Origin of the sequence: Nocardiopsis alba DSM 43377 (assembly GCF_000341225.1) — a bacterium.
Taxonomy (GTDB): Bacteria; Actinomycetota; Actinomycetes; order Streptosporangiales; family Streptosporangiaceae; genus Nocardiopsis; species Nocardiopsis alba.
In genome coordinates, this window is sequence record NZ_ANAC01000019.1 from 57,672 (window position 1) to 114,351 (window position 56,680).

General features: G+C 70.1%; 52 protein-coding genes and 1 pseudogene (2 of these 53 only partly in view). 36 read left to right on the forward strand and 17 right to left on the reverse strand.

Annotation, left to right across the window (positions count from 1 at the left end; translation table 11 throughout):
• The 7 genes from D451_RS0119795 to D451_RS0119825 form a co-directional block, all read left to right on the forward strand.
• A protein-coding gene (locus D451_RS0119795) for a DEAD/DEAH box helicase (RefSeq protein ID WP_014908592.1) crosses the window boundary here: on the forward strand, nt 1-422 show its final stretch. It extends 1,168 nt beyond the left edge of the window; only the last 422 of its 1,590 coding nucleotides appear in the window; its start codon lies beyond the left edge, outside the window; the stop codon is at nt 420-422.
• Nucleotides 423-616: 194 nt separating this feature from the next.
• On the forward strand, nt 617-2,170 hold the full coding sequence (locus D451_RS0119800) for an alanine/glycine:cation symporter family protein (RefSeq protein ID WP_017535701.1): 1,554 nt from the start codon (nt 617-619) through the stop codon (nt 2,168-2,170).
• Nucleotides 2,171-2,339: 169 nt separating this feature from the next.
• Nucleotides 2,340-3,410, forward strand: coding sequence for a permease (locus tag D451_RS0119805; RefSeq protein WP_017535702.1), 1,071 nt, complete (start codon nt 2,340-2,342; stop codon nt 3,408-3,410).
• On the forward strand, nt 3,407-4,186 hold the full coding sequence (locus D451_RS0119810; protein ID WP_017535703.1) for a TIGR03943 family putative permease subunit: 780 nt from the start codon (nt 3,407-3,409) through the stop codon (nt 4,184-4,186). The genes D451_RS0119805 and D451_RS0119810 overlap by 4 nt, the downstream gene beginning before the upstream one ends.
• A gap of 92 nt (nt 4,187-4,278) precedes the next feature.
• The gene (locus D451_RS0119815; RefSeq protein ID WP_017535704.1) at nt 4,279-5,694 is read left to right on the forward strand and encodes a sensor histidine kinase; all 1,416 of its coding nucleotides are present in this window, start codon (nt 4,279-4,281) and stop codon (nt 5,692-5,694) included.
• Entirely contained in the window at nt 5,691-6,872 is a 1,182-nt protein-coding gene (locus tag D451_RS0119820) for an AI-2E family transporter (RefSeq protein ID WP_017535705.1), read from the forward strand. Before D451_RS0119815 ends, D451_RS0119820 begins: the two co-directional genes overlap by 4 nt.
• Nucleotides 6,873-6,901: 29 nt before the next feature.
• Nucleotides 6,902-7,561: a TVP38/TMEM64 family protein gene (locus tag D451_RS0119825; protein ID WP_017535706.1), complete on the forward strand. Its 660-nt coding sequence runs from the start codon at nt 6,902-6,904 to the stop codon at nt 7,559-7,561.
• A gap of 27 nt (nt 7,562-7,588) precedes the next feature.
• Here D451_RS0119825 and D451_RS0119830 read toward each other — a convergent pair whose 3' ends face one another.
• Nucleotides 7,589-8,908: an ABC transporter substrate-binding protein gene (locus D451_RS0119830; protein ID WP_017535707.1), complete on the reverse strand. Its 1,320-nt coding sequence runs from the start codon at nt 8,906-8,908 to the stop codon at nt 7,589-7,591.
• Nucleotides 8,909-9,183: 275 nt separating this feature from the next.
• Entirely contained in the window at nt 9,184-10,086 is a 903-nt protein-coding gene (locus D451_RS0119835; protein ID WP_014912117.1) for a LysR family transcriptional regulator, read from the reverse strand.
• 227 nt (nt 10,087-10,313) lie between these two features.
• Between D451_RS0119835 and D451_RS0119840 the strand changes: the two genes are divergently transcribed.
• Nucleotides 10,314-11,471 (forward strand): acyl-CoA dehydrogenase family protein, encoded by a 1,158-nt coding sequence (locus D451_RS0119840; protein ID WP_017535708.1) that lies wholly within the window; start codon nt 10,314-10,316, stop codon nt 11,469-11,471.
• A gap of 10 nt (nt 11,472-11,481) precedes the next feature.
• Here the strand turns inward: D451_RS0119840 and D451_RS0119845 are convergent, their stop codons facing one another.
• Nucleotides 11,482-12,252, reverse strand: a complete 771-nt coding sequence (locus tag D451_RS0119845) for a 4'-phosphopantetheinyl transferase family protein (RefSeq protein ID WP_026125209.1) — start codon at nt 12,250-12,252, stop codon at nt 11,482-11,484.
• 100 nt (nt 12,253-12,352) lie between these two features.
• Between D451_RS0119845 and D451_RS28840 the strand changes: the two genes are divergently transcribed.
• The 5 genes from D451_RS28840 (at nt 12,353) to D451_RS26700 (ending at nt 15,152) form a co-directional block, all read left to right on the forward strand.
• Nucleotides 12,353-12,487 (forward strand): hypothetical protein, encoded by a 135-nt coding sequence (locus D451_RS28840; protein ID WP_014910036.1) that lies wholly within the window; start codon nt 12,353-12,355, stop codon nt 12,485-12,487.
• 62 nt (nt 12,488-12,549) lie between these two features.
• A complete protein-coding gene (locus tag D451_RS0119855; RefSeq protein ID WP_026125210.1) occupies nt 12,550-13,356 on the forward strand; it encodes a DeoR/GlpR family DNA-binding transcription regulator in 807 nt (268 codons plus the stop codon).
• Between the two features lie 195 nt (nt 13,357-13,551).
• Nucleotides 13,552-14,370 (forward strand): polyprenol monophosphomannose synthase, encoded by an 819-nt coding sequence (locus D451_RS0119860; protein ID WP_017535711.1) that lies wholly within the window; start codon nt 13,552-13,554, stop codon nt 14,368-14,370.
• Nucleotides 14,371-14,463: 93 nt separating this feature from the next.
• The gene (locus D451_RS0119865) at nt 14,464-14,733 is read left to right on the forward strand and encodes a hypothetical protein (protein ID WP_017535712.1); all 270 of its coding nucleotides are present in this window, start codon (nt 14,464-14,466) and stop codon (nt 14,731-14,733) included.
• A 122-nt stretch (nt 14,734-14,855) separates the two neighbouring features.
• Nucleotides 14,856-15,152, forward strand: coding sequence for a hypothetical protein (locus tag D451_RS26700; protein WP_014909971.1), 297 nt, complete (start codon nt 14,856-14,858; stop codon nt 15,150-15,152).
• Here the strand turns inward: D451_RS26700 and D451_RS0119875 are convergent.
• The 3 genes from D451_RS0119875 to D451_RS0119885 form a co-directional block, all read right to left on the reverse strand.
• A complete protein-coding gene (locus tag D451_RS0119875; RefSeq protein WP_017535714.1) occupies nt 15,140-16,744 on the reverse strand; it encodes an MFS transporter in 1,605 nt (534 codons plus the stop codon). The two genes, D451_RS26700 and D451_RS0119875, sit on opposite strands and share 13 nt — an antisense overlap.
• Nucleotides 16,745-16,866: 122 nt before the next feature.
• Nucleotides 16,867-19,578, reverse strand: coding sequence for an ABC transporter permease (locus D451_RS0119880; protein WP_017535715.1), 2,712 nt, complete (start codon nt 19,576-19,578; stop codon nt 16,867-16,869).
• A gap of 4 nt (nt 19,579-19,582) precedes the next feature.
• A complete protein-coding gene (locus D451_RS0119885) occupies nt 19,583-20,347 on the reverse strand; it encodes an ABC transporter ATP-binding protein (protein ID WP_014908378.1) in 765 nt (254 codons plus the stop codon).
• A 345-nt stretch (nt 20,348-20,692) separates the two neighbouring features.
• Between D451_RS0119885 and D451_RS0119890 the strand changes: the two genes are divergently transcribed.
• From D451_RS0119890 to D451_RS0119910, 5 genes are all read left to right on the forward strand, one after another.
• The gene (locus tag D451_RS0119890; protein WP_017535716.1) at nt 20,693-22,030 is read left to right on the forward strand and encodes a sensor histidine kinase; all 1,338 of its coding nucleotides are present in this window, start codon (nt 20,693-20,695) and stop codon (nt 22,028-22,030) included.
• On the forward strand, nt 22,005-22,664 hold the full coding sequence (locus D451_RS0119895) for a response regulator (RefSeq protein WP_014910489.1): 660 nt from the start codon (nt 22,005-22,007) through the stop codon (nt 22,662-22,664). Before D451_RS0119890 ends, D451_RS0119895 begins: the two co-directional genes overlap by 26 nt.
• Before the next feature lie 197 nt (nt 22,665-22,861).
• Nucleotides 22,862-23,566 (forward strand): beta-ketoacyl-ACP reductase, encoded by a 705-nt coding sequence (gene fabG / locus D451_RS0119900; RefSeq protein WP_014911925.1) that lies wholly within the window; start codon nt 22,862-22,864, stop codon nt 23,564-23,566.
• A 53-nt stretch (nt 23,567-23,619) separates the two neighbouring features.
• Nucleotides 23,620-24,384 (forward strand): enoyl-ACP reductase FabI, encoded by a 765-nt coding sequence (gene fabI, locus D451_RS0119905; protein ID WP_014910830.1) that lies wholly within the window; start codon nt 23,620-23,622, stop codon nt 24,382-24,384.
• An 84-nt stretch (nt 24,385-24,468) separates the two neighbouring features.
• Nucleotides 24,469-25,230, forward strand: a complete 762-nt coding sequence (locus D451_RS0119910; RefSeq protein WP_014911286.1) for an SDR family NAD(P)-dependent oxidoreductase — start codon at nt 24,469-24,471, stop codon at nt 25,228-25,230.
• Nucleotides 25,231-25,275: 45 nt separating this feature from the next.
• Here D451_RS0119910 and D451_RS0119915 read toward each other — a convergent pair whose 3' ends face one another.
• Together D451_RS0119915 and D451_RS0119920 are read right to left on the reverse strand one after the other, a co-directional pair.
• Nucleotides 25,276-27,036 (reverse strand): helix-hairpin-helix domain-containing protein, encoded by a 1,761-nt coding sequence (locus D451_RS0119915; RefSeq protein ID WP_017535717.1) that lies wholly within the window; start codon nt 27,034-27,036, stop codon nt 25,276-25,278.
• A gap of 97 nt (nt 27,037-27,133) precedes the next feature.
• On the reverse strand, nt 27,134-27,664 hold the full coding sequence (locus D451_RS0119920; protein ID WP_017535718.1) for a MarR family winged helix-turn-helix transcriptional regulator: 531 nt from the start codon (nt 27,662-27,664) through the stop codon (nt 27,134-27,136).
• 98 nt (nt 27,665-27,762) lie between these two features.
• On the opposite strand from D451_RS0119920, the gene D451_RS0119925 reads away from it, so the two are divergent.
• Nucleotides 27,763-30,024 carry an LLM class flavin-dependent oxidoreductase gene (locus D451_RS0119925; RefSeq protein ID WP_017535719.1) on the forward strand — a complete coding sequence of 754 codons (2,262 nt, stop codon included), beginning with the start codon at nt 27,763-27,765 and terminating at the stop codon, nt 30,022-30,024.
• A gap of 31 nt (nt 30,025-30,055) precedes the next feature.
• Here D451_RS0119925 and D451_RS0119930 read toward each other — a convergent pair whose 3' ends face one another.
• Nucleotides 30,056-31,009: an aldo/keto reductase gene (locus D451_RS0119930; RefSeq protein WP_187294502.1), complete on the reverse strand. Its 954-nt coding sequence runs from the start codon at nt 31,007-31,009 to the stop codon at nt 30,056-30,058.
• Between the two features lie 108 nt (nt 31,010-31,117).
• Between D451_RS0119930 and D451_RS0119935 the strand changes: the two genes are divergently transcribed.
• The 4 genes from D451_RS0119935 (at nt 31,118) to D451_RS0119950 (ending at nt 34,211) form a co-directional block, all read left to right on the forward strand.
• Nucleotides 31,118-31,870 (forward strand): MSMEG_4193 family putative phosphomutase, encoded by a 753-nt coding sequence (locus D451_RS0119935; RefSeq protein WP_017535720.1) that lies wholly within the window; start codon nt 31,118-31,120, stop codon nt 31,868-31,870.
• Between the two features lie 51 nt (nt 31,871-31,921).
• The gene (locus D451_RS0119940; protein WP_017535721.1) at nt 31,922-32,503 is read left to right on the forward strand and encodes a DUF3090 domain-containing protein; all 582 of its coding nucleotides are present in this window, start codon (nt 31,922-31,924) and stop codon (nt 32,501-32,503) included.
• 2 nt (nt 32,504-32,505) lie between these two features.
• Complete coding sequence (locus tag D451_RS0119945) at nt 32,506-33,306, forward strand: SCO1664 family protein (protein WP_017535722.1); 801 nt, start codon at nt 32,506-32,508, stop codon at nt 33,304-33,306.
• A gap of 137 nt (nt 33,307-33,443) precedes the next feature.
• Nucleotides 33,444-34,211 (forward strand): HAD-IIA family hydrolase, encoded by a 768-nt coding sequence (locus D451_RS0119950; RefSeq protein ID WP_042283525.1) that lies wholly within the window; start codon nt 33,444-33,446, stop codon nt 34,209-34,211.
• Nucleotides 34,212-34,278: 67 nt separating this feature from the next.
• Here the strand turns inward: D451_RS0119950 and D451_RS0119955 are convergent, their stop codons facing one another.
• Complete coding sequence (locus D451_RS0119955) at nt 34,279-34,662, reverse strand: RNA polymerase-binding protein RbpA (RefSeq protein ID WP_017535724.1); 384 nt, start codon at nt 34,660-34,662, stop codon at nt 34,279-34,281.
• Nucleotides 34,663-35,316: 654 nt separating this feature from the next.
• Between D451_RS0119955 and D451_RS0119960 the strand changes: the two genes are divergently transcribed.
• The 7 genes from D451_RS0119960 (at nt 35,317) to D451_RS0119990 (ending at nt 41,590) form a co-directional block, all read left to right on the forward strand.
• Complete coding sequence (locus D451_RS0119960; RefSeq protein ID WP_017535725.1) at nt 35,317-36,630, forward strand: ATP-binding protein; 1,314 nt, start codon at nt 35,317-35,319, stop codon at nt 36,628-36,630.
• Nucleotides 36,630-37,034 carry a roadblock/LC7 domain-containing protein gene (locus D451_RS0119965; RefSeq protein ID WP_014910217.1) on the forward strand — a complete coding sequence of 135 codons (405 nt, stop codon included), beginning with the start codon at nt 36,630-36,632 and terminating at the stop codon, nt 37,032-37,034. Before D451_RS0119960 ends, D451_RS0119965 begins: the two co-directional genes overlap by 1 nt.
• A complete protein-coding gene (locus tag D451_RS0119970; RefSeq protein ID WP_017535726.1) occupies nt 37,031-37,393 on the forward strand; it encodes a DUF742 domain-containing protein in 363 nt (120 codons plus the stop codon). The genes D451_RS0119965 and D451_RS0119970 overlap by 4 nt, the downstream gene beginning before the upstream one ends.
• Entirely contained in the window at nt 37,374-37,997 is a 624-nt protein-coding gene (locus tag D451_RS0119975; protein WP_026125214.1) for a GTP-binding protein, read from the forward strand. Before D451_RS0119970 ends, D451_RS0119975 begins: the two co-directional genes overlap by 20 nt.
• Nucleotides 37,998-38,107: 110 nt before the next feature.
• The gene (locus D451_RS0119980; RefSeq protein ID WP_017535728.1) at nt 38,108-39,325 is read left to right on the forward strand and encodes a cytochrome P450; all 1,218 of its coding nucleotides are present in this window, start codon (nt 38,108-38,110) and stop codon (nt 39,323-39,325) included.
• On the forward strand, nt 39,325-40,581 hold the full coding sequence (locus D451_RS0119985; RefSeq protein ID WP_017535729.1) for a cytochrome P450 family protein: 1,257 nt from the start codon (nt 39,325-39,327) through the stop codon (nt 40,579-40,581). Before D451_RS0119980 ends, D451_RS0119985 begins: the two co-directional genes overlap by 1 nt.
• 163 nt (nt 40,582-40,744) lie before the next feature.
• Nucleotides 40,745-41,590, forward strand: a complete 846-nt coding sequence (locus D451_RS0119990) for a hypothetical protein (protein ID WP_017535730.1) — start codon at nt 40,745-40,747, stop codon at nt 41,588-41,590.
• A gap of 69 nt (nt 41,591-41,659) precedes the next feature.
• Here D451_RS0119990 and D451_RS0119995 read toward each other — a convergent pair whose 3' ends face one another.
• Together D451_RS0119995 and D451_RS0120000 are read right to left on the reverse strand one after the other, a co-directional pair.
• Nucleotides 41,660-43,063 carry a nucleobase:cation symporter-2 family protein gene (locus D451_RS0119995; RefSeq protein ID WP_017535731.1) on the reverse strand — a complete coding sequence of 468 codons (1,404 nt, stop codon included), beginning with the start codon at nt 43,061-43,063 and terminating at the stop codon, nt 41,660-41,662.
• 376 nt (nt 43,064-43,439) lie between these two features.
• Nucleotides 43,440-45,125, reverse strand: a complete 1,686-nt coding sequence (locus tag D451_RS0120000) for an ABC-F family ATP-binding cassette domain-containing protein (RefSeq protein WP_017535732.1) — start codon at nt 45,123-45,125, stop codon at nt 43,440-43,442.
• 211 nt (nt 45,126-45,336) lie between these two features.
• On the opposite strand from D451_RS0120000, the gene D451_RS0120005 reads away from it, so the two are divergent.
• From D451_RS0120005 to D451_RS26705, 5 genes and pseudogenes are all read left to right on the forward strand, one after another.
• Nucleotides 45,337-46,299, forward strand: coding sequence for a bile acid:sodium symporter family protein (locus D451_RS0120005; RefSeq protein ID WP_017535733.1), 963 nt, complete (start codon nt 45,337-45,339; stop codon nt 46,297-46,299).
• A gap of 78 nt (nt 46,300-46,377) precedes the next feature.
• The gene (locus tag D451_RS28325; protein ID WP_014908821.1) at nt 46,378-46,542 is read left to right on the forward strand and encodes a hypothetical protein; all 165 of its coding nucleotides are present in this window, start codon (nt 46,378-46,380) and stop codon (nt 46,540-46,542) included.
• Nucleotides 46,543-46,717: 175 nt separating this feature from the next.
• A complete protein-coding gene (locus D451_RS27940; RefSeq protein ID WP_152472941.1) occupies nt 46,718-46,936 on the forward strand; it encodes a hypothetical protein in 219 nt (72 codons plus the stop codon).
• Nucleotides 46,937-47,444: 508 nt separating this feature from the next.
• Nucleotides 47,445-47,993: a maltokinase N-terminal cap-like domain-containing protein gene (locus D451_RS0120015; RefSeq protein ID WP_026125215.1), complete on the forward strand. Its 549-nt coding sequence runs from the start codon at nt 47,445-47,447 to the stop codon at nt 47,991-47,993.
• A 65-nt stretch (nt 47,994-48,058) separates the two neighbouring features.
• A pseudogene (locus D451_RS26705) lies at nt 48,059-48,417 on the forward strand (MmcQ/YjbR family DNA-binding protein).
• A 57-nt stretch (nt 48,418-48,474) separates the two neighbouring features.
• Here the strand turns inward: D451_RS26705 and D451_RS26710 are convergent.
• Entirely contained in the window at nt 48,475-51,732 is a 3,258-nt protein-coding gene (locus tag D451_RS26710; protein ID WP_161628226.1) for a DEAD/DEAH box helicase, read from the reverse strand.
• A gap of 741 nt (nt 51,733-52,473) precedes the next feature.
• Between D451_RS26710 and D451_RS0120030 the strand changes: the two genes are divergently transcribed.
• Nucleotides 52,474-53,250 (forward strand): hypothetical protein, encoded by a 777-nt coding sequence (locus D451_RS0120030; RefSeq protein WP_241463353.1) that lies wholly within the window; start codon nt 52,474-52,476, stop codon nt 53,248-53,250.
• A gap of 14 nt (nt 53,251-53,264) precedes the next feature.
• Here D451_RS0120030 and D451_RS0120035 read toward each other — a convergent pair whose 3' ends face one another.
• The 4 genes in view from D451_RS0120035 to D451_RS0120050 are tightly spaced (at most 54 nt apart) and all read right to left on the reverse strand, a layout consistent with a single transcriptional unit that may run on beyond the window.
• On the reverse strand, nt 53,265-53,696 hold the full coding sequence (locus D451_RS0120035) for a hypothetical protein (RefSeq protein ID WP_014911231.1): 432 nt from the start codon (nt 53,694-53,696) through the stop codon (nt 53,265-53,267).
• A gap of 54 nt (nt 53,697-53,750) precedes the next feature.
• A complete protein-coding gene (locus D451_RS0120040; protein WP_014909315.1) occupies nt 53,751-54,422 on the reverse strand; it encodes a hypothetical protein in 672 nt (223 codons plus the stop codon).
• A 41-nt stretch (nt 54,423-54,463) separates the two neighbouring features.
• On the reverse strand, nt 54,464-55,393 hold the full coding sequence (locus tag D451_RS0120045; RefSeq protein ID WP_017535737.1) for a 5'-methylthioadenosine/S-adenosylhomocysteine nucleosidase family protein: 930 nt from the start codon (nt 55,391-55,393) through the stop codon (nt 54,464-54,466).
• Nucleotides 55,390-56,680 carry the 3' portion of a hypothetical protein gene (locus D451_RS0120050; protein WP_017535738.1) on the reverse strand. The gene runs 455 nt beyond the window's last position, so the window shows 1,291 of its 1,746 coding nt (coding positions 456-1,746); its start codon lies beyond the right edge, outside the window; the stop codon is at nt 55,390-55,392. Before D451_RS0120050 ends, D451_RS0120045 begins: the two co-directional genes overlap by 4 nt.

Consider the following 56,680-nt stretch of genomic DNA (forward strand, 5'->3'; position numbering starts at 1 on the left):
AGGAGCCCTCCTGGGAGCCGTGGATCGAGCCGCCGGAGCCCGAGCGTCCCCGTCGCGGCCGTGGCGGCCCCCGTCGTGGTGGCTACCGCGGTAACGGTGGCGGCTACCGTGGCGGTTACCGCGGTGACCGTCGCAACGACCGCGGTGAGGGCGGCTACCGCCGTGACGACCGTGGCGAGGGCGGCTACCGCGGCCGGCGCGACGACCGTTCCGAGGGCGGTCGCGACGACCGCCGCGGCGGTTACGGCGAGCGCTCCGAGGGCGGTTACCGCGGTGGCGGCGAGCGTCGTGGCGGCGGTTACGGTGGTGAGCGTCGAGGCGGTTACCGAGGCGACTCCCGTGGTGGCTACCGCGGCGACCGTCGCGGTGGCGGTCCCCGTCGCGGCGACCGCTACGACTCCGCCCCCAGCGGCCGGAGCTGATCCAGAGCACGACACGGAGGCCCGCTACCGGCGTTCGCCGGTAGCGGGCCTCCGGTCTGTCCGGGGTGAGGTGTTTACGTTCCTTTACCCCGTCTTCGCATGTCCTGGGTGCCCGGGAGTGCCGTCGGCGTGGACAGTTGGCGGGAAACCCCGAAGTCGCACTCGGGACCACCACGCCACCTGAAGGGGAACGCGTGACCGTCCTCAACAACGCCCTCGTCGCCCTCAACGACACCTTCTGGGCGTACCTGGTCATCCCGCTATTGGTCATCCTGTCCGTCTACTTCACGGTGCGTTCGGGGCTCGTGCAGCTTCGACTCCTGCCGGACATGTTCCGGGTCATCCGGGGCAAGGCGGGCACCGCGCCCGACGGGGGCAAGGAGATCTCCCCCTTCCAGGCCTTCGCGATCTCGGCGGCCGCGCGCGTGGGCACCGGCAACATCGTCGGTGTGGCCACGGCGATCATGCTGGGCGGGCCCGGCGCGGTGTTCTGGATGTGGCTCATGGCGACGGTGGTCTCGGGGGCCGCGTTCGTCGAGTCCACGCTCGCCCAGCTCTACAAGGTGCGGACCGATACCGGTTTCCGCGGCGGCCCCGCCTACTACATGCTGCGCGGGCTCGGGCAGCGCTGGATGGGCGTCCTGTTCGCGGTGATCATCACCGTCACCTTCGGCTTCTTCTTCAACTCGGTCCAGGCCAACAGCATCTCCGGGGCCATCTCGACCTCCGCCGCCCAGTTCGGGGTCCCCACCGGATGGGTCCTGAACGCGGTGGTCGGTCTGCTGCTCGTGGCGCTGACCGGGATGGTCATCTTCGGCGGTGTCCGCCGTATCGCCTCGGTCGCCCAGGCCCTGGTCCCGCTGATGGCGATCATCTACATCCTGCTCGGCACGGCCGTGGTCATCCTCAACATCGGTGAGGTCCCCGGGATGATCGCCGACATCTTCGCCTCGGCCTTCGGCCTGCGCGAGATGGTGGCCGGCGGCGTCGGCGCCGCGATCGTCCAGGGTCTGCGACGCGGCATGTTCTCCAACGAGGCGGGTCTGGGTTCGGCGCCCAACGCCGGAGCGACCGCCTCGGTGTCCCACCCGGTCAAGCAGGGGCTGGTCCAGACCCTGGGCGTCTACTTCGACACCTGGCTGGTCTGCTCGGTGACCGCGTTCATCGTGCTCTTGAGCACCTCCGAGTTCGACGGGTCCAGGGGGCCGGAGGTCACGCAGTACGCGCTCCAGGCCAACCTCGGTGACTGGTCGATCCACGCTCTGACGATCATCCTGTTCCTGCTGGCCTACACGTCGCTGCTCGGCAACTACTACTACGGGGAGTCCAACCTCAGGTTCCTCGACGCCGCCCCCGAGCACGTGACGTACTTCCGTTCGGCCGTCCTGGTCTTCATCTTCCTCGGCAGTATCGCCCCGCTGACCCTGGTGTGGAACATCGCGGACGTGGCCATGGGCGTGATGGCGGTGGTCAACCTGGTCGCCCTGGCGCCGCTCTCGGGGATCGCCTTCCGCCTGCTGCGCGACTACAGCCGTCAGTTGCGCAATGGCCTGGACCCGCAGTTCACCCTGGCCAAGATGCCCGACCTCCAGAACGTGGAGGCCTGGGGCCCGGTCGAGGGCGGTCTGCTGGAGGACCAGCCCCGCGAGGAGGGGGCCGCTCCCTCCGACCCGGGCGCCGAGATCACCCCCGAGGAGGGTGAGGGTCCCGAGGGGCCGGGCCGTCCGAACGGCTCCTCGAACGACTGACGCGCACACCACCGAAAAGGGGGCGGGGCCGTGGGGAGACGACCCACGGCCCCGCCCCTTCCCTTGTGGTAGATAGGGCGGAACGAGGTGGAACCTCTCATGGTGCAAACGAAAACTGTTTTCGGTTACCATTCGTGGAGTTCCCGAACACACCCCACGGAGTACCCCTGTGTCCGAACGGACCACCCACGACTCCGCCCCGTCCTCCTCGCTCGGCGACTCGATCGCCGTCGGCTGGGACGACCGCGGAGACGAGTTGCCCCCGGCAGATTGGGGCAGGCGGGCCGGCTCGCGCCGAACCGGCACCGTATGGCTCTTCGCCCTCCTCATCACCGCGATGGCCTTCGGACACGCCTGGTTGTCCGACGAGCTGACCGGGCCGGCCTTCCTGGCCTGGGCGACCATCTTCACCGCGATCAGCTTCCAGGCGCTGCCCTTCCTGGTCTTCGGTGTGGCCCTGTCCGCCGCGCTGGTCGCGTTCGTCCCCACCTCGTTCTACCGCCGGTTCATCCCGAGCAGTCCGAGCCGGGCGGTCCCCGTCGCCGGGGTCTCCGGGGCCCTGCTGCCCGGTTGTGAGTGCGCCTCGGTGCCCATCGCGGGGAGCCTCATCAGTCGAGGGGTGGCGCCCGCCGCGGCGCTCACCTTCCTGTTGGCGGCGCCCGCCATCAACCCGATCGTCATGATCGCGACCGCGGTGGCCTTCGCCGGTCAGCCCGAGATGGTGCTGGCCCGCTTCGTCGCCTCTCTGCTGGCCTCGGTGGTCATCGGTTGGATCTGGGTGCGTTTCGGGCGCGCGGACTGGCTGCGCCTGCCCTCGCGTCCCACCACCCCCGGAGCGTCGAAGTGGCGGGTCTTCCGCGAGTCGATGCTGCACGACATCATGCACGCGGGCGGATACCTGGTGGTGGGCGCGGTGGCCGCCGCCACCCTCAACGTGATGGTCCCCCGGGAGTGGCTGTTGACGGTGGCCGGGATGCCGATCGTCTCGGTCCTGGTGCTCGCTCTGTTGGCCATCCTGCTGTCGATCTGTTCGGAGGCCGACGCCTTCGTCGCGGTCAGCCTCACCGACTTCTCGCCCACCGCCAAGCTCGCGTTCATGGTCATCGGACCCATCGTCGACCTCAAGCTCATCGCGATGCAGGCCGGTGTGTTCGGCTGGCGGTTCGTCGCCCGCTTCATCCCTCTCTGTCTCGTGGTCGGTCTGGCCTCCACGTTCCTGATCGGAGGCGTCCTGCTGTGAACCGCATCGCCCAAGGGCTCACCCTGGTCCTGCTCGGAGCCGCCGCGCTGACCAGCACCGTCCCCACCGACCTGTACCTGAACTGGGTCAAGGCCGGTTTCGGTCCGTTCCTGATCGCGGCCGGCGTGGTCATGGTGGTCCTCGGAGTCCTGGTCATCGCCTCCGAACTGCGCGGCGAACGCCACGACGCGGAGGAGGCCGACGAGGGGCCCGAGCACGCGGAGCACCACGAGGGCCACGGACACGACCACGCGCGGGCCCCCAGGGTGGCCTGGCTGCTCCTGCTCCCGGTGATCGCCGTCTTCGTGGTCGCCCCTCCGGCCCTGGGCGCCTACACGGTGGAGAGCACCGGGGCCTCCTCCGGGCCACCGCCCAGGACCGAACGTTCCACCTCCTCTCCCTTCGGCGACGGTCTGGAGGAGGCCGGCCCGAACGAGGTCACGCGGCTCGCCATCCGGGAGTTCGTGCTGCGGGCCTGGATCGACGAGGAACGCGAACTGGCCGGACGCCGGGTCGAGCTGGTGGGGTTCGCCGTCCCCGAGGAGGAGGGCGGGGACGGTTGGTACCTGGCCCGCCTCCAGATGTCCTGTTGCGCCGCCGACGCGGTGGTCAACAAGGTCCTCATCACCGACCGACCCGCCCCCGAGACCGATACCTGGTGGCGGGTGCGGGGGACGTGGGTCGAGCCCGAAGGGGACCTGTACGACGTCTCCCGACACGAGTTCTCCATCGACGAGATGGAGGAGGTCACCGACCCTCCCGACCCCTACGAGTGACCGTTGGGCGGTCGGAGACCCGGGGGAGGTCCTCGGCCGCCACACCGTGACCAAATCCCCACTATGGGACGGCCCTGAGTGACAATAGGTCCGTGTCAGAACCCCGCGTGCAGACGAGGAGCCTCTGGAGCCGGATACGTCCACACTCCATTCGAGGCAGGGTCACGCTGTGGGCCGTCGTCATCATCGCCGTGGTCCTGACCCTCCTCTCCGTGGGCTCCTACCTCCTGTTCCGAGAGGTCGTGCTCATCCAACTCCACGACCAGGCGGACGAGGAGGCGCGGCACATCGTCGAGCACATCACGACCGAACGCTACGAGTCCTCGATCCCCGCCAACGAACCGATCCTGCGGTCGCAGATCGTCGACCGAGACACCTACGAGGTCCTCGCCTCCAGTGACGCGTTGCGCGGGATGCCGGCCATGACCACGAAACGGCCCTCCCGCGACGACTTCCGTCTGGTGACGGTCGACTGCGGTGAGGTGGCCGGGGAGGAACCCACCGACTGCTATCAGGTGGTCGGGTACGCCATCGACGATTCCGCCTACGGGGACGTCATGGTGCTCGTGGCGACCCAGACCCCGCAGGTGCTGGCCCACCACACCCTGGAGATGGTCCTGGGCGGGATGTCGGTGGCCCTGCTCGCCGGGACGGCCCTGACCGCCTGGTACGGGGTGGGTCGCGCGCTGCGTCCGGTGGACCGGATCAGCGACGAGATCGACCGGATCTCCGTCAGTGGCCTTCACCGCCGGGTGCCGGTCCCCAAGAACGACGACGAGATCGCCCACTTGGCCCGCACCGCCAACGAGACCCTGCGGCGGCTGGAGGAGGCGGTCGCCCGACAGCGGCGATTCGTCTCCGACGCCTCGCACGAACTGCGCAACCCCATCGCCGGGATGCTCACCAAACTGGAGGTCGAGCTCTCCGACCCCGACCCCGACCTACGGGCCAGGGAACGTCTGCTCGCGGGGCTGCTCTCCGACACCGAGCGGTTGGAGAACATCGTCGAGGACCTGCTGGAGATGGCCCGGCTGGACACCGGCGTGGTGATGGATCTGGAGAGCGTGGACCTGACCGCCCTGGTCGAGGAGGAGTTCCGGGAACGGCGTGGTCAGGCGCGACTGCTCATCCACGGCTCCGAGCCGGTGTACGCCAAGGTGAACCGGTTGCGTCTGGCCCGGGTGCTGACCAACCTCGTCGCCAACGCCGAACGCCATGCGAAGAGCCGGATCGACATCATCGTCGGACACACCCACGGCTCGGCGGTCGTCGAGGTGCACGACGACGGATCGGGCATTCCGGAGAAGGACCGCGAGCGCATCTTCGAACGCTTCGCCCGACTCCCCGAGTCCAGGGAACGGGACCCCGGCGGCAGTGGTCTGGGACTGCCCATCTCCCGGGAGATCGTGCACTCCTACAACGGCACCCTCGTGGCGGGTCACAGCGATCTGCTGGGCGGTGCCCTGTTCACGCTGCGTCTGCCAGAGGATCCGGAGCCGAACACGTGACCGTCGACCAGAAGACCTCCCAGGGCAAGGGGGAGCCCGTTCCGCCGCCCACGTCGGGGGACGAGGAACCGGGGACCGAACACGACGACCCCACCGAGACCTCCGGCGGCGACGGGGGAGAACCGCCGGAGACACCGCTCGCGAGCGGCGGACCGCACCGTCCCAACTACTTCGTGATGGGGTTCGTCGGAGCGCTGGGCGTGCTCTCGGCCTGGCTTCTGGTGAACGCCCTGTCCGGGGCCGGGGCGGTCTTCGTCTACATCCTGGTGGCCCTCTTCCTCGCGGTCGGGCTCAACCCGGTGATCCTCCTCCTCCAGAGGATGCGCATGCCCCGCTGGGCGGCGATCCTGACGGTGTGCCTGTTCCTGGCGCTCTTCATCACCGTGTTCGTCTGGACGATCGTGCCTCCCCTGAGCGATCAGGTGAGCAGCTTCGTGGCCGGTCTACCGCAGGCGATCGACCAGCTACAGAACGCCAGGTTCTTCCGCGAGCTCGACCAGCGCTACGACGTGCTGGCCCGGATCAGGGACATGGTCACCGGCGCCGACTTCGGCCAGCAGGTCTTCGGCGGGCTGGTCGGGGTGGGGCAGGTGGTCTTCAACTGGCTGTTCGCGACCTTCACGGTGTTCATCCTGACCCTGTTCTTCATGGCCTCCCTGCCCGGGATCATGGACGTGTCCTACCGTTTCGTGCCCCGTTCCCGCAGGGAGGGCGTGCGCGAGATCGGCGACGAGATCGTGCGGCGCATCGGGGCCTTCATCGCCGGCCAGTTGGTGGTCGCCGCCCTGGGCGGGGTGGTGGCCTTCCTCTTCCTGTGGGCGATCGGTTCCGCCTACGCGCTCACCCTGGCCCTGGTGGTCGCGGTCACCGCCCTGATCCCGCTGGTGGGCACCACGATCGGTGCCCTGGTGGCGTCCCTGGCCGTGGCGCTCGGAGACCCGCTGATGGGGCTGGTCACCCTGATCTTCTTCCTCGTCTACCAGCAGATCGAGAGCTACGTGCTGGCTCCGAGGGTGATGCGGCACGCCGTGGACGTGGCGCCCACGGTCAACATCACCGCGGCCCTGCTCGGCGGGGCCCTGCTCGGCCTGGTCGGCGCGCTGCTGGCCATCCCGACGGCGGCCGCCCTCACCCTGGTGCTCAAACGCGTGATCTTCCCGCGACTGGAGCGGCGCTGAGCGCCCCCGATCGGCCCTACCCTGATCGGATGGGAAGCGGGCAGGGGTGGGTGTGGCGGATCGCGCTGCTCGTCGCGTGGGTGGGTCTGCTGCTCTGGGCCCTGGTGTACGGGCCCGATCTGGCCACCGTCCGCGCCTGGACGGACGGCGCGGGCGCGGCGGGGGCCCTGGTCTACCTGGGGGCCTACGCTCTGGCGGTCCAGGCCCTGGTGCCCCGTCCGGCCTTGAACATCGCCGGCGGGCTGCTCTTCGGGATCCCGCTCGGAGTGGCCCTGGCCCTCATCGGTGGTGTCCTGGCGGCCCTCGCCCAGTTCGCGGTGGCCCGACACGTGGCCGGTGACGCGCTCGCCGCACGCCTGCCCCGACGGGTGAGGGTACGGCTGGAGGGGCTGACCTCGTGGCGGGCCTTCCTGGTGGTGCTCCAGTTGCGGCTGGTACCGGTGGTCCCGTATCAGATGGTCAACTACGGCTGCGGATTGACCGGGGTCGCCCTGGCGCCGTTCGCCGCCGCCACGGCGCTGGGTTCGCTGCCCGCGACGGTCGCGATGGTCCTGGTGGGCGCGGGTGGCGCCGACCTCGGGCTGGAGGTCGCGGTGGCCACGGGTGTGATGGCCGGGCTCATCGCCCTGGTGTGGTGGCTGGTGCGGGCTCGACGTCGCCCTCGTGCCGCGTGGCGGGCGCGGGCCTGACCGGACCGCGCCCGCCGAGGGCCGCCGCTACGAGGCGCCGCCGAACAGTTCGACCTCGTCCGGGGTGGGACGGTCCATGTCGAAGGGGAGGATCTCTCCGCCGTCGCTGTCGGTGATCCGCGGTTCCTGGAGGATCTCGGGCTCCTTACCCGCGCGGTTCTGGACGACCATCACACCGGAGTAGCCGCTGTGGTCGTCCTCGGTCGCGGCGAAGGGCACCAGGCCGGGGCCGGCCAGGTCGTTGGAGTTCAACGTCCGGACGAGGGTCTCCCGGTCGAGGTCGGGGCCGACCTCCATGAGCAGGCGCGCGAACAGGGTCGCCTGGACCATGCCGTAGACCGTGGTGTCGGTGAAGGGCGCGTCCTCGATGTACTCATCGTGGATCCCACGATAGAACTCGGTCCAGGGATCGTCGCTCTGGGCGGCCATCGGAAGGAACGCGGTGATGATCAGGCCGTCGGTGAAGGCCTCCGGGGGTACGTCCTCGGCGGGGGTGCCCGCCGCGTATTCGCCGATCAACTCTTGGACGATCTCGACGTCGCCGCCGAAGCTGGGCGCCACCCATTGGGGTTCGTACCCGATGGCCTGCGCCTCCAGGATCGCCATGCCGAGGAAGGCGGGGATGCAGTAGCAGACGGCGACGTCGGCGCCGGACCTCTTCAGCTCCTCGATCTGGCCGTCGAGCTCGGGGACCCCGGGGTCGTAGGACTCCCAGGCGACGATGTCGTCCATGAGGTACTGCTCGATGCCCGCGTGCGAGGCCGGGCCGACGTCGTCGTTCTGGTAGAGCAGGCCCACGTCCTCGCCGGGGAAGTTCTCCGCGATGTAGGCGCCCTGGACCTTGGCCTCCTTGGAGTAGTCCACCTGGAAGCCGTAACTGAGGGGGTACTCCTCGGGCTGGTCCCAGGCGAGGGCCCCGGAGGAGACGAACAGGTCGGGGACGCCCGCGTCGTTGAGCTCTTCGATGACCGACTCGTGGGTGGGGGTGCCCAGCCCGCCGAGCATCGCGAAGATCTCCTGCTCGTTCATCAGGTCGTCCGTGACCCGCATGGTCTGCGCGGGGTCGAAGGCGTCGTCCTCGACGCGGTAGTCGATCCGGCGGCCGTGGACGCCGCCGTTGTCGTTGATGTGGTCGAACACGGCACGTGCGCCGGCGGAGACGTGGACGAAGCCGGGTGAGGCGGGCCCGCTGAGGGGCTGGTGGGTGCCGATGACGACGGTGTCGTCGGTGACCCCGAGGGTGAGGTCCTCCGCGGAGCCGCTCCCGTCGGTGGACTCGGCGTCGCCGCACGAGGCGGCGAGTATCGCGACGGCGAGCGCCGCGGCGATGATTCTCGGTGATCGCATGATGTGTCCTGAACTTCGGTCATGTCTTCGCAACGGGAGGCCCGAGGGCCCGTGGGGGGAAGACGGCTTCGCAGCTCGGGGGAGAAGGCCTGGTACGGGGTTCCTACTCGGCAGTACGTTACCGGCCGGTAAACATCATACGAACGCGGGTGAGGTGCGCAACCGCCCCCGCCCTCGGTGGCCGGAACCGGCCCGGGGCAGGGGTGATCCCGGGAGGGCGCACACCGCCCTCCCGTCGAGGAGGGGAACGCCGGCGGGGCGCCCCCGGAGTCGGGTCAGCTCCGGACGACGTCACGCTCCAGGATGGTGCGGGTGAGCCTCGCGATCCGCTCCGCGGCCTGGTGCACCACGCTGTCCCTACGCCAGACCAGGAGATGGCGGAGCTGTATCGGGGCGTTCTCCAGCTGCCGGACCACCACACCCCGCCCGGTGACGAAGTCGGACTGGCAGGGGGCCACGGCCCTGCGATCGGCGACCAGGTCGCGGATCTCCGACCTGTCGTGCAGACGGTAGGGCACCTCGGGGCTGAACCCCGCGCGCTGGCAGGCGAGGTAGAAGCACTCGGGCCATCCGGTGCCGTCCGGTGGGGTGAGCGCCCACGGGCAGCCGGCCAGATCCTCCAGCCTGATGAAGGTCTCCCCGGCTAAGGGGTGGTCGGCCCACAGTGCCACGTGAAGGGGGTCCACCGCGAGCATCGCCCAGGCCAGGGGGCCGTCGGTGGTCAGATCGCGGTCCACGTAGTCGATGGTGGTGCCCAGGTCCAGACGTCCCGCCCGCACCAGGTCGGTGACCAGCTTGGGGGAGTACTCGGTGCGCACGTGGACGGGGACGCCGGGGAAGATCTCGGGCAGTCGTGCCGACAGCTCCACCGTCAGAGGGCCCACCCCGCCGATGCGCAGGGCGCTGGGGGAGGCGCCGCGCGCGGTGATGTCGTGCAGCAGGTCGTCCATGGACAACAGGACCGTCCGCGCGCGGACCAGGACGAACTCTCCCAACTCGGTGGGGCGGACCCCCGACCGTCCACGATGGAACAGACGTCCCCCGACCTCGCGCTCGATCCGTTGGAGTTGGGTCGTCAGCGCGGGCTGGGAGGTGGACAGAGCCGTGGCCGCCTTGGTCACGCTTCCGGTGTCGGCCAGGAGGCAGAGGGTGCGGAGATGGCGGAGTTCGAGGTCCATGCGTGGAATCTAAGGTGTGCCTGCCCTTCGTGTACAGACGTGTCGACGCGGTGACCGTTCGGAGCGGGGATCGGCGGCCGGGATCCGTGCGACCCGGACACCCTTCGTAGGGACTCGGTGGGATAGAGTGCCGTGCGTCACCATATAGTTTGACGACCTACTAAATGGCGGAAACCCCGTCATGGTGGGTCCGACGCGCACCAGGGCGCGCGACAGTGGGAGAACTCATGGCGGTCGAACGCACGCTGCACACACCCGAGGCCGAACAGCTCCTGGAGCTGACCCGGGAGATCGTGGACAAGGAGATCGCCCCACGCGCGGCCGAGGACGAGGAGAACTCCGCCTTCCCCCGCGACGTCTTCACCACCCTCGGACGGGCCGGCCTGCTCGGCCTGCCCTACCCCGGCGAGTACGGCGGCGGCGACCAGCCCTACGAGGTCTACCTCCAGGTCGTGGAGGAGCTCGCCCGCGGTTGGCTCGCGGTCGGCCTGGGCGTCAGCGTGCACAGTCTCTCCTGCTATCCCCTGGCCACCTTCGGCGGTGATGAGCAGAAGGGCCGGCACCTGCCCGACATGCTCGGCGGGGAACTCCTGGGCGCCTACTGTCTGTCCGAGACCTCCTCGGGCTCCGACGCGGCGGCCATGACCACCCGGGCCGAACGCACCGACGACGGCGGCTACCGGGTCAACGGCGCCAAGGCGTGGATCACCCACGGAGGACACGCCGACTACTACACGCTCTTCGCCCGCACCGGCACCCCCGATTCCGGGGCGCGCGGCATCGGCTGCCTCCACGTTCCGGCGGGCACCCCGGGCCTGAGCACGGCCGCCCCCGAACGCAAGATGGGCATGCGCTCCTCCACCACCGCCGGGGTGATCCTGGAGGACGTCGAGCTGGGCCCCGAGGCCCTGATCGGCGAACCCGACCGCGGTTTCGGGATCGCCCTGGCCGCCCTGGACTCGGGTCGACTCGGCATCGCCGCCTGCGCGGTGGGTCTGGCGCAGGCCGCGTTGGACGCGGCCGTCGCCTACTCGCGCGAACGTCGCCAGTTCGGCTCCCTCATCGGGGACTTCCAGGGACTGGGCTTCATGCTCGCCGACATGGCCACCCAGGTCGCCGCCTCCCGGGAGCTCTACCTGTCGGCCGCGCGTCTGCGCGACGCCGGTCGCCCCTTCGGCAAGCAGGCCGCCATGGCCAAGCTCATGGCCACCGACACCGCCATGAAGGTCACCACCGACGCGGTGCAGGTCTTCGGCGGGTACGGCTACACCCGGGACTTCCCGGTGGAGCGGTACATGCGTGAGGCCAAGGTCCTCCAGATCGTGGAGGGCACCAACCAGGTCCAGCGCATGGTGATCTCGCGTCACCTGGCCAAGGAGGCCTGAGCTCCCACCCCTATCCGCGCAGCAGGGCTGCGGTGCGCTCGGCCGGGTGCACCGTCGGCTCCACCGGACGGTCGGTCAGCACCGCCAACGCGGATCGGTACCCGGGGTCGCGCTCCAGGTCCGTCAACCACGCGGTCCCGGGCGCGCCCCCGCCCTCCCAGGCGACCAGCCGCGCCCGGTCGGACGGAGGGGTGACCGAGACCCTGCGCAGGCCACCGGACAGCCCCAGGCCGGTCGCCTTGAGCAGTGCCTCCTTGCGCGCCCAGTACCCGAAGAAGGCCTCGGAACGGTCCTCCTCGGGGAGTGCCCGCCACGCCCGCCCCTCGGCCTCGGCGAGCGTGTAGGCGGCCAACCCGTCCAGATCCCGTGCCTCGGACACCCGCTCCACGTCCACGCCCACCGGGACGCCCTCGGCCATGGCCAGGACCACCCACTCGCCGGAGTGGCTGATGGAGATCTCCCATCCGCTCGCGGGGCCCACCGGCACCGGTTTGCCGTGTGGGGAGGGGTCGCCCCCGTCGGCTCCGGTCCGGGCCTTGTCCTCACAGGAGCGGCAGCGCAGCTCGAAGGCCACCTCGGGGGCGGGGACACCGGTCCGCTCGGCCAGCGCCGTCCGGGCCAGGGCCCGGCCCAAGAGGTGGCGGTCGCGGTCGGTCTGGAGCCGGAAGCGGGTGTTGCGGGCGAGCTCCTCCTCGTTCAACAGACGGACCAGGCGGTCGTTCGCGGAGGAGATGTGGGCCCACCACACCGTGGGCCGGAGGGGAGTGGAACCGAGCGTCATGGACCCATTGTCGCCGATCTTCCGACGATCGGTGGTGTGAGCGAACGGGAAACGGGGCATCCGGTAAGTGGCAGGTCGGCCCGCCCCCTTGGAGGCTCAGATGTCTGTCGTGGTGCTGCTCGGAGCCGGAGCCCTCATCGGCCTCGTCGCCCTCACCGTCATCGTCCTGGTGACGCTCCTGACGGAGCGGCCACCGGCCCGTGTCGAGGGGAGTCGCGACCGGTCCGTACTCTAGGGCGGTCGGCGCGGTATTCGTATCGCGCTCCATCACCGGTACGGAGGAGAGTGTCCGTGTCCATGGCCGAGGAGAGCCGTCCGGCGTTCGCAGCCGAGCGCCGGGAGCGCATCCTGGAGTTGGTCCGGGCCCACGGGAGCATGTCCTTGCGCGACATCGCGGTCAAGGTGCACGCCTCGGAGGTCACCGTCCGTCGTGACGTGCGCGCGATGGAGGCCGAAGGGCTGCTCGACCGCCGTCGGGGCGGGGCCGCGCTACCGGGCCGGATCGGGCACGAACAGAGCTATACGGGCAAGAGCGATCAGTGCGCCGCGGAGAAGGCCGCCATCGCCTCGGCCGCGGCCCGTCTGGTCCGCCCCGGCGACGCGATCACCCTCGGCCCGGGCAGTACGGCCGAGGCCCTGGCCCGCGAGCTGCGCGGCCACGAGGACCTGACCGTGGTGACCAACTCCCTGCGCGCGGCCGACGTCCTGGCCGGGGCGGCGGGGGTGGAGGTCGTCATGACCGGGGGCACGGTGCACGCGCCCATGCGGGCGCTGATCGGCCCCGCCGCGGAGGCCGCGCTCTCCGGTCTGCGGGTCAACCGCGCGTTCCTGTCCGGCAACGGGGTGAGCGCCGACCGGGGGCTGAGTACGCCCAACCCCGCTGTGGCCAGTGTCGACCGGGCCCTGGCGGACTGTGCGGAGGAGACCATCGTCCTGGCGGACCACACCAAGGTCGGGGCCGACACCATGGTCCCCACGGTGGCCCCCGAGGACATCGCCCATCTGGTCACCGACTCCAGTGCGGACCCCGAGGTCCTGATGACCCTCGAGGAGTCCGGGGCCCTGGTCCACGTCGTCGTGGTGGCCGACGAACGGGGTCAATGAGCGCGAGGGGAAGGTGCCGTGGGCGGTGTCGTTCCGCCGGACAGCGGCATCGGAGCGCGCACTCCCTTGCGTTTCGCCCTATTGTGCGAAGAACATCCGATGCGTGATCCTGTACACACTGACGATACCCACTGGTAACTTTCGGGCCCGGCCCGACGACCGACCCACCGCAACGACGACCAGGAGCCGCCGCGTATGTCCTCCCGATCACCGCATCCGGAGCACCGCCCGTCCGAGCCCGTACGGGTGACCCCCGAACCGGTGGCGCTTCCCGAGCCCTGGCGGAGCTCCCGTCTGACCGTGGTCGTCCCCACCTACGACGAGGCCGGCAACCTCCCCGTCCTCGTCTCCCGCCTCATGGCCCTGGACCTCCCCGAACTGCGGATCGTGGTGGTCGACGACAACTCGCCCGACGGCACCGGCGAGATCGCCGACAAGCTCGCGATCGAATACGGCGGACGTCTCGACGTCCTGCACCGCACCAAGAAGGACGGGCTGGGACGGGCCTACGTCGAGGGCATGACCCGCGCTCTGGAGGACGGGGCCGACTACGTCGTTCAGATGGACGCCGACCTCAGCCACCCCGTGGGCTATGTCCCCCAACTCCTGGGCACCCTCCACGCCACCGACGCCGGAGTGGTCATCGGCAGCCGCTACGTTCCGGGCGGCAGCCTCTCCGAGACCTGGGGCGCACGCCGCCGTCTGCTCAGCGGCTGGGCCAACGCCTACGTCAAGACCGTGCTGGCCATCCCGGTGCGCGACGTCACCGCGGGCTTCAAGATCTGGCGGGCCTCGGCCCTGCGCACCCTGGACCTGGCCGGGATCGAGAGCACCGGTTACGCCTTCCAGGTGGAGATGCACTACCGGGCCTACCGTCGGGGGCGAAAGATCGTGGAGATCCCCATCCACTTCGAGGACCGGGTGGTGGGCCGTAGCAAGCTCGACGGCGCGGTGGCGCTGGAGGCCGCGCTGCGCCCCCTGCGCCTGCGCCGGGCCGAGAACGCGCGCCGCTGATCTCGGGCACGCCCCGGTCCGAGACCCGTGTCCCCCTTCTCGCACCCTCCTCCACCTGCGATCATCGGGGGAACGCGAGAGGGGGTGACAGCAGTGTCCGAACAGCCCTACGACGTCGACTCCGACATGGGGGAGGACCCCCAGGAGAGCGAGATCGCCGAGGCCGAGAGCCGTCAGAACCCGGGCGAGGGTGTCTACGGCTACACGTTCGAGGATGAGCAAAAGGACGACGAGGGGGAGCTCGGGATCGAGGAGGAGGTCCGTCTGGAGCGGGACGACGTCCTGCCCCGCGAGGACTTCGACATCGACGGACCCGGAGCGGAGGAGGAGGCCGTCCACGAGGTGGACGACTCCGACACCTGACCGTCGGCCGGGGCCCGTCGCCTTGTGGGGGCGGGCCCCGCCCCATTCCCACCGACCTCTTTCTTCACAATTTCACTTGGATTTGGGATGATCGAAGTGACGTGGGGAGGGAGGCGGACGACGTGACCGAACAGCCCTACGAGGTGGACCTCGATCTGGGGGACGACCCGCAGGCGACCGAGGTCGCCCAGCGCGAACTGTTCATCGATCCGATCTTCGACATCCTCGGATACGACTTCGAGGACGATGACAGCCGAGGCCGTCTGGGGATCCTGGAGGGTGTGCGGGCCGAACACCTGGGGGTCGCCGTGCCCCGCCAACGGTGGGGCGGTGAACGCAGCGCGGAGGAGGAGGCCCTGAGCGTGGTCCCCGACCCGGACGCCGTCAAGGACCGCCCACCGGAGGACTACCGGGACTGAGCGTTCCCGCCCGAGGGGCCGTCACCGTGGACCTCTCCGGCGCTGGAACCCGGACACGAACGCAGCGGGGGCCCCGAGACCCCGCAGAAGCGAGGCGTGGGTCCGACGGCCGGAACCGCGACCTCCCCTTCCTCCGGGGCCGTCTCCTCGCCGGTCTCCTCCGCCCCGGGCATCCGACCACGAGGCAGGGCCAGGGCGCACGCCGCCGCCACCACCGCGAGCCCCGCCAGGATGAGCATCGCCGTCCCGAAGTGCTCGGCGAGCCCGGCCGTGCCGCCGCCCCCGTCACCGGAGGAGCCCCCGATCCCGGCCAGGGCGGGGATCGCGGCCACACCGATCAACTGCGCCCCGCGCGCGAACGTGTTGTTCACCCCCGAGGCCAGCCCGGCGTGGCGTTCGGGCGCCGAGGCCAGCACCGTCGCGGTCAGGGGGGCCACCGTCGTGGACAGTCCCAGCGCCACGAGGAGGATCCCCGGGAAGACCTGGGTGAGGTACGTGGCGTCCGGCCCCATGGACGAGAGCAGGAGGAACCCGCCCGCCAACAGAAGGGGGCCCACCACCAGTTGCGGGCGCGGACCGATCCTGGAGGCCAGCTTCCCGGAGCGGGCCGAGAGCGTCAGCATGAGAAGGGTCAACGGCAACGAGGCCGCCCCCGCCGCGATCGGGGAGTAGCCGCCGACCTCCTGGAGGTAGATCACCAACAGGAAGAGCAGGGTGCCCAGGGCCGCGTAGATCACCACGGTGGCGGCGTTGGTCACGCTGAACGCCACCGAGCGGAAGAGCCCCAGGGGCAGCATGGGGGCCCGGCCCCTCGCCTCCACCACCAGGAACACCACCAGAGCCAGGACGCCGATCACGGCGCCCACCCACACGTCCACGGTTCCGCCCTCGGCGCCCCACTGGATCAGCGCGTAGGTGATACCGCCCAGCGCCACCACGCCCAGCAGGGCCCCGCCGTAGTCCAGGCCGCCCGTGGCCGAGGTGTCCCGTGTCTCGGGCACCTTGAAGTGGGCGATGAGCAGGACGACGACGGCGAGCGGCAGGTTGATGAGGAAGATGAGCCGCCAGTCGCCCGCCTGGACCAGCCATCCGCCCAGGAACGGGCCCACGGCCGAGGCCACACCCGTCAATCCGGACCAGGCGCCGATGGCGCGGGCACGATCCTTCTCCCGGAAGCCCGCCTGGAGGATCGCCAGGCTCCCCGGGGTCAACAGGGCGCCGCCGACCCCTTGGACGACGCGGCCGGCGATCAGCCACTCCAGGGTCGGTGCGAACGTGCACAGGGCCGAGGCCAGCGCGAACACGGTCACCCCGACCATGAACAGGCGGACCCGGCCGAACCGGTCCGACAGGGAACCACTGATCAGGATCAGGGCCGAGAGCGTGACCATGTACCCGTTGACGATCCATTGGAGCCCGGCCAGCCCGGTGGCCAGATCCTGTTGGATCGCGGGCAGGGCGACCGTCACGACCGTCGAGTCGAGGAAGGCCATCCCCGAGCCCAGGACCGTCGCCGTCAGCATCCACCGGGCGGCGGGCGTTCCCCAGGCCACCCGCCCCGCGGTGTCCGGTGGCGAGACCGAACCGCTCATGACGTCTCCCTGTCCGATGGGCTCCGTGGTCGACCGCTCCGACCACAGTAAGGCGCGGACCCCCTCCCGAAGGTGGTGGCCCGCGCCTTGTTTCCCTTACGCTGTGCGGTTTTGACCCGCGGTCACTCGCTGGCGAGCGCCCCGGTGATCGAGGTCCCGGCGGCCCGACGGGCGGGCAGCACCGCGGCCAGCAGACCGGCCAGGACCGAGACCGCGATGAACACCGCGATCTGGCCGGCCGGGGCCGCGAAGACCATGTTCGGCAGCACCGCGGCCGCGGCCGCCCAACCGAACACCACGCCCAGGGCGATGCCGATGCCCGCGCCGATCAGGCAGAGCAGGACGGCCTCGATGCTGAGCATCCGGCGCAGTTGCCCCCGAGCCAGACCCAGGGCCCGCAGCAGGGCGGACTCGCGGGTGCGCTCCAGGACCGACAGCGCCATCGTGTTCGAGATACCGAACACCGCGATGATGATCGCCAGGCCCAGCATGGCCGCGATGGTGTAGAACGCGATGTCCATCATCTGGGAGAACTGGTTCTTCATCTCGGCGACCGAGTCGACCTGAAGGGTCGGGTGGTCGTCCACGGCCGAGTAGACGGCCTCGCGCAGCTCGGCGGAGTCGGCGCCCTCGGCGCCCCGGATCATCAGGGTGTCGTCCTGGGTGCGTTCGGGGAAGGCCCGCACGAAGTCCTCTTCGCTGACGGTCGCTCCGAAGAGGCTCTGCATGTCCTCGGCGATCGCGGCGATCTCCAGCTCCAGGTCGCCCTCCGGGGTGACGAGGGTGAGCGTGTCGCCCACGCCCATCCCGCCGGCGTAGCCCTCGGAGAGCACCACACGGCCGGGCTCCAGGTCGGAGAGTTCGCCCTCGACCATATCCGCGGTGAGGTCGGTGCCCATGTCGGCGCCGACGTAGGTGCTGACGGGCATGCTCTCCAGCGGACCTCCGACGCCTTCTTCGGCGACCTCGGCGGAGTCGGAGCGCAAGCCGAACACCTTGGAGACGGTCGATTCCTTCTCCAGGTCCTCGCGGACCCGGGAGGGGATCGTGGCCAGCTCGGCCAGGGGCTCCTCGTCCTCGACGGCGCCCTCGGTCCCTTCGACCGCGCCCTCCTCGGTGCCCTCGACGGGACCTTCGAGGCCCTCCTCGGTTCCCACGACGCCCTCTTCGGCGCCCTCCTCGGTCGTCTCGGTCTCCTCCTGGCCGACGGTCAGCTCGTCCGGGTTGAACTGCGGGCTGATCTGGTAGTCGACCGGGAACTGCTCGTCGAGCGTCTTGGTCAGGGTGCTCTCCAGCGAGGCGCTGACCACGGAGTAACCGGTGATGAGCGTGGCGCCCACGGTCAGGGCGATCATCGCGGTGGCGGCGCGGCGCGGGTTGCGGACGGAGTTGTCCACGGCCAGCATGCTCGGAACGCCCACGCGTCGCAGCGGGACCCCCACCAGGCGCACGATGCCGCGCACCAGCAGCGGGCCGAGGACGACCACGCCGACGAAGGCGATCAGGGCGGCGCCGGTCACGATGAACAGGCCCGCCGGGTCGGGGCCGGTCATACGGGTCAGGCCGATCAGGCCGGCCGAGACCGCGAACAGCAGCAGGCCGAACACCACGCGCACCCAGCCGGTGCCCTTCTCCAGACCGGAGGCCGTGGCGCTGGTGCGCAGGGCCGCCAGCGGGGCCACCCGGGTGGCCCGCATGGCCGGGACCAGGGCGGAGAACACCGTCATCAGGGTGCCCAGCAGCAGGCCGCTGAGCACGGCGCCGGGGCCGATCACCACGGAGGCGGTCACGTCGGTGCCCATGAGCGGGCCGGCGAAGCGGGCACCGGCCATACCGATGCCGATACCGGCCAGCACACCCAGGATCGAGGAGACCATACCGACCACGAAGGACTCGGTCAGCACCGAACGGAAGACCTGGCCGCGCTTGGCGCCCACACAGCGCAGCAGGGCCAGTTCGCGCTGGCGCTGCGCGATGAGGATCGCGAAGGTGTTGTAGATGACGATCGCGGCGACGAACATCGCGATCACGCCGAACAGCAGCAGGGCGATGCGCAGGACCTCGGTCTGGGCGCCGACACCCTCGGCGAGCTCCTCGCCGAACTCGGTGCCGGTGGCCACCTCGGCGGTGGCGCCGAGCTCCTCCTCGACGGCCTTGGCGACGGTCTCGTCGTCGGTGCCCTCGGCGGCCACGACGTCGATCTCGGAGTAGCCCTGGGGCGCGGCGATCTCACGGACGACGTTCTCGGTCAGGACCGTGGCGCCGGCCATGCTGAAGTTCGGGTCGACACCGAAGTTGACGAGACCGGTGAGGGTGAAGTCGCGCTTCTCCTGGTCGGCGTCGAGCATGGTGACGGTGTCGCCGACCTCGAACCCGGTCGAGGACGCGGTGGAGGTGGCCAACGCGATCTCGTCGTCGGCCTCGGGCAGGCGGCCCTCCTTGGCGGAGAAGCGGGAGGCGTCTCCAAGGGAGACCGCGGCGGGCGGCATGAACCCGACGGCCCGTCCCTCGGCGTCCAGGAGCACGGCCCGGCCTTCGAGCATGCCGTCGGCGGAGGCGACCTCGGGAAGGTCGCGGACCCTCTCCAGCTGTTCCTCGTCGAAGGCGACGGCCTCGGCCGGGTCCTCGCCCTCGACGTACTCCGGTTCGGCGGGCGTCGCGATGGCGTCGACGCCGGTCGCCGAGCCCATCACGGACTCCTCGTAGCTGGCCTTGAGCGTGTCGGCGAAGACCATGGTGCCCGAGATGAACATGACGCCCAGCAGGATCGCCAGGACGGTGGTGACGTAGCGGGACTTGTGCAGACGTAGCCCCGCGAGTGTGGTGCGCAGCATCGGGCTAGGCCTCCAGCTTCAGCAGGTGGTCGGAGACGACCTCGGCGGTGGGGGAGAGGACCTCGTCCACCAGGCTGCCGTCGCGCAGGAACACCACGCGGTCGGCGTAGGAGGCGGCCACCGGGTCGTGGGTGACCATGACGATGGTCTGCTGGAGTTCCCGGGCCGAGTTCTGTAGGAAGGCCAGCACCTCGGCGCCCGAACGCGAGTCCAGGTTGCCGGTGGGCTCGTCGGCGTAGACGACCTCGGGGGCGTTGAGCAGGGCCCGGGCGACCGCGACGCGCTGCTGCTGGCCGCCGGAGAGCTTGGCGGGCAGGTGGTCGAGTCGCTGACGGAGTCCGACCACGTCGATGATGTGGTCGAAGCGGGCCTGGTCGACCTTGCGCTTGGCGATCTGGGAGGGCAGCAGGATGTTCTGCTCGGCCGTCAACATCGGCAGCAGGTTGAACGACTGGAAGATGAAGCCGATCCGGTCGCGGCGCAGCAGCGTCAGTTCGCCGTCGCGCATGCCGGTGATCTGGGTACGGCCCAGGTGCACGGTGCCGGAGGTGGGCACGTCCAGCCCGGCCAGGCAGTGCATCAGGGTCGACTTGCCCGAGCCGGAGGGGCCCATGATCGCGGTGAACGCGCCGCGGTGGAACTCCACGTCCACCCCGGCGAGGGCGTGCACCTGGCTGCCGCCGGTGTCGTAGGTCTTGGTGAGGCCCCGCGCCACCACGACCGGAGGGGCTTGGACCGGGGACGGGGACTGCGTGGTGGGCGTGCTCACGAGGACTACTCCTGGTATCGCTGACGGATGGTGCCGGTGGGTCGGGGGAGACCCCCGTGCTCTTCGGCGTGGTCACCACGCTAGGACCGCGAGAACCACCGATTCCTCCCCCTACAGGCCGAAACCGGGGTCGGCCGAAGGCATGACGCGCAACGGGTTCGCGACTCCTTCGACCGGCCGCACCCCCGACTTTCGTAGGGGGTCGGTAGCGACCGCGAACGCCACCGGTTCCTCGGGCGCCCCTCTGACCAGGGAGAACGTAGAGGGATCGACGAACGGACCGTCGTCCGCCGGGCGGTGTCGTGTCGCCGAAGAGGCGTGATCCCTCCACCTAGACTCGGGCGGGTGAACGAGCGGTTGAGAGAGTGGAACGAGAACCTGGGCCTGCTGGTCCGACGCCACGGGATGTGGTGGTGGAGGCGACGGGCGCGTATCGCCGACTGGTTCTACGCGCTCTTCACCCTGCCCTTCAGTGGGCTGATGATGCTGGCGGGGACCACCAGCGGGATCGGGCTGTTCTCCAAGCCCTTCGCCGCCCTCATGGTCGCGCCGGTCGGAGCCCCCGAGCCCGGGCCCGCCGCGGCCTGGACCGCTGTGGCCACGTTGTTCGCGCTGTTCGTGATCCCCGGGACCCTGGCCTCGGCGACGATGCTCTGGCGCAGAAGCTCGCCCCGGTGGCTCCTGATCGCCGGCGCGATCCTCATGATCGGCTACGGCGACCCGATCCCGCTCATGGTGGGCCTGTACTCCTACCCGGCCTTCTTCAGCGACCGCAAGGTCCTCACCGGCTGGTTCGCCCTCGGTGTCCTGAGCACCGCCCTCGTCTACAACGCGTCGGTGACCGGCTTCGTGATGGCCGTGATCGTCTTCCTGCTGGTCCCGGTCTTCGCGGGGCTGTGGATCGGTACACGCCGCGAACTCATCGAACGGCTCGAAGAGCGGGCCGAGCGGCTGGAGCGCGAACAGCACATGATGGCCGAGCAGGCCATCTCCTCCGAACGCACCCGCATCGCACGGGAGATGCACGACGTGGTCGCGCACAGGGTGAGCCTCATGGTCCTGCACGCGGGCGGATTGGAGGTCTCGGCGATCGACGACCGCACGGTCGAGGCGGCCGGGCTCATCCGCACCACCGGACGCGAGGCGCTCGCCGAACTGCGCGGGATCCTCGGGGTCCTGCGCGACGAGGGCGGCGAGACCGCCCCCACCGCGCCCCAACCGGTCCTCGACGACCTGGAACGGCTGCTCGGCGAATGGCGCGGGGCCGGAATGGAGGTGCGCCGTGAGGAGAGCGGTGATCCGCGTCCGCTGCCGGTCCAGGTCCAGCGCACCGCCTACCGGGTGGTCCAGGAGGCCCTGACCAACGCGGCCAAGCACGCCACCGGCGCCGTCGTCGACGTCCATCTGTACTACGCGGCGGACCGTCTGGAGCTGGAGGTGTCCAACGGCCCCGCTCCGGGGGTGGTGAACCCTCCGCCCCGCAGCGGGTACGGTCTGACCGGGCTGAGCGAACGCGTCGCCCTGGCCGGCGGCGAGGTCTCGGCGGGCCCCTGCTCCGACGGGGGGTGGCGTCTGCGCGCTATCTTGCCGCTGGGGGAGATGGACGAGAACGATGCCCCCGTCCCGAACACCGAAGTCGAGGAAGAGGGCTCCGAGGGTGATCCGCACACTCCTGGTCGATGACGAACTCCTGGTCCGATCCGGGTTGAGGATGATCCTGGAGTCCGCTCCGGACATCGAGGTGGTCGGTGAGGGGAGCGACGGCGACGAGGCGACGCGTCTGGCCGAGGAGCTCGCCCCCGACGTGGTCCTCCTGGACATCCGGATGTCGGGCACCGACGGGCTGACCGCCGCGACCCGGATCACCTCTCTGCCGAACCCGCCCCGTGTGGTGCTGTTGACCACCTTCGACCTGGACGAGTACGTGCACAGCGCGCTCCAGGCCGGGGCGGTGGGCTTCCTGCTCAAGGACACGCCGCCCCGCGATCTCATCGCCGCCGTGCGCACCGTCCACGAGGGGCACGCCATGCTCTCGCCCAGCGTCACCAAACGCATGCTCGAACGCTTCGCCGCGCCCGCCCCTGCCGACTCGGCCGCCGGCCGTGAGGAGGCCCTGCGTCGGTTGTCGGTGCTCAGCGAGCGGGAACGGCAGGTGCTGATCGCGGTGGCCGAGGGCAAGTCCAACGCCGAGGCGGGCCGGGCCCTGGGCATGCGCGAGACGACGGTCAAGGCGCACGTCAGCCGGATCCTCGCCAAACTGGAGATGTCCAACCGCGTTCAGGCCGCGATCCTGGCCCACGACGCCGGTTGGGCCTGACCCGGCCGGCAGGCCTTCGCCCTCGCGCGGGTCCCGACCTCGGCCGTTCCGCGCGGGGGACACGTGGCTTTTCACACCCCCTGACGGATTCACCCTCGGTTGCGGCTACCCGCTGGTAGCTCGGTACGCTGCAAGGCGATCCCCGCCCGAGGTACACACATCGTGGCTGTTCAAGGCCACAGAGAAGAGGAGCCCCTATGTCGCGTTCGGTACTGGTCACCGGCGGCAACCGCGGAATCGGCCTGGCCATCGCCCGTGAACTGGCGGCGAACGGCGACAAGGTCGCGGTGACCTACCGCTCCGGCGAGCCCCCGGAGGGTCTGCTCGGTGTTCGCTGCGACATCACCGACTCCGCCCAGGTGGACGCGGCCTTCAAGGAGGTCGAGGAGACGCACGGACCGGTCGAGGTCCTGGTCGCCAACGCCGGTGTCACCAAGGACCAGCTCCTGGCCCTGATGAGCGAGGACGACTTCTCCTCGGTGCTCGACACCAACCTCACCGGATCCTTCCGTGTGGCCAAGCGCGCCGTGCGCGGCATGATGCGCAAGCGCTTCGGCCGTATCGTCCTGATCTCCTCGGTCGTGGGCCTGCTCGGCTCCGGCGGCCAGGCCAACTACGCCGCCTCCAAGGCCGGCCTCGTCGGCTTCGGTCGCTCCCTGGCCCGTGAGCTCGGTTCGCGCAACATCACCGTGAACATCGTCTCCCCCGGCTTCATCGCGACCGACATGACCGCGGCCCTGGACGAGGACCGTCAGACCGAGATCAAGAAGAACATCCCCCTCGGTCGTTTCGGCGGCACCGACGACATCGCCAGGACGGTCTCCTTCCTCACCGGCCCCGGCGCGGACTACATCACCGGTGCCGTCATCCCGGTCGACGGCGGCATGGGCATGGGTCACTGACCGCCCGCCCCACCGACCGCACCGGCAACCGAGACAGACAGAACGGACCCGACATGGGAATCCTCGAAGGCAAACGCATCCTCGTCACCGGGGTGCTCACCGACTCCTCCATCGCCTTCCACATCGCCCGCTTGGCCCAGGAACAGGGCGCCACGGTCGTGCTGACCGGCTACGGTCGGCTCGGTCTGGTCAAGCGCATCGCCAAGCGCCTGCCCGAGGAGCCCCCCGTCCTCGAACTGGACGTCACCGACGACGAGCACCTCGCCTCCCTGGCCGATCGGGTCCGCGAGCACGTCGACGGTCTGGACGGCATCGTCCACTCCATCGGGTTCACGCCCCAGGAGGCCCTGGGCGGCAACTTCCTCAACACGGAGTGGGACGACGTCGCCAAGGCGATGCACACCTCCACCTTCTCGCTGAAGTCGCTCACCACCGCGCTGCTGCCGCTCATGGACAAGGGCGGCTCGGTGGTCGCCCTCGACTTCGACAACAGCGTCTCCTACCCCATCTACGACTGGATGGGCGTGGCCAAGTCCGCGCTGACCTCCACCGCCCGCTACCTCGCCCGTTACGTCGGCGACAGGAACGTGCGGGTCAACCTGGTGTCGGCGGGCCCGCTGAGCACCATGGCCGCGCGCAGCATCCCCGGCTTCGAGACCCTGGCCGAGCACTGGCCCGAGCGGGCCCCGCTGGGCTGGGACGTCAAGGACCCCGAGCCCGCGGCGAAGGCGGCCGTCGCCCTCCTCTCGGACTGGTTCCCGGCCACCACCGGCGAGATCGTCCACGTCGACGGCGGCTTCCACTCCACCGGAGCCTGACACGGGACGGGCGGCGTCCTTCGGCGTCGCCCGCCCCCTTCCGGATACCATCGGGCCCTGCGAGTACCGAAACGAGGGGGACGTATGGATCTGGGACTGGCGGGCGCCAAGGTCATGGTGACCGGGGCCAGCAGGGGGATCGGCCGCGCCATCGCCCAGGCGTTCGCGGAGGAGGGCGCCGACCTGGCCCTGTGCGCGCGTACGCCGGGACCTCTGGCCCGGGCGGCCGAGGAACTCGGGGCGACCGGGTCCACGGTCTTCACCCGTGACCTGGACGTCACCGACCACGATGCCCTTCCGGCCTTCGTCGAGGACGCGGTCGTCGCGCTCGGCGGACTGGACGTGCTGGTCTCCAACGTCTCCGGTGGTAGCGCGCCCACCCCCGACCAGTGGGAGCGCGGGTTCGCCGCCGACCTCATGCCGTTCGTCCGACTGGCCCAGGCTGCCGAACCGCACCTGCGCCGCTCCGGTACGGGCGGCTCGGTGGTGCTGGTCTCCACCACCTCCGCGTTGCACGTGACCCGACCCGCGGGGGCCCGTTCCTACGGCGCGGTCAAGGCGGCGCTCAACCACCACGCCGCCTCGCTGGCCCGGGAGTGGGCGCCGGAGGGCCTGCGCGTCAACACCGTCTCCCCGGGGCCCATCGAGTTCCCCGGTGGAGGCTGGGAGCGCCGCAAGGAGAGCGACCCGGACTTCTACGAGAGCGTGCGCGAACGCATCCCCTACGGTCGGCTGGGCCGACCCGAGGAGGTCGCGCGCTCGGTGGTCTTCCTGGCCTCGCCCGCCGCGTCCTTCGTCACCGGCCAGAACCTGGTCGTGGACGGCGGCTTCCTCGACCAGGTCTGACCCCCGTCCGACGTATGGACCCTCGGGGTCCGTTCGTCGGGCGGGTCAGCCTTCGCGGAGGATCTGGACCAGGCGGGTGGTGCGCTCGGGCGCGAGCGTCTCGCGCACCCCGGTCGCCAACGCCCCGTCGGTGGCGTCCACCACCGACACGTGCCGGGTGGCGCGGGTCAGGCAGGTGTACACCTGAGGACGCGAGATCGGAACCTCGGGCGGGAAGACCGCGACCACGGCGGGCCACAGGCCACCATGGGCGGCCGCCACGGTGATCGCCCACCCGTGCCGCAACACGGACGGGTCCGTCACCTTCACCCGGGAACCGCCGGCCAGCTCCACCACGGCGCCCTCCGACACCTCGCGCAGGTATCCGGTGTCCCCGGGGCCGTATCCCGGCCCCTCGGCGGTCACCAGGATCCGGTCTCCCACGTCGAACCCGCCGTGCGCGCCCGGCCCCGGGTTCAGCAGTTCCTTGCAGGCGGCGTTGAGCGCGCGTGCGCCCGCCGGGCCGTCCTCCCGGGCGGTCACCACCTGAATCCCCTCGGAGGCCACACCCAGGGCCCGGGGGATGGAGTCGGTGACCAGCTGGGTCACCCGGTGGGCCGCCTCCTCCGCGGAGGAGGCCGGCACTCGGACCACCTCGCGCCCGGGGGCCTCGACCTCGGGCAGGTCGCCTGCGGCCACGGCCCCGGCCAGGACCGCCAGGGGCCCCGGTTCGGCGTCGTCGGCCAGGAGCGCCACGTGGGCGGTACGGGAGACGGCGACGTCCATCGCCACCCGCCCCGGGGTGGCCGAAGGGGCCTGGTCGGGGTCGGCCAACAGCACCAGGTGCGCGCCCTCGGAGCAGGTCGAGACCAGCTCGGCCATGCGGGAGGTGCCCACCGCCATCGACTCGTACAGCACCACGATGCCCGCCTCGATCGGGGCCCGGGCCAGGAGGGCGGGCAGCGACTCCACGCCGGGCGCGCCCTCCGCCCCCTCCTCGTCCGGCTCGCCCTTCGCGTCGACCACGGAGGCCAGGTCGGCCTCGGCCGCGGCGGCGGTCTGCGCCGTGGGGGCGACCACCGCCAGGCCCACACCGCTCTCCTTCGCGATGGCGGAGATCCCGAGCAGGGCGCGGGCGATCTCGGCGCGGTCACCGGGGCCGTGTCGTAGCACGGTGACCGGGCGCAGAGCCACCGTCACCAGGGCCTCACGGGTCTGTTCGGACAGGGGGAAGCCGCCCCGCTCCCGGGCGGCGTCGACGGTCTCGGTCGCGGTCAACGAGTCCATGACCGGATCGTTGGCGCCGATGAGCCGGGCCAGGCGGACGCCCAGACGCTGTTCGCGCTCACCGATCTCGGCGAGCGCGTAGAAACGTTCGGGGTCGGGCGGCTCGGGGATCCCGCCCTCCTCGAAGTCGAAGTCGTCGTCCGGTTCGTCGGTGCTCTCGAACAGCACCGCCTGCTCGCTCGACAGGGCCGCCTCCAGGGCGGCCATGGGGGAGGGGACGCCCAGCCGCCCGATCACCGTGGCGAGCCGCTTCTCCTCGACCGCGGTGTGGCCGCGCCCCGCCGCGGTGCGCAGGGTGTGCCGGACCAGCGCGGCCAGACGACGGGGATCGTCCGGTCTGGCCTGGTCGCCCAGGTGGTGGCGGGCGCAGAAGTCGGCCTGTTCCAGGGTCACCCCCGGCAGGCGGAGCAGGAGCCAGGGGTCGGCGTCCAGCTCTGCGGCGGGCTGTGGACCCAGTACGGACACCAGCCGCGCCGCCAGGGCGCGCGGGGCGCCCATGCGGTCAAGGACGGCACTGACCTTCTCGACGGCCTCGGACACCGGTTCCCCTCGTCGTGTCGTTCGTGGACGTCAAGGAGCCTACCGACTCGCGGCGACGGTCCGGCTCGGGGTCGATCGGAGGGCGGGTCGGAGCCGTTCAGCCGGCGCGATCGGAGGGGGCGGGCTCCTTCTCGCCCGGACCGGTCACCTGGAGGACCGCCTCGCAGGGGTCGGTGTCGGGGGAGTGCCGCCGCACGGAGACGGCGGCCGTGCTCGCCGAGGCCCGGAACAGGGCGCGGTGTTCGGGGGCCAGCCCACCGAGGAGCCGTTCCTCCACGTGTTCGACGACCTTCTCGGCCCGGGCCAGGACCGCCCGGCCGTGGTCGGTGGGGCAGACGCGGCGTGCCCGTCGGTCCTTGGGGTCGACCCGACGTCGGACCAGATCGGCGGCCTCGAGGTCGTCGAGCAGGTAGGTCATGACGCTGCGGTCGATGAGCAGACGGTCGGCCAGGCAGGCCTGGGTGGGCGCCTCGCCCTCGGCCGCGATGGAGAGCACGTGGTAGCCGCGGCTGCCGTGCGGAAGGTCGGTGAGGGCCTGTTCGACGTGCTCGTGCCAGCGGCGGAGCAGAACGGCCAGGGACCACCCCAGGTTGTGTTCAGGGGCCCTGTCCGGGGTGGTGGGGTTCATCTGCTCACCGTATCAAGGGCGATTCGCGCGTCAGATAGGTTGTAGGAACTATCGTTTGTGATTTCAACGATTTCGCCGGACCGTGCCGAGGAGCGCCCATGACCGACTACGGACACCACCTGGAGTTCGGCACCTTCCTGACACCGACCTCCCGAGACCCCGAACACGTCGTCGGGCTCGCCGAGCGCACCGAGGCGGCGGGTCTGGACCTGGCCACCTTCCAGGACCACCCCTATAACCCGGAGCTCCTCGACACCTGGACCCTGCTCGGTTGGGTGGCCTCGCGCACCGAACGTCTTCGCGTCGCCGGTAACGTCCTCAACCTCCCCCTGCGTCACCCCACGGTCCTGGCCCGTGCCGCCGCCGGTCTCGACCTGCTCTCCCGAGGCCGGGTCGAACTCGGTCTCGGCGCCGGAGGCTTCCGGGAGGCCGTTCAGGGCATGGGCGGGGCCCGACGCACCGCGGGTGAATCGGTCGACGCGCTCTCGGAGGCCATCGACCTCATCCGCGCCGTCTGGGACGTCGACTCCGGCGGCGAGGTCCGTTCCTCGGGGCCGCACTACCCCGTCCCCGGCACCCCGCGCGGCCCCCGGCCCCACCACGACATCGGTATCTGGCTGGGCGCCTACAAACCCCGGATGCTCGGGCTCGTGGGGGCCAAGGCCGACGGCTGGCTGCCCAGCCTCGGCTACCTGGACCTGGCCGACCTGCCCGAGGGCAACAGGATCATCGACGAGTCGGCCGAGGCCGCCGGGCGTGATCCGCGCCAGGTCAGACGCCTGCTCAACCTGACGGGAACCTCCTTCTCGTCCGCATCCCGGGGTTTCCTCCAGGGGCCTCCCGAACAGTGGGTCGAACAACTCCTGCCACTGGTCCTGGAACAAGGGGTGGCCACCTTCGTCCTCGGCGGCGACGACCCCCGCGCCATCGACCTCTTCGGTCGGGAGGTGGCGCCCGCGCTCAGGGAGGCCGTCGAAGGCGAACGCGCCATGAAGGGGACCCCCACCGGCCCCGCCCGGCCCGTCGCCGCCCTGGCCGCCCGCCGCCCGGGCATCGACTACGACGGGGTTCCCGCCGCCCTGCGCGATCTCGCCGTGGAGCCCGGCGACGGCGGCTACACCGGGGTGCGCCACGGCTACATGCAACGGGGCCGGCCCGGACTGGTCCTGCGTCCCACCGACCCCGAGCAGGTGGCGGAGGCGCTCGCCTACGCGCGGGAACAGCGGGTCCCCCTCAACGTGCGCTCCGGAGGTCATGGCATCAGTGGGGCCTCCACCAACGACGGCGGCGTCGTGATCGACCTCAGCCGGATGGACGGGATCCGGCTCCTGGACCCGGACACCGGACGGGTCCGTCTGGGAACCGGGGCCCGCTGGGGCGACGTGGCCAGGACCCTCGGCGACCGAGGGTGGGCGATCAGCTCAGGCGACCACGGGGGCGTGGGCGTGGGCGGTATCGCCACCACCGGCGGCATCGGCTACATGTCCCGCGCCCACGGGCTCACCATCGACCGCCTCACCGCCGTCGAACTCGTCACCGCCGACGGTCGTCTCCTGCGCGTGGACCAGGACCACGACCCGGAGCTGTTCTGGGGGACGCGCGGCGCCGGGGCCAACCTCGGCGTGGTCACCGCCGTGGAGATCGAGGCCGCGCCGGTGGGGAACGTCGTCCTCGGCAGGTTCGTCTACGACGCCTCGGCCACCGCCTCCTTCCTCCGCGCCTGGGGGGAGATCGCCGACGCCGCCCCGCGCGAGGTCACGGCCTTCCTCACCCTGGGCGCGGGCCGCGGCGGTCAGGGGCCCGTCGCCCAGGCGATGGTGGTCTACGCGGGTGAGGACACCGACGCGGCCGTCGCCGCGCTCGAACCCTTCCTCAAGGCGGGGCCGGTCCTGGACCAGCGCGCCCAGGTGGCGCCCTACGCGGCCCTCCTGGTCCCGCACCAGGGTCCCCACGAAGGGCACGGGATCCCGGTCTCGCGCTCGGGGCTGATCGGGGAGACCACCCCGGAGATCGCCGAGATCGTCGCCGCCATGATCGCCTCGGGCGACTCCTACTTCACCCAGTTCCGGCAGGTCGGCGGTGCCGTCGACGACATGGCTCCCGAGGCCACCGCCTACGCCCACCGTTCGGCCCGTTTCTCGGTGGCGGCGCTGGGGGCCCGCGCCGGACGCCTGGACCGTCACTGGTCGGCCCTGGAACCGCGGCTCCAGGGGATGTACCTGAGCTTCGACACCCGCACCGGGCCCGAGGTATTGGCCCAGGCCTTCCCCGAACCCACCCTGAGTCGGCTGCGCGCCCTCAAGGCCGTTCACGACCCGGACCAGGTCTTCGACCAGAACTTCCCGATCCCGCCCGCCTGAGCGGACCGACCGGGCCGGTCCCGGGCGCGGGTCAGCGCCCCGGGCCGGCCGTCGCGTCGTCCAAGGCGTCTCTGATCTCGGGTGGCAGCTCCACACTCTCCACCGAGAGGATCTCCTCCAGTTGGGGGAGGGTACGCGGCCCCACCACGGCGGCGGCCACGCCCTCCTGGTCCCGGGCCCAGCTCAACGCCACCGCGGTCGGGGACACCCCGAGACCGTCGGCGGCGGTGCACACCGACTCCACCACCCGTCGGCTGCGGTCGTCCAGGTAGGGCTCCACATAGGGGGCCATGTGCGGAAAGGCGGCGCGCGAGTCCGCGGGCACCCCGTTGCGGTACTTGGCGCTGAGCACGCCCCGGCCCAGCGGAGACCACGCGATGACGTGGGCGTCTCCGGCCGCCACGGCGGGGCGCAGGGCGCGCTCCGCCGACCGGTTGAGCAGGGAGTACTCGGTCCCGGCGCTCACCAGCGGCACCCGGCCGGGCCGTGCCCTCTGCCAGGTCGACAGGGTCGCGAACTGCCAGGCCTCCAGGCTCCCGGTGCCCACGTAGCGGGCCTTGCCGGAGGTCACCGCCGCCTCCATGACCTCCAGGGTCTCCTCCGGAGGGGTGCGGGGGTCGAACACGTGCAACTGCCACAGGTCCACGTAGTCGGTTTGCAAACGGCGCAGCGAGGCCTCCAGGGACGCCATCAGGTGGCGCCGGGAGGCGTCCACCGGGCGGTAGCCCTCGGGGGTGTGACCGCTCTTGGTGGCCACCACCATGTCCTCGCGCCGTACGGCCCCGCGCAGCAGCCGGCCCAGGATCCGTTCGCTCTGTCCGCCCGTGTAGATGTCCGCCGTGTCCACGAGAGTGCCTCCCGCGTCCGCGAACGCGGTGAGCTGCTGCCCGGCCTCCTCCTCGGAGGTGTCCTTTCCCCAGGTCATCGTGCCGAGAGCGGTACGAGACACCCAGAGACCTGATCTGCCCACCTGTCGCTGTTCCATGCGGCGGAGAGTACCGTGTCCGCCGAAGTCGGGTGAGGGGGACGGCGTGGAGAGGCCCGGGGCGGTCCGTGCCGGGACCGCTGCCCGCACGCGGCCTAGAGTGGGGGCATGGCGACAGCGGCTGAGACCAAGGACACCCCGACCGTCCCCGAGGCGGTCACCCTCCTGCTCGTGAGGCACGGCATGACCGACGCCACCGGTCCCCGGCTGGCGGGCCGGGCCCCGGGGCTGCACCTCAACGACACCGGCCGGGCCCAGGCCGTCGACCTGGCCGGCCGGCTGGCCGGCCTGACGCCCGCGGCCCTGGTCTCCAGCCCCCTCGAACGCTGCCAGGAGACCGCCGAGGCCCTATCGGAGCGGATCGGCGTTCCCATCACCACGGACGAACGCTTCGTGGAGTGCGACTACGGCTCCTGGACCGGCCGTTCCCTCACGGAGCTGGCGGAGGAGCCCCTGTGGCGGGTGGTCCAGGATCACCCCAGCGCCGTGCGCTTCCCGGGCGGCGAGTCCCTCGCCGCGGTCTCGGCCCGGGCCACGGAGGCGGTCCGGGACTGGAACGGGCGCCTCCTCGCCGAGGCCGAGGGGACCGCGGGCTCCCCTCCCGTCTACGTGGTGTGCGGACACGGGGACGTGATCAAGGCGATCGTCGCCGACGCCCTCGGCGTCCACCTGGACCTCTTCCAGCGCATCCGGGTGGACCCCTGCTCGGTCACCTCCATCACCTACACCCGGACCCGACCCTTCCTCAACGGGCTCAACGAGACCGGGCGGCCGCTGGCCGGCGTCCTGCCCACGGCGAGGGAGGCCGGGGGCGACGCCCCGGTCGGAGGCGGGGCCGGAGGGGCCGAGGAACCGGCCTGACCGGTCACCGGAGAATCGCACCCCGCCACCGTCATCCCGTAAGGTTCAGTCATGCCCGTCTTTCAGTTCAATCCGCCGGAACGGTTCATCGCGGGGACCGTCGGTCGGCCCGGGGACCGCACCTTCTTCCTCCAGGCAGTGGGGGAGGGTCGCATCACCAGCGTCGTGTTGGAGAAGGCCCAGGTGGAGGCCTTGGCCACCCGTATCGAGGAGCTTCTGGAAGAGGTGAACCGCCGGTTCGGCACCCCGCCCGGCGATGAGACCGCGCCCGAGGACGACGGCCCTCTGGAACAGCCGATCGAGCAGGACTTCCGGGTCGGAACGCTCGCCCTGGCCTGGGACGCCGAGGCCGCGCGCGTCATCATCGAGGCCCAGGAGATCGACGAGACCGCCGGCGAGGAGTTGGTCGAGGACGACGAGGACGAGTTGGAGGTCTTCGCGGAGGAGGCCCCGCCCCACCGTGACGTCCTGCGGGTCTACCTCACCCCCGGCGAGGCGCACGCCTTCGCCGTCCGCGCGCTGAAGGTCGTCTCGGCCGGGCGTCCCGACTGCCCGCTGTGCGGGCGTCCGTTGGACCCGGAGGGGCACATCTGCGTCCGCCAGAACGGTTACCGTCCGGACCGCCTCGTCTGACCTTGGACACCGACGACACCACCGGATCCCGGCCCGCCGAGGCGCCGGGATCGGGCCCCTCCCCGGCCGACTTCGACGGGATCGACCCCGCCGAGGCCGTGTCCCTGTTGCGCGAGGGCGAGCTCACGGTGGAGGGGCGGTTGACCTCCGCGTCCAACGCCACGCTCTACTGCACGATCTCCGACGGCGTCCGTTCGGCCGCCTGCGTCTACAAACCGGTGGCGGGGGAACGGCCGCTGTGGGACTTTCCCGACGGCACGCTGGCCGGCCGTGAGGTATCGGCCTACGCCGTCTCCGAGGCGCTGGGATGGTCGGTGGTCCCGCCCACCGTCCACCGGGACGGCCCCTACGGCGAGGGCATGGTCCAGCTCTGGGTGCACGGCGACACCACCGTCGACCTGATCGCCCTGTCCAGGGAGACCGGGCACGTGGGGCTGCGCCGTATGGCGGTGCTGGACACGGTGATCAACAACTCCGATCGCAAGATCGGGCACCTGTTGCCCACCCCCGGTGGTCATCTGTACGGGTGCGACCACGGAGTGTCCTTCGCCGAGGAGTACAAGTTGCGCACGGTCCTGTGGCAGTGGCGGGGCGAGCCTCTGACCGAGGAGGCGCTGGAGGCGCTCACCCGGCTGCGGGCTCGGCTGGAGGACGCGGAGGACCCCTTGTCCGTCGAGCTGGCGCGCCATCTGACCGGCCCCGAGGCCTACGCCGTGCGGGCCAGGGTGGAACTGTTGCTCCACCATCGTGTCCACCCCTACCCCTCGCCGGATTGGCCCTCGGTACCGTGGCCGCCGGTCTGACCCGGAACGGGCGGATGGACCGGGTGTGAGCAGTGTCTAACACCCGACCTGCGACTACCGGGGGGTAGGAATGGCGTCGCCCTCACCCCGCCCGGCACAATGGTGTCGTGAGCAACGAGTGGAACTACCTTTTCGACATGGACGGCGTGCTCGTACGCGAGGAGCACCTGATCCCCGGCGCGGACACGCTCATCGCGGAGCTGCGCGAGCAGGGGACCCCGTTCATGGTGTTGACGAACAACTCCATTTACACCCCGCGTGACCTGCGTGCTCGACTGCTCAACACGGGGCTGGACATCCCGGAGGAGTCCATCTGGACCTCCGCGCTGGCCACCGCCCAGTTCCTCCAGACCCAGCGTCCCGGCGGTTCCGCCTACGTGGTGGGAGAGTCGGGCCTGACCACCGCGCTGCACAACGTCGGCTACGTGATGACCGAGCGCGACCCGGACTACGTGGTGCTGGGGGAGACCCGTACCTACAGCTTCGAGGCCATCACCCGGGCCATCCGGCTCGTGCGCGGCGGGGCCCGCTTCATCGCGACCAACCCCGACGAGACCGGCCCCAGCGCCGAGGGGCCGCTGCCCGCGACCGGTGCCGTGGCGGCGCTGATCGAGAAGGCGACCGGTCGACGTCCCTACTTCGTGGGCAAGCCCAACCCGTTGATGATGCGCTCGGCGCTGCGTCGGATCGGCGCGCACTCGGAGAACACCCTGATGGTCGGCGACCGGATGGACACCGACGTGCTCAGCGGACTGGAGGCCGGGTTGCAGACCGTCCTCGTGCTCTCGGGCATCTCGGACCGGGACACCGCCGACCACTTCCCCTACCGGCCCACCCGGGTGATCGGGTCGGTCGAGGAGCTGGTGGGGCACACGCAGGACCCCTTCCAGACGGCCGAGGGCTGACCAGGGGGACCCCGGACACGACGGCGGGGGCGGTGGACTCCACGTCCATCGCCCCCGTTCCGTCGTCTCAGGCGCTCTGCCGCTGCTTGGCGATCTCCTCGACCTTCGCCGCCTCCTCGCGGCGTCGGGCTCGGAGCAGTTCCAGCCGTTCGGCGAGGACCTCTTCCAGGTCCTCCATGCTCCGGCGTTCGAGCAGCATGTCCCAGTGGGTCCGTACCGGCTTGGTGTTCTTGGGTTCCTCACCACCGCCGTCGCGCCGCAGCGCGCGGTCGCCGCAGAAACGGCATTCCCATTCGGCGGGGATCTCGGCCTCGGTCGCGAAGGTGACCGAGAAGCGGTGACCCCGGGTGCAGTCGTATGTGACCTCCTGGCGGGGAGCCAGGTCGGTGTTGCGGTCGTTCTCGTAGCTCGTCGCCCCGAGCCGGGTGCCGCGAAGTGCTCGCTCGGCCATCGTGTGGGTGCCTCCAGGCGCTCGTGCGGTCTCGCGGGGTGTAACGCGTCGGTCCACGTCAAGATTCCCCGCTCACCTGAGGTCGAACCACCCCGAAGTGGGCGGGTGCCCCGCGTGTGCCGTGGGAGCCGGAGAGAGCGGGCTCCACGGCACCGGTGACCTGAACCACCTTAGGGGGCGACCATCGAAAGTCGCCTCACCGCCCTCGGCATGGCACGAAGTGTCGTACGCCGTTTCCCCGTTCACCCGGATCCGTCCCGTCGACGCAGTTCGCGATATGCGCGCGGCGAATCGGAACGGTGTTTTCCGAGGTATTGCGAGTGTGGTTCCCAAAGGCCCGTCGAGCGCCGGAAGCCCTGCGGTGACGGACGTACAGAGGCCTTCCCGGGGGAATGCATTGTTCATTGGCGCGATATGAGAGGCCGGAGGGTTTGGTGGTATGTTGTCTCGCTGTGTGCTGAAAATGCGGGTCGGAGTATTCTTTGTCCCCGCTCTCGGCGCATCTTCGCACGTGGATCGCGGTTTTCTCCAGGCCTGACCTTCGGCGTGCGCGAAGAATGACGACGCGGCCGGACATGGAGCCCCATGACTGCTGGACCACCACCCCCCGGTGGAGCATCGTCTCCGAAGTCCACGGCACCACGATGGCTCCTGATGCCCGCGCTCATCGCGCCGCTCTGGGGCTGGGCGCTGTGGGAGACACGCTCCGAAGGGTCGCTCGCCGTGCTCATCGCGGGCGGCCTGGCACTTCTGCTCGCCCTCGTGGCGGCACTTCTGCTCGCGGCCCGCGATCGGCGGATCGCCGAACTGCGCTCCCAGGTCGACAGGGTGCGCTCCGACACGGTCGCCCTCTCCGAGGAACACCTGCCCCGCCTGGTCGGACGGCTGCGTGAGGGAGATTCCGCGGAGACCGCCCTGCACAGGATCACACTGCCCGAGGACCCCGGCGTCGCCGGCGCGCTGCGGACCGCCGCCGCCGAGATCGCCCTGGCCGAACGTCGGCGCTCCGCAGCGATGGCCGCCTGCGCCACCGCGGCCGGCCGGGTCCAGGCCCTGACGACCACCATGCTCGCCGACCTCCGTCAGATGCAGGAACGCCATGGCGGAGCGGAGAGCGGTCCCGACGTCCTGGGCGACCTGATGCACCTGGACCACGTCACCGCGCAGACCGGACGTGTGGCCGACAGCATCGCCGTGCTCACCGGGGCCCGCTCCGGCAGGCGCTGGAGCCGCGCGATCCCGATGGAGAGCATCCTGCGCGGCGCCATGGGCCGGATCGGCGCCTATCAGCGGGTCCGGACCCACAGCGTCTCCCGGCTGGCGGTGGCCGGGTTCGCGGCCGAAGGCGTCATCCACGCCCTGGCCGAGATCCTCGACAACGCCGCCAAGTTCTCCCCGCCCACCGCCGAGGTCCACGTGCACGTGGAGGAGGTCCAGGCGGGCGTGGCGATCATGGTCGAGGACGGCGGACTGGTCATGGGCGAGGAGGCCCTCGGGCGCGCTCGACGCGCGGTCGAGAACGGGCTGGACATCGCGGCCATCTCCGGAACCCGTCTGGGCCTGTCGGTCGTGGGACAGCTCGCCCGACGCTACGGCCTCTCGATCTCCTTCCGTTCCTCCTCACGCGGTGGAACGGCCGTCGTGATGCTCCTGCCCCAGCGCATCATCAAACCGCTTCCCGCCTCGACCGGCCCCACACCGGTCGTCTCCTCCTCACCGTCGGCCACGCCCCGGCCGGACGACACGTCCTCGGACGAGGACACCGACACCCCCTCCGCAGACGCCGGGTCCACGACCCTCCTCCCCAACGGACTGCCCCGGCGCCGTCGGGGACGGACCCTCGCCGCGGCCGAGCGCGCCCGTCCCACCCTCGCGGAGAGTGCGCCCCGGACCCCCCCCAAGGGGTTCGGCGCGTTCCGTGAGGCGGTGCGGGGCCAGGGACCGACCGACCCCTTGAAGGAGACATGATGGATCTCAAGAAGCTGACCTGGCTCCTCGAAGGCCTCACCGAGCGCACCCCCGGTGCCCGTCACGCGCTCGTGCTCTCCCGAGACGGTCTCAAGCTCTGTCACACCGCGAGTCTGGACGTCGACCGGGCCGACCACCTCTCCGCGATCGCTTCGGGGGTGCAGAGCCTCGCGCACAGCGCCTCGATCGAGTTCGGCGACGGCGGGGGCGGGGTCCGTCAGGCGATGGCCGAGTTCTACGGCGGTCTGCTGTTCATCGTCGAGGCCGGACACGGCACCCATCTGGCCGTCATCACCGACGGGGAGGCCGAGCCCGGGCTGGTCGGTCACAACATGAACGAGCTGGTCGAGCAGATGGGCGAGCACCTGACCACCCCGGTCCGTGCCGGGACCGAGACGGCATGAGCCGGTCGCACCGGGACGAGGGGCCGGACCGGCTCTACGTCATCACCTCCGGGCGCAGCGGCGGCGGCGCCGACGAGGCGTTGGATTCGGTGACCCTCATCGTCGCCGAGAGCGCCCCCTCGCCCGGAATGCAGTCCGAGCACGCCGCCATCCTCGAGCTGTGCGCGAGCCCTGTGGCGGTGGTCGAGGTCGCCGCCCACCTGCGTCTGCCGGTGGCGGTCGTGCGCATCCTGCTCACCGACCTCATCGACACCGGTCGGGTGACCGCCCGTCATCCGGCCTCCGCGCCCACGTGGGCGCACCCCCTCGCCTCGCCGGACGTGTTGGAGAAGGTGCTCGTTGCGCTCCACAAGCTCTGAACCCGCGGACGTGGACGGGGTCGGCCCGCCGTCGTCCCCGCTTCCGGACACCGCCTCCCAGGCCCTGAAACTCGTCGTCGTCGGAGGGTTCGGCGTCGGCAAGACGACCATGGTGCGCTCGGTCAGCGAGATCCGTCCGCTCGACACCGAGGAGACGATGACCAGGGCCGGGGCCGGGGTCGACGACCTTCAGGGGGTGGAGTCCAAGCACACCACCACCGTCGCCTTCGACTTCGGTCGCATCACCCTGGACGCCACCTCGGTCCTCTATCTCTTCGGCGCCCCCGGCCAGGAACGTTTCTGGTTCCTGTGGGAGCGCATGTTCGTCGGTGCCCTGGGGGCGGTCGTGCTGATCGACACCCGCCGCCTGGAGGACTCCTGGTACGCCATCGACCGGTTGGAGGCGCAGGGCACCCCCTTCGTGGTGGCGCACAACGACTTCGGGGCGACCGCCCACTCCCTGGAGGAGGTCCGCTCCGCTCTGGACCTGGACCCGACCGTCCCCCTGCTGCGCTGCGACGCCCGGGACCGGGACTCCGCCAAACAGGTCCTCATCTCCCTCGTCCACCACGTCCGTTCCCTGGTCGAGAAGGGGGCCGGGTGACCTCCGGCCCCGCGCCCCCCGAGGAGACGAGTCCCTCCGGACCACACCCCTGATCCCGTTTCCGGAGCCCGACGGGCTTCGATCGACCTAGACGTGGAGAAGAACCCCCTGTGCCCACCGACGAACCGGTCAAGCTGTACACCCCGGAGTTCCGGGAGGACACCGCCGTCTCCTTCCGGCGGTTGAGAGAGCGTCACGGACCCGTGGTCCCGGTCCTCATGGAGGGAGACCTGCCGGCCTGGCTGGTCATCGGATATCGAGAGCTCCACCATGTGCTCACCACCCCCTCGGTCTTCGCCCGGAACCCGAGCCGATGGAACGCCTGGGACCGAGTGCCGCCGGACTGGTCGATGATGCCGGTCGTCATGCCCCTGCCGAACATGCTCTCGGCCGAGGGAGAGGAGCACGCGGCCCGGGCCCGGGCGGTCAACGCCGCGTTGGGCGGGGTCGACCCGCACGAGCTGGGCGTGGTCACCGAACGACTGGCCGACCGGCTCATCGACGCCTTTCGAGGATCGGCGGAGACCGAGCTCATCACCACGTACGCCGACCGGCTGCCGGCCCTGGTCCTGTGCTGGATGTTCGGTCTGGACGGCGAACGGGGCGACCGGCTCACCTCCGTGATGACGACCGTCTTCGACGCCGGCCCCCGGGTCATGGAGTACTACATGGAGATGGCGACCACGGTCGGAGGCCTGGTCGCCGAGCGCAGGGCCCGGCCGGGGCCCGACGTGGTCTCCCGTCTGGCGGCCGACCCGCGCGGCTACACCGACGAGGAGATCGTCCCCGAGCTGCTGGCCATCCTGGGCGGAGGCCACCAGACCACCAGCGCGTGGATCGGCAACGCGCTGCGCCTGATGCTCACCGACGACCGTTTCTCCGCGTCCTTCTCGGGAGCCCGCAGCAGCGTGGGGGAGGCGCTCAACGAGGTCCTGTGGGAGGACTCGCCCTCCCAGATGCAGGCCGGACGCTACGCCGCCCACGACGTCGACCTGGGAGGTCGGCGGATCCGTGAGGGGGACATGGTCCTGCTCGGCTACGCGGCCGCCAATCAGGACCCCGTGGTGCGCTCGGCCCGAGGGCGGGACGAGCGGGCCAACCACGCCCACCTTTCCTTCTCCCACGGCGAGCACGGTTGCCCGTACGCGGCCAGGACGATCTCCGAGACCATCGCGGCGACCGCGGTCGAGGTCCTCCTGGACCGGTTGCCGGACGTCGAGCTCGCCGTCGCCCCCTCCGAGCTCCGTTGGCGCCCCTCGCCCTGGCTCCGCGGGGTCCGGAGTCTTCCCGTCACCTTCACCCCCGCGAGCCCCGAAGGAGCTCTTTGATGCCCTGTCCCGTGCAGCACAACGCCGACGGAATCCCCCTCGTCCACGCGATCCCCGACGACGTCCAGGCCGATCGCGAACGCCTCCACCAGGAGGGTCCGCTGACCCGGGTCGAACTCCCCGGCGGGGTCATGGCGTGGGCCACCACCCACCACGAGGTCAGTAAGCAGACCCTCAACGACCCGCGCCTGGTCAAGAGCGTCGACCACTGGGCGGACTACCAGAACGGCGTGGTCACCAAGGAGTGGCCCCTGATGGCCACCATCCCCACCGACGGGGTCAACATGCTCGCCCTGGACGGCGACGCCCACCGTCGTCTGCGCACCCTCACCGCGGCGCCCTTCTCGGCCCGGCGGGTGGAGCGGCTGCGTCCGCGCATCGAGCGCCTGACCGCCCTGTACCTGGACGCCCTGGAGGAGCGGGCCCACGAGCCCCAGGATCTGAAGTCCCTGTTCACCTTCAAGGTGCCGATCGGCGTCATCGCCGAGCTGTACGGGATCGAGGAGAAGGAGGGCGTCGACCTCGGCGAGATGTACGCCAAGCTCTTCTCCGGCACGACCGAGCCCGGCGAGCACATCGAGATCTACGGGGCCCTGTTCCAGTTCTTCACGGAGGTGGTGGCCCGTAAGCGCGCCACCCTGGACGAGTGCGACGACTTCACCGCCGACCTGATCAGGACGGGATCGGAGGGCGAGGACGGCCTCGACGACATGGAGATCGTCGTCACCCTGCTCACGGTGGTCGCGGCCGGACACGAGACCACGGTCAACCTGCTCACCAACGCGGTCCGGGCGCTCCTCAAGCACCCCGAACAGCACGAGCTGCTGAAGAGGGGCGAGGTGAGCTGGGAGGACGTGGTCGAGGAGACCCTGCGCTACGACCCGCCCAACAACGTCATGATGTTCCGCTTCGCCACCGAGGACATCGAGGTGGCCGGACGGACGATCAAGAAGGGCGAGGCCCTGATGACGCACTACGGGGCGGCGACCCGCGACCGCGCCGAGTTCGGCGAGGACGTGCACGTCTTCGACCCGAAGCGGACCCGAGGCCGCCACATCACCTTCGGCTACGGTCCGCACATCTGCCCGGGCGCCCCGCTGTCCCGGCTGGAGGCGGGGATCATCCTGCCGATGCTCTTCGAGCGTTTCCCGGACCTGCGCCTGGCCGTTCCGGACGAGGAGCTGGAGGTCGTCGCGGCGCTGGCCAGCAACAGCCTCAAGGAGTTCCCGGTCGTCCTGCGGCCCCGGGACGCCTGAGAAAACGTGTGAGATGGGCCGTCCCCGTCGGGGCGGCCCACGTCACGTTCCGGCCAGGGGATGATCAGAAATCGTCTAAAAGCGTGTGAAACCGGACAGTAGATGGGTCTCATCCCCGAGAATCGGCATTCCTGGTGTCGTTCCCGGCGGGGGGTACGAGTACATGTCGGAACGTGGCGCGGCGGCGGCCCTCGTCCTGCTCCTCCTCGCCACGGCCTGCGGGCCCGTCGAGGAACACCCCGGATCGGGGAACCCGCTCGAAGACGCGCCCGGACCCACGATGAGCCCCCCGCCGGCCGACGAGACCGGACCTCCCGAGCCCGGGAAGGACGAACGTCCCATCGGAAACGCCGCCGAACCCGAGGACGCCACCGAGTACATGATGGCCCTGGCCCGCTTCGACGACCCCGAGGCGATGCGACGCGGGACCGCGTTGGCGGTCGAGGACTCCGCCGCCCACCTCTATCTGCGCCACTTCGCGCAGGTCGCCGCCGCCCTCGACGAGGCGGGGGAGATACCGGACGCCGCCTCGGTGGAGCCCGACGCCGACGGTTTCGAGGTATGCCCGGCCGAGCCCGCGCCGGGCACCTGTGCCCGCTTCACCGACTTCACCACCGAGGAGGGGCTGGTCACGGGATTCCGGATCGACGACATCGACCCGGGGGAACGGCTGGTCTCGGCCCAGGACACCACCGCCGGCTCCGCGGGGGTCGAGGCCCGACTGATCACCGCCTACCGGTCGATCACCCGCGACGACCTCGTCGTCACCGCGGAGTTCACCACCACCGACGACGCCGATCTCGACCTTCCCGGAGCCTCCTACACCACCACCGACGGAGAGCGCAGACGTGCCTCCGAGGCGATCGGCGATCACCACCTGGAGGCGGGCCGGACCACGCAGACCATGCTCGCGTTCCCCGCCGGCACCCCGCTCGGAGGCCGACTCGCGGTCGGCGGCTGCCTGGCCGAATGCTCCTCCCGAGTGGACCTGGAGATCCCGGTCGGTTGACCTGGGCCGAGAACGGGGACGGGGCGCCGACGAACGTCGACGCCCCGTGTGCCCGCGGCGGGTGAGGGGTCAGCCCCCGACCCCGGAGGGTTCCGCCTCGTCGGGTGCGGGTTCGGGTTCGGGGGACTTCCTCCGACCGGAACCCAGGACCTCGAAGAAGACGTTGAGCAGCAGCGCGGAGATCGTGGCCGTGACCACCCCCGAGCTCAGGATCATCGAGGCCCAGTCCGGGAAGGCGGAGAAGAACGTGGGCGAGGCGATCGACAGGATGCCGAGTCCGAGGGAGACCGCCACGATGATCAGGTTGTTGGTGCCCTCGTAGTCCGCCTTGCCCAGGGTCTGGATACCCGCCGCGGCCACCGAGCCGAACAGCACCAGACCGGTGCCGCCGAGGACGGCCGAGGGGATCACCGCCACGATCTGACCCAGGAACGGGAAGAGCCCCATCGCGACGAGGAACGCCGCCCCCGTGGCCACCACGTAACGGCTCTTGACCCGGCTCAACGCGATGAGACCGATGTTCTGGCTGAAGGTACTGCCGGGGAAGGAGTTGAACAGCGGACCCACGACCGCCATGGCGGCGTCGGCGCGGAGGCCGTCCGCCAGACGTCGACCATCGATCCTGCTGCCCACGACCTGGCCCACGCCGAGGATGTCGGCCATACCCTCGGCCAGGATCACCACCATCACGATCGACATCGTCACGATCGCGGCGACCTGGAACTCCGGCGGACCGAAGTGGAAGAAGGCGGGCAGGGAGAAGGCCGGCCCCTCGCCCACGGAATCGAGGTCGAGACGGCCCAGGGACGCGGCGAGCAGAGTGCCCAGCAGCATGCCGATGAGGATCGCCGAGCGGTTCCACGCACCGCGCAGGACCTTGGTCAGCACCAGGATGATGGCCAGGGTCGCCCCGGCCAGGAGCATGTCGACGCCGGTGGGCACGCCGTCCTGCCCGCCCTCGGTGATCCAACCGACCGCCACCGGCATCAGCGTGATGCCGATGATGGTGATGACGCTGCCGGTGACGACCGGCGGGAAGAAACGGATCAGCCCGGCGATGACCGGCGCGATGAGGATGCCGAAGAGCCCCGCGACGATCGACGCGCCGAAGACGACGGGCAGGCCGTGGGAGTCGCCGATCGCGATCATCGCGGTGACCGGGGTGAACGAGGTGCCGATGACCAGCGGCATCCGGATGCCGAAGCGCCACACGCCGAGTGTCTGCACCAGGGTCATCAGGCCGCTGACCAGCAGGGCCGCGCTGATGATGAGGGCGGTATCGGTCGGGTTCAGGCCCAGGGCGGCGGCGACGATCAGCGGCGGGGTGATGACGCCCGTGTACAGCGACAGGATGTGCTGGAGGCCGTAGACGACCATCTGCCGAAGCGGTGGTCTCTCGTCCTCGGGGCGCTCGTCGACCGCGCGGCCCCGGTCGTCGGAGCGGGTGTCCGTGCCGCCCTTGGGGAACTTCATCGTGGCTGGGCCTTCCGGGGTGGTGCGGTGCGGGAGGGCGCCGAACACGGAGGCCGTGTCGTCGCGCGCCGGGCTCGGAACATGACGCCGAGCGGTCAAATCATCGGATGATCCGAATCAACATGCAAATTCGGGGTGAACGGTTGTAGAAAGACACCAATGCCCTCCGTTTCGAATTCGCTCCCCTCCGTATCCGTCCCGGGGCGTGCGCATGGCCTCCGCCGCGGTCCGCACACGCTTCACATCGCCCTCCACCGGGGGACTCCGGCCTCTCCGGACTCCCCTGAGACGACGACGGGGCCGGCCGCGGCACACCCCGCGACCGGCCCCGTAACGTGACGAAGACCGCTTTCGACGCCCGCCTCGACGGGCTTCCCTACCGGGTCCGCGCGACCCTGGACTCGTCCCACACCGGCTCGTCCGACTCGTACACGCGACCATCCGCGCCGAACACCACGAACCGGTCGAAGCCCCGGGCGAACCAACGGTCGTGCGTGACCGCCAGGACCGTCCCCTTGTAGGCGTCCAACGCCGACTCCAACGCCTCGGCCGACACCACGTCCAGGTTGTCGGTGGGCTCGTCCAACAGCAGCATCGTCGCCCCCGACAACTCCAGCAACAGCACCTGGAAGCGGGCCTGCTGACCGCCCGATAGCGTGTCGAAGGTCTGCTCGGCGCAGAGCGCCAGTTCATAGCGGTCCAGGGCACGACCAGCCTCGTCGCGGGGCACCCCCTTACGGGTCCCCGCCCCGTTGTGCAGGATGTCCAGGAGCGTGCGTCCGACGAACTCCGGATGCTCGTGGGTCTGGGCGAACCACCCCGGCAGTACCCGGGCGCCCAGACGGGCCCGCCCGGTGTGCGCCACCGGCTCCACCCGCTCGCGCTCCTCCTCCGGGACCTCCGAGGACGCCGGATCGTCCCCGCCCCGGGCGAGCAACCGCAGGAAGTGCGACTTACCGGAACCGTTGGACCCCAGGACACCGATCCGGTCGCCGTACCAGACCTCCAGATCGAAGGGGCGCATCAGCCCGGTCAGCTCCAGCCCCTCGCACACCAGGGCCCGTTTGCCGGTCCGTCCCCCGCGCAACCGCATCCGCAGGTTCTGCTCCCGAGGAGGGCCTTCGGGCGGCCCCACCTCCTCGAAACGTCGCAGGCGGGTGCGCGCGGACTGATAGCGGGTGGCCATGTCCGAGTTGTAGGACGCCTTCTGCTTGTACATGGCCACCAGGTCCCGGAGCTTGGCGTGCTCCTCGTCCCAACGGCGACGCAGCTCCTCCAACCGGGCGAACCTCTCCCGCCGGGCCTCGTGGTAGGTGTCGAAGGAACCTCCGTGCACCCACGCGCCGTTACCCGCCGGGCCCGTCTCGACCGTGACGATCCGATCGGGGACCCGACCGAGCAGCTCACGATCGTGCGAGACGAACAACAACGTCTTGGGGGAGGAGAGCAGCGCCTCCTCCAGCCACCGCTTCCCGGGAACGTCCAGATAGTTGTCGGGCTCGTCCAACAACAGCACCGGTGCCGGCCCGCGCAACAGCGCCTCGACGACCAGACGCTTCTGCTCGCCCCCGGACAGGGTGCGCACCTCACGCCACCGGCAGCCCATGTACGAGACCCCGAGCGCCGCCTCACAGCACTGGTCCCACACCACCTCGGCGTCGTAGCCTCCCGCGTCGGCGTAGCGGGTGATCGCCTCGGCGTAGCGCATCTGGGTCCGCTCGTCCTCGGAGACCATCATCGCCTCCTCGGCCCGCTCCAGCTCCGCGTGGGTCCGGCGCACCGATGGCGAGGAGACCGACACCAGCAGTTCGTGCACGGTGGTCGCGTCCCGCACGTGCCCCACGAACTGCGGCATCACCCCGAGCTCGCCGGTCACGGTCACGGCTCCGGAGCCGGCCCTCGCCTCTCCCCGGATCAGCCGCAACAGTGTGCTCTTACCGGAACCGTTCGCGCCGACGAGTGCGGTCCTGGACCCCTCGCCGACCTTGAACGACACCTCGTCCAGCAGCACTCTCCCGTCCGGGAGCGTGTAGGTGACCCGGTCGACGTCGATATGGCCCACGACCGTACCCCTCCTCATGACCTCGCACGGTCTTCCGTGCCCGGGAAGATTTCCATGCGAGGGGGCCGCGGGGCAACGGCTTTTCCCGTTCGACGGTCGGAGACGGAAGACAAGGACGGCCCCGGTGGCGGGACCGCCGTGACCAGGGGGTAACGTGCCGTTCGCCCGGAATCGACCTTCCTCACCGGGCGGGATGCGGAAGAAGTACACGATGACGGTCATCAAGCAGGTCGCCGACTTCGTCGGCCGATGGTTCGCGGTCCTGGTCCTGGCGGGGGCGCTCGTCGGGCTCGCGCTGCCCTCCCAGGCGGCGCAGATCACCCCGCACGTATCCCTGCTGCTCGGCGTCATCATGTTCGGCATGGGCCTGAGCATGCGCCCGGCGGACTTCCGGATCGTGGCCCGTCACCCGGGCGCCGTCCTGCTCGGTGTCCTCGCCCAGTACACGATCATGCCGCTGCTGGGATGGGGCATCGCCCACGCGTTCGGGTTGCCGCCCCTGCTGGTGGTCGGCATGATCCTGGTGGGTGCCTCGCCAGGGGGTACCTCGTCGAATGTCATCGTGTATTTGGCCAGGGGAGACGTCGCCCTGTCCGTGGCGATGACCTCCATCTCCACTCTGCTGGCGCCGTTCATCACCCCGCTGCTGGTCCTGGCCCTGGCCGGCTCGACCCTGGACGTCTCCGCCGGGGACATGTTCCTGTCCATCCTCCAGGTCGTGCTACTCCCGGTCGTGGGCGGTCTCCTGCTGCGTACCTTCGCCGGACGCCTGGTGGCCGGGATCCTGCCCGTACTGCCCCTGATCTCGGTGCTCGGCATCGTGCTGGTCGTCACCGGGGTGGTCGGAGCCAACGCCGACGCCGTCATGACCACCGGACTCCTCCTGGGGTTGGCCGTGATCGCGCACAACACCCTCGGCCTGGCCCTGGGCTACCTGGTGGGTCTGGCCGGGCGCCTGCCCGAGACCGGCCGTCGCGCCCTGAGCGTCGAGGTCGGCATGCAGAACTCGGGGCTGGCCGCGAGCCTGGCCACCGCGCACTTCGAGCCGCTCGCCGCCCTGCCCGGAGCGCTGTTCTCGGTCTGGCACAACCTCTCCGGGGCCGCCGTGGCCACCTTCTGGGCCCGCCGTCCCCCGGCGACCGAAGGGGACCGGGAGGAGACCCCCGCCCCCTGAGCCTCCGGGGTTGCCGGGCCGCCGGAGCGCGTGGCAGGCTCTGCCTTCCACATCCCCCGAACACGAGGACGGATACGCGTGGCCGCCCGTAAGAAGAAGCGCAAGCCCGGTAAGGGAAGGAACGACATCCGGCGGGGACCCACCCGCGACCCCGGCCCCACCGGCAACGTCGGCTGTTACTTCCTGCTGATCTCGATGCTCGTCATCGGACTGGTGATCGTCCTGTTGGAACTGTTCACCTGACCCGCCCGCGCCGCGCTTCGGGACGAAACCGTCCCGAAGTCGCGAAACCTCCGGTCGGCGAGGAGAGGTTTCCCCGCGAACCCGGGACCCACACCGAGTGGCCCTGTCCTCAAGCGGCCGGCGGTCATCACCGAAAGTCATGGACCCATCACGATGTGCCTGTCAGGGTGGTCGTATGACCGAGCGACACCGTCTCGTGGTCCCCTGCTCCGGGTTCCTCGTACTCGCCCTGCTCTCCACCTCGGGGGTGTTCGTCGAGCGACTCGTCAACTGCACGGCCACCGGGCCACCACCACGGATCACGGCCGCCGCCACATGCTCGGGCGAGCGGAGGCGCACACCCCGCGGTCACGTCCCCCGATGGCGTAGGCCCCCCTACTGCACCCACCACTGACCAGGGAGTACCCGTGAAACCCAGAAGACCCGGTCGTTGACCTTCCGCCCGGGGCCTGTGCCGGATCCCGGGCGGACCGCCGACCCCCGTCAACGAGTGACGGGGGTACCAACACGGGAATCTGCCGGAGACACTCGAGGCTCAACGGACCGGACGGGCCCCGCCGAAGTCGAGGCCCGAGGGGCCCCGAAACGAGGGAGGCCCCACACGTCCCGCCCCTCCGGGTCGTGAACGGCACCGGGAAGGTCGGGAACTGTCCCGAGAATCGCAAGAGAGCCTTCGAAGCAGTACCCGAAGGGTTTAGGGCAAAGAATTTCCAGAATCCCAGAACCCGGCTCTGAACTGTGATAACGCGAAATCCACCAGTGGCCGTCCGTTCGATCCGCCGCCCTTGCGCACGGAGGAACACGCGGTGTTCGGGGGGAATTCATCCACGCTTCGACCCCTCCCACGACCCCCGGGACGTCCCCCTCGCGCCCCGGGAATCGGATGTCGGATACTGGTGCGCATGGCGATCATCTACAAGGCCGTACTCGACCCGGACAAACCGACCCTGATCGGTGCATGGCTCGACGGACGGTCATGGGCCGGAGACGGCCCCACCGAGATCCTCGGCTCCTACCGGTTCGACGACCCCGAAGGCGAGGTCGGGATCGAGAACTTCCTGGTCCGACGTGGCGAACGACTGCTCCACGTGCCGCTGACCTACCGCGGCGCCCCTCTCAGCGGCGCCGAGGAACACCTGGTCGGCACCATGGACCACTCCGTCCTCGGAGAACGCTGGGTCTACGACGGCACCGGCGACGAGACCGCCGTCGCCTGCTTCCGCCGAGCCTTGGAGGGCGCGCAGGAACAGGCCGCACTGGAGATCCGGGACGGAGACCGCGAACTCGGGACCAGGGAACAGACGGTCCTGATCTCCAGGGAGACCGACGGTCGGACCTCCGGCGAGGGACGCGTCGACATCCCCCACGTCCTGGATCGGGCCACCGAGGGCCCCACGCGACTCGTCGCCCGCTGGGACGGCGGCCGGGCCGTGGTCGCGACCCTGGGCTGACCTCCGCCCCACCGACGGCATCGCCCCCGGGGCGTCGTGTCGGTGGGGTGTGGTTGTCTCTTCCCATGGCTGTCGAGATCGAGCGGTTCCTCAGATTGGTCGACGCGCTCCCGGAGAGCACGCACCAGGACTCGGAGCGGTACACCACTTTCAGGGTGCGGGCAGACCCTTCGGCTACCTGTGGCCCGACACCGCCACCGTGGGCCTCAAACAACCCCTGTGGGAGCAGGCCGCCCTGGTCGCCGAACGCCCCGACGTCTTCGAGGTCCAGTTCACCACCGGCGAGTTCGGCTGGGTGGTGGTCCACCTCGACGGCATCGAACTGGACGAACTCGGCGAGCTCACCCTGGAGGCCTGGTACCTGACGGTGCCCGACGAACTCCGGGAGAGCGCGCCGACCCCCGCCGCCCTGATCTCCGCCTGACCCCGCCCGTCACCCCGGCACCGATCCCGAACTGCTCCGACCTCATCCGTGCCCGGATCAACCTCCGACGACCTCTTCGCGTCTCGGTAGGAGGGTCCTCAAGGTCTGAAAGTGGTAGCGGCCGGACCAGGCGGTGTGGTCACCGATCACGTAGAGGCGACGCTTGGCGCGGCTGGCCGCCACGTTCAACAGGTTCGGTGTTCGGGCGGCCCAATCCATCGCGCCCTCCCGGTCGGGAGCCCCACCGAGCACGAAGACCACCACCGAGGCCTCCTTGCCCTGGGACGTATGGATGGTGCCCGTGCGACCGAAGGGCACCCCGTATCTACGGGTGATTCCTGGCAGTTTCTCGGCCACGTCCTTGAACGGTGCCAGTACGAACACATCGTCCATATCGTGTTCCCGGGCCTGAAGACCTGTGAGCAACCATTCCAGGCCCTCGCCCTCGGCGGGCCTCCAATGCCCCACAGGGTTCGACGCTGCGGCGGGGACGTGCACCCATTGACTGGGAGGAAGCTCCGAAGCCCCCCGGTCCGGGGTACCGAAGACCATCATGCCTCCGTAGGCGACGGAGTTGGAGACGGAGAACATGGGTTCGTCGCACCGGCGATGAACCCGGAGGGGGGAGCCCACCCAGAGGGGCTCCCCCTCGTCACGTTCGAGAAGTGTTCCCAACGGGGTCACGGCGTCGGACAGAGTCTGCACCGAAGTTCTGGCCGGGATCCAACGCCTCTCGACCCCGAACCGCCTCCCCAAGTGCTCTTGGGCGGGTGTCGACAAGGTGGTGACGGGCTCCAACTGGAGTGGGTCTCCCACCACCACCGCGCGACGAGAACGCCACAGAGCACCGACGACCTGTTGGGGAGTGGCCTGCCCGGCCTCGTCCACCAGAAGCCATCCCAGGGATTCGGAGTCGAAGGCCTTGAAGGTCCGGGCGAAGGAGGCGAAGGTCGACGACATCACCGGTACGACGAGGAACAGACCCCTCAAGGCTTCCCTCAGGGCCTCGTCCTTCGCGCCTCGGGCGTTACCGGACATGGCCTCTGTGGCGGCGTGCAGGATCTTGGACATCCTGCCGGGGACCGCGCGAACGAACGCCTCGTGTGCTTCGAGCGCGGCCAGGAAGACCTCGGTTCTCGCCCGGATCAGTTCCGGATCGCTCCAGGGTGCGCCCAGCTCACGTTTCTCGTCATCATCGATGAGTTCGCCGACAGGAACGTACCCCGGCCACCGGCGCTCGACCGCGGCCACCCGTGACTCCAGCGTCGCCAGGAGTGCGGCGGCCTTCCGCAGCAGCTCACGCACCCGATCCAGCTCGATCTCGGCTCGCTCATGAGCACGATCCTTCTCTTCCAGAGCCCGGACGCACTCTCGTTCGCGTTCCTCGGCGGAACGTAGCCGTACGATGATCCGCTCATCGATACGCTGCCATTCCTTGAGACGACGGCCGAGGGAGAAGACCACGTCCCAGAAACCCGGTTTGAACCGCCAGTGGCGTGAGCGCTCGGATTCGACCTCGCGCAGGATCTCACCGGCCTCCTCGCTCTCCTTCTTCGCGGAGGAGAGCTCGGCTCGGGATCGCTCCACAACCGTCTCCTGTACCCGACGACGGTCCTCCGCCTCTTGAGAGCGGCGAAGCGCGACAGGGAGTTCGTCCAATAGACGAGCGGCCTCGACACGTTCGGCGACCAGTCGGTCCCGTTCACGAAGCGCCTTGTCGAACGAGACGATCGCTTGGCGCCATCGTTCCTGAGCGGGACGTGGATCGGCCCGATCGCTCTCGTGGAGTTTCTTGAGCAAGGCTCGCATCCCATGCTCGCCTCGGGTACGGCCGGGGCGATTCCCCCACCAGAAACGATTGACGAAGTTGCGTCGGTTGCGTGCGTTTCCCAGCTGCGCGGCCAGGGTCCCCCACGCCTCTTGCCCCTCGTCGAGCATGGTGGTCGCGATCGTGGCGAAGTAATCGGCTCCGGACCACCGGTCGTCGATGGCGCTCCGAGCGGGGATCTCCTTGGTGACGTTGTCGACGGCCCCGTTGTTCGCCGAGGAGACGACTATCTCGAAGCCGGCCAGATCGGGGTGGAGCCGGGAGAAGGAGACGCTCCCACGATCGGTCTCCCAACCGATCCGGCCTGAGAATGCCTCCCAGGGTTTGGTGAACCTCGTCAGAACCCGGGCCCGATCCACCACGACCTGGGCGACCAGGTCGCGAAGAAGAGTGGTCTTTCCCGTACCCGGAGGGCCATTGACCGCGAACAGACCGGCGCTCGGCCCGAGCGAGGCGGTGATGGTGTTGACCGCGATCTGCTGACTCAACACCAATGGGTGGCTGTCCTTCGCGGGCCAGCGTCCGGCCGGGGTCAGCGAGGGACGCACCCGGTGGATGGCTTCGGCCCCTTCTGTGCGTACATCCTGCCGGCGCAAGGCGTTCACCTCGTCGGTGGACGACAGATACGCGCGCAACGCCGATCCGTAGTCCCCCTTGCGTACCGCCGAGGAGACCTTGACCAGGTCTTCGGCGATGAAACTGTTCAGAATCGGTGTGTCGGTTACGTCCATGGAAGGGACGGTGGGGAGATCGGTGTCACCTCGCATTACCGCGAGAAGGAACTCCTGACGTTCCCGCTCGGCCTCGTGTTCCTTGACATGGACGGCGTGGCTCTTGATCCGGATATCGAGAGCGAGGTGCCCCTCCACTCCGAGGAGAGAGGAGACCACGCGAGATAGGGCCTCCAACTCTCGGTAGGACAAGACCCTGCCGCGCTCCCCGGTATCCGCCACGGCAGGCCGTCCCTCGGTGCCTTCGATGGACGTCTCCGCCGAGGCCGACACCTCCAGGTCCACCCCGGAAAGAGACAGGGAGCCGGCTACCTCGGCGGACGCCTTCAGAGAGGCGCGCACGGCCTCCCAGAGTTCCACCAGAGGGGCGGTGATCAGTCCTCCGTCCACCAAGGACAACAGGGCTCGTGTGGGCTTGGGGCCGGGTTCGGCGACCAACCAGTCGTACAGTTCACCGAAACGGTGCTCGCTCCCTCCGAATCCCTCCAACCACTCGGCCGAACGAGGTCCGGGAGCGATGGTGCGTCCCATCGCCCAACCACAGGTGGCCAGGGCCTGAGTGCCGAGTAGGGCCTGGCCGTGTTCATCGATCTCGAACGCCGCCAAGGCCGCGTCCCCTCGGGGAACGCGCCCCTCTTGAGAGGGATCGGCCCCGAAGGCCCGGGTCAGGATCTCCTGGGTACGAGCCATGGGGAAGACGCCCAGGTAGACCGTGTGGCGACGGACCGTGTTCCGAGGAAGGGGACGTTGGAGCACGGGGTGCCCTCGCTCCCAAGGAAGGGGGCGGCCCGGTGCTACCTCGGAGACAGGGGTGTCGCTTCTCAGGTTCGGTCGATCCACCTTCTGCGGTTCGAACAGCTCCACCGCCCGCCAGAAGTCCACGATGCGAGCACGTTCCCGGTCGCCCCTGGCCACAGGTCCCCTCTTCCGCTCGAAACGCACGGACACGACCGGCCCGTGGAACATCACCCAACGTTGATACCAGTTGTGGGGCGGCGTTCCGGCATGAAAGAGGTAGGGGGAGGCCTTCTAGCGCGTGATGGCCGCATTCGGCCAGAGCAGTCACCGGAGAGAGGCCCTCATGATCCCCCGGCCTCCCAGCCTGGGCGATGTGATGACGTGTCCCGTCCGGAGGCCGATAGGGGCGGGCCGGGTCGCGCTTGGCGAGGATTCACCCTTGGTCGAGGTCAAGCCGTCCAACCGGGGTCTCGCCCGGTGAACGCGAGTCCCTGAGGTGTCCGACCATGTCGGGAAGGCCCACGGGCCCGTCGTTCTCCGTCCAAGGGGTGCTCGGTCCTCCTCCCTCGCTCAGAGGACGGAAGGAGGCGCACGGGAGGTGTGATGGAGTCGCCCCCTCGTGACCGGGGCCGGCGGGGGCAGGGGTGTGTGACACGGGGGTGGAGGGAGAGTCACCCGTGAGGTGATACCGTGTTCCGATCTCGTGGGCCACAGTGGTGGCGGCCCGTCCCCCTCGGGTCATCGACCCCCGGAGGCCCTGTGGCGCATAACCAGGCCTGTGCGAACGCCAGGAACCCCGGCTGCTCGTGTTCGGGTTGCGGAGGCAGCCTGCACGGGTGGCCGGGCCACCTGGATCTGGCGAACGAGTACCCGGAAGAGCGCGAGAGACGTTATGAACAGGCTTACCGGGAATGGTGCCGCGAGGTGGGCACCGAGGAACGGGAGCGCCGTCGACGACTGGCCTCGCCGACCGAGGGGATGCTCCACTCGGCCACCACGATGGCCAGGATCGACATCGCAGGCCACCTGGCCGCCCGCCCCGCCACGGTGGCACGGATCAGAGAGCTCGGCCTCCGACTCAATACGCACGCCTTCGTCCACGTCCGAGTGGAGGCGCGTCGTCGCTCGGTCACCCGCCCCGAGACGGCGGACATCTCGCGGGTTCTGCCCGGACATTTCTGGTGTTCCCTGCTGACCGTGCTCGTGGAAGCCGCCGACCGGTGGGGGCGGGTGATCGACAAGGTGCCCGTGTACGCCCGCGAGCTTGTGGAGGAACGGACGCCACCGGGTTGGGGCGCGGCGCAGGAGGCGATCGCCGACACCGCCCTGGAGGCGGTGTGGCGTTGCGTGGTGGAACTTCTGGGGCTGCGTCCCCCGGAGGAACTCCTTCTGGTCATGCGGGTCCTGGCCCTCTTCGTCTGCCCTGATCCGGGCCGACATCCCGAGCTGCTGCGGGTCTGTCTGTCGCCGCTGCAACGCGGTGTTCTCCAGGAGACGACCACGATGCTCCTGCGACAGAGTCTCGTCCGTCCGTAGAGGTCACGGTCCTCTCACCGTCCGAGGAGGGGTGACAGGTCGACGGAGGGGGCACCGGTGTACTCCACCCCGGGTTCGGGCGGGACGGGTTCGCCGGAGACCGCGTCGGTGCAGTGGGCGTCGAACATCTGGGCCTCGTCCAGGGGGATCAGCCCGGAACGGTCCACCCGCCAACCTCGGACGAGCCGGGTGGGGGAACGCCTCTCACCGTTCGGGCGGGGGAGGGCGTCGACGAGGGTGCGCACGACCAGGCCGGCCGGAGCCCCGCGGAGCAGGGCCAGATGGAGACGTTCCACGACCTCGGGCCGTTGGACGTCGAAGGTCCGGCCTCGCCGTTCGATGGTGGTGGTCATCGTATGACCGGTGTTCAGGGTGAGGAGATGGTGTCGCCCGGGCACGTCGCGGAGGAGGGTGCGGAGCAGCGTGTGCGCTGCGGCGGAGAGCATGTTCCCAGTCTGCGCCGCCGAAGCGGACCGGATCGGGTTGTCCACAGGCCGGATTCAGTCGATTTCCGGAGGGCCGGGGCGGGGCGGAACGCCGGCCCAGATGGCGGAGAAGAGCTCCGACACGACGTCGTAGAGGAGACCGGGGGCACGAAGGTAGAGGCAGGGGGAGTTCCTGCCGTGGTCGTGTCGTGAGTAGAAGGTCAGGTAGGCGGCCTGATCGGTGAGGACGATCCGGTGGGAGTGGGGAAGGTCGAACAGACGCAGCTCCATGTTCGGCCGTTTCCTTCCCACCTCGTCCAGATAGTCGATGTTGGCGCCGATCTGATCGCGCAACAGGTGCTCGGTCACCCCCGGATCGGTGGTGCTCAGGGCTTCGGCGCGTTGTCGTAACCAGTGGCCGGAGCAGGTGTCGGGGTCGGGCAACAGCAGCTGTACGGGGACGGGGCGCGCGGCCCCGGCGGACCAGAGCGGGGCGAACACGTCACGGGTGAGCGTGTTGCCCCGCCCTGTCAGGACCTTGACCCTGCGGGCCCGGGCCAGGTCCTCCGCCAGATCGGCCTCGGCGAGACGCTGTTCGCGGTACACGCGGTGGACACCGGTACCCGTGAGGCGCGCGAGCAGGGAGATCGCCCACCACCGGGGGCGGGAGGCGCGGGCCCAGCCGAGCGCGCATACGAGGGCGGTGGCGAGGAGCGAGCTGAGTACACCGAGGCCGAAGGCGGTCATGTGATCCCCTCCATCAAGGGAGTGTCATCGTGGAGGCCCGGTCAGCACAGGTAGGGGAGCAGTTCCCGGGCGACGTGCGCGGCGTTGAACGCGGCCAGCTCGTGGTGGTCGTCGTTCTTCTCCTGGTCGGCGTTGTCGGAGATCCCCCGTACCACCACCCAGCCCGGGTTGGGGGAGGAGCTCACCGAGTTCTCCTGCCAGTACTGGCTCAGACCGCCGGACTCCATGTCGACCGCCAACACCTTGTCGTTGTAGTGCTTCAGGTAGCGACGCTCGTCGGCGTTGCGGTCGGCGATCACGGCCTCGCCCGATCCGACGAGACCGTGGAGCACCTCGAAGGTCCGCTTGCGGTGACCGTCGATCTGGCCCCGGATGCCGGCGGGGGAGCCGTGGTCGGTGAAGTAGGCGTTGACCGCGTGGACCATGCGCGCGGGGGTCTCCCGTTCCTCCCCTCGACGCTGTACGTCGTCGGCCTTGATCTTGCGGGAGTCGTAGTACACGATCCGGGTGGAGACGATCACGTTGCCGACCCGGGCGTCGACCGGGTCGAGTCCGCCACCGATCCCGACCAGGAGCCACAGGCGGGGGGAGTAGTGGTGGCGCAGGTGGTCCAGGGTGGACATCGTCGATCGTTGCCCGGGGCTGTGGGTGCGGGCGGCCACGACGGAGAGCGGCCCGCTCTCCGTCTCCACCGTGCCGGTGTTGAAGAAGAGGCCGTCGCGTCGTTCGCTTCGTTTCAGGCCGAAACGGTCGACCACCGCGCGCATCTCCTCCGGCAGGATCGTGACGACGCCGACGTCGGCGTGCCGTGATCCCTTCGGGTTCTCGATGCCCTCGGCCGGTGCCGAAGGGGTGGGGGCGATCCGTCGGTTGTCGACGTGGGCGCCGTCGCCGACGACGTTGCTGTTGTGGTTCTGACCTCCAAGGTTGACGATGCCGCTGTTGGTGCTCGGAAGATGGTTCGGGATCATGCCGCGTTTCCGTTCTGTCGGGGGCCGTTGTTCTGCTGGGGGGCGTGGTTCTCGACGTGGGCGCCGTCGCCGACGACGTTGCTGTTGTGGTTCTGACCACCGAGGTTGAGAATTCCGCTGTTGATGATCTGCGTCGCGCGGTCGTCGAACTCCGAGATGTCGACGCCTCGGGAGCACAGGAAGTCACTGGTGGCCTTGAGCAGTCGCCGCTCGATGTTCTTCATGTGGCCGAGGAGACGGATCTTGTCGAGCTGGACCTTGTTCCACTCCTGGGCCTTCTCCTCGCGAATGCTGAGACGACTGGCGATGGAGACGTTCCGGGTGGGGGTCAGCGTCGGGTCCGGTCGGCGAGTGACGAGCCGCCTGGCCAGATGCCAGGGATAGGAGACGATCCGCGGGAGGCGCGTGACCTCGCGGGGCAGACGGGTCAGGGAGCCGAAGGCGGCCGAGAGGACGGCGCGTTTTCCGCTCTGGCCGTACTCGCCGCCCTTGCGGAAGTGGTCCGGTGTCCGTGTCAGCGCGCAGGCGGCGAAGACCAGGCTGAGCGTGCGACCTCGGAGGCCGACCTGGAGGAGGACCGTGGCCATGAGTTCGGTCCCCGCGTCGGGAACGCTCACCTCGAGGAAGTGGTACAGGTTCGGGTCCTGGGAGTCGATGATCCGACGCATCGACGCCTTGTCGATCTTCCCTTTGAGCAGGGCGCGGTCGTCGGAGAGATCCGAGTCGGCCACGTACACCCGGTCTCGGGCGTTCACGGGGAGGCGGACGTCCTCGTCGTCCCCACGGAGCTGGTCGACGGCCTCGCGCAGGTGGTCCACCAGCTCGTGGGGTTTGAAGGGCGGATAGCGGTGCTCTCGTAGGGAGAGGGGCTGGTCGTCGCTTCCGGGCCGCAGGAGCTGGATGGTCATGGGCGGGTTCCACTGGTGGATGAGCTCGCCCGCACCGATGAAGGGTGATTCGTCGCCGAAGAGCGTGAAGACGGAGCTCTCCTCGTCCTCCTTCCCCTTGTGCTCGGGACGGCGATAGACGACACAGGGGTGGTCCTGTTGTTCGGCCACGATCGTGGCGCGGGCGGAGAGCCTCTTCGGCCGGAGGGCCTCCTTCCGTTGGATCCCGTTGAGCCATATCTGGCGGACGATCCCGACGAGGACCGTCACCACGAGGACGGCGCAGCCCCATCGGCCCGCGAGGATCGCCTGCGCGGGTGAACCGAAGCCCAGGCCGAGCATGAGGAAGGCGATGATGAGCGCCGCGATCCCGACGCGTTTGAGCTTGAGGGTCTCCTCT

What these genes read in the sequence shown, in the direction of transcription:
- D451_RS0119825 (WP_017535706.1), top strand. Translation starts at nt 6,902, where the DNA reads ATGGGAAGCGGGCAGGGGTGGGTGTGGCGGATCGCGCTGCTCGTCGCG.
- D451_RS0119830 (WP_017535707.1), bottom strand. Translation starts at nt 8,908, where the DNA reads ATGCGATCACCGAGAATCATCGCCGCGGCGCTCGCCGTCGCGATACTC.
- D451_RS0119835 (WP_014912117.1), bottom strand. Translation starts at nt 10,086, where the DNA reads ATGGACCTCGAACTCCGCCATCTCCGCACCCTCTGCCTCCTGGCCGAC.
- D451_RS0119840 (WP_017535708.1), top strand. Translation starts at nt 10,314, where the DNA reads ATGGCGGTCGAACGCACGCTGCACACACCCGAGGCCGAACAGCTCCTG.
- D451_RS0119845 (WP_026125209.1), bottom strand. Translation starts at nt 12,252, where the DNA reads ATGACGCTCGGTTCCACTCCCCTCCGGCCCACGGTGTGGTGGGCCCAC.
- D451_RS28840 (WP_014910036.1), top strand. Translation starts at nt 12,353, where the DNA reads ATGTCTGTCGTGGTGCTGCTCGGAGCCGGAGCCCTCATCGGCCTCGTC.
- D451_RS0119855 (WP_026125210.1), top strand. Translation starts at nt 12,550, where the DNA reads ATGGCCGAGGAGAGCCGTCCGGCGTTCGCAGCCGAGCGCCGGGAGCGC.
- D451_RS0119860 (WP_017535711.1), top strand. Translation starts at nt 13,552, where the DNA reads ATGTCCTCCCGATCACCGCATCCGGAGCACCGCCCGTCCGAGCCCGTA.
- D451_RS0119875 (WP_017535714.1), bottom strand. Translation starts at nt 16,744, where the DNA reads ATGAGCGGTTCGGTCTCGCCACCGGACACCGCGGGGCGGGTGGCCTGG.
- D451_RS0119880 (WP_017535715.1), bottom strand. Translation starts at nt 19,578, where the DNA reads ATGCTGCGCACCACACTCGCGGGGCTACGTCTGCACAAGTCCCGCTAC.
- fabG (WP_014911925.1), top strand. Translation starts at nt 22,862, where the DNA reads ATGTCGCGTTCGGTACTGGTCACCGGCGGCAACCGCGGAATCGGCCTG.
- fabI (WP_014910830.1), top strand. Translation starts at nt 23,620, where the DNA reads ATGGGAATCCTCGAAGGCAAACGCATCCTCGTCACCGGGGTGCTCACC.
- D451_RS0119910 (WP_014911286.1), top strand. Translation starts at nt 24,469, where the DNA reads ATGGATCTGGGACTGGCGGGCGCCAAGGTCATGGTGACCGGGGCCAGC.
- D451_RS0119920 (WP_017535718.1), bottom strand. Translation starts at nt 27,664, where the DNA reads ATGAACCCCACCACCCCGGACAGGGCCCCTGAACACAACCTGGGGTGG.
- D451_RS0119925 (WP_017535719.1), top strand. Translation starts at nt 27,763, where the DNA reads ATGACCGACTACGGACACCACCTGGAGTTCGGCACCTTCCTGACACCG.
- D451_RS0119930 (WP_187294502.1), bottom strand. Translation starts at nt 31,009, where the DNA reads ATGGAACAGCGACAGGTGGGCAGATCAGGTCTCTGGGTGTCTCGTACC.
- D451_RS0119935 (WP_017535720.1), top strand. Translation starts at nt 31,118, where the DNA reads ATGGCGACAGCGGCTGAGACCAAGGACACCCCGACCGTCCCCGAGGCG.
- D451_RS0119940 (WP_017535721.1), top strand. Translation starts at nt 31,922, where the DNA reads ATGCCCGTCTTTCAGTTCAATCCGCCGGAACGGTTCATCGCGGGGACC.
- D451_RS0119950 (WP_042283525.1), top strand. Translation starts at nt 33,444, where the DNA reads ATGGACGGCGTGCTCGTACGCGAGGAGCACCTGATCCCCGGCGCGGAC.
- D451_RS0119955 (WP_017535724.1), bottom strand. Translation starts at nt 34,662, where the DNA reads ATGGCCGAGCGAGCACTTCGCGGCACCCGGCTCGGGGCGACGAGCTAC.
- D451_RS0119960 (WP_017535725.1), top strand. Translation starts at nt 35,317, where the DNA reads ATGCCCGCGCTCATCGCGCCGCTCTGGGGCTGGGCGCTGTGGGAGACA.
- D451_RS0119965 (WP_014910217.1), top strand. Translation starts at nt 36,630, where the DNA reads ATGGATCTCAAGAAGCTGACCTGGCTCCTCGAAGGCCTCACCGAGCGC.
- D451_RS0119970 (WP_017535726.1), top strand. Translation starts at nt 37,031, where the DNA reads ATGAGCCGGTCGCACCGGGACGAGGGGCCGGACCGGCTCTACGTCATC.
- D451_RS0119985 (WP_017535729.1), top strand. Translation starts at nt 39,325, where the DNA reads ATGCCCTGTCCCGTGCAGCACAACGCCGACGGAATCCCCCTCGTCCAC.
- D451_RS0119990 (WP_017535730.1), top strand. Translation starts at nt 40,745, where the DNA reads ATGTCGGAACGTGGCGCGGCGGCGGCCCTCGTCCTGCTCCTCCTCGCC.
- D451_RS0119995 (WP_017535731.1), bottom strand. Translation starts at nt 43,063, where the DNA reads ATGAAGTTCCCCAAGGGCGGCACGGACACCCGCTCCGACGACCGGGGC.
- D451_RS0120005 (WP_017535733.1), top strand. Translation starts at nt 45,337, where the DNA reads ATGACGGTCATCAAGCAGGTCGCCGACTTCGTCGGCCGATGGTTCGCG.
- D451_RS27940 (WP_152472941.1), top strand. Translation starts at nt 46,718, where the DNA reads ATGACCGAGCGACACCGTCTCGTGGTCCCCTGCTCCGGGTTCCTCGTA.
- D451_RS0120015 (WP_026125215.1), top strand. Translation starts at nt 47,445, where the DNA reads ATGGCGATCATCTACAAGGCCGTACTCGACCCGGACAAACCGACCCTG.
- D451_RS0120035 (WP_014911231.1), bottom strand. Translation starts at nt 53,696, where the DNA reads ATGCTCTCCGCCGCAGCGCACACGCTGCTCCGCACCCTCCTCCGCGAC.
- D451_RS0120040 (WP_014909315.1), bottom strand. Translation starts at nt 54,422, where the DNA reads ATGACCGCCTTCGGCCTCGGTGTACTCAGCTCGCTCCTCGCCACCGCC.
- D451_RS0120045 (WP_017535737.1), bottom strand. Translation starts at nt 55,393, where the DNA reads ATGATCCCGAACCATCTTCCGAGCACCAACAGCGGCATCGTCAACCTT.